We start from the raw sequence: 56,388 nt of genomic DNA, 5'->3' as shown, positions 1-56,388 counted from the left end.
TCTACTTTCTCAAACGCGGCGCGCAGAGCCTCAGGCGTTAACGTCACCGGCAGATAGTGAATCGACTCCACCGGGCGCAGGATGTGGGCGATGACCTTATCCAGCTCGTCGCGGTTATTGAAGTCGACGTCCAGCTCGCGAAGCGTGGTCGGCAGGTTAAAGCGCCGGTATGCCGCCACCAGCTGTGCCAGCACGTCGTCCTGGCCGAGCAGGGCACTTTGCACCAGAATGCCGTAGGCCACCTTAGTGCCGTGCAGGTATTTTTCCGTCTGCGGCAGCACGGTTAAGCCGTTATGCACCGCGTGCGCCGCCGCCACGCGGGTATAGCGCTCCCCCAAACCACCAACCATACCGCCGCCGGCAATAATGGCATCCACAACGTCCCGGAACGCCTGCGTTTGTTCGCCGCGCTGCTGGTCTTCTAGCGCCTCTTCGCTGCGCTCCAGCAGCACGTCGCGGATTGCCAGCGCGCCGTTAAGGCCAAGGCGCACGGTCAGCGGCAGGTTTTCCGGCTGTGGGGCGAGCACCGCCGCTTCGTACCACTTCGCCAGCGTATCGCCGATGCCCGCCAGCAAATATTCCGCCGGGGCGTTCAGAATGATCCGCGGCTCCACCAGCACCAGAAAGTTAGCGTCGTCAAAAATCTCAAACTGTAGCGCCTGACCGGCATCGTTGTACCAGACGGAGAGCGGCGTCCACGCTGCGCAGGTGGCGGCGATGGTGGGAATGCCCACGAACGGCACGCCCAGACGACGCGCCACGGCCTTGACGGTATCCATCACCGCGCCGCCGCCGATGCCAATCACCACGCTGGCTTCGCTTCCCGCTTCGTTCACCAGACGGGTGACGTCGCGCTCGCTGCAATGGCCCTTAAACAGCAGCTGTTTTGCCCCCGGCGCGGTAAAACTCTGCGGCAGATAAGGGCGCGCGCCCTCAATCGCCCGCTCGCCGTAGATCCACACCGCGCGGGAAAGCTGTTCCGGGGTAAAGAAATCATCCAGGCGCGCAAGGCTTCCCGGATGAGAGAAGTAGTTCGCCGGGCCGGGCACGACGCGAATATCGGTGTTGCTCATGGAGTTGTCCTTATTTTAGCAAGCGCTAACCTGATGTTATGTCTGGACATCCGGATGGCTAATAATATTTCGCTTTATCTTATGCCTTTTCCGTCGTTGTCAGTCAACCGGAGCTGTGAAAAATTCGCTAAATCAGAAGAGTAATGAAGGATTTACGCGGATGGTTTCCAGTCGCCTAGAGATGCGCGATATCAGCCTGGCCTTTTCCGGCTTTCAGGCGCTGTCGCGCGTGGACTTCACGCTGAACGGCGGGTCGGTGCATGCGCTGACTGGCGCCAACGGTGCGGGGAAATCAACGCTGATGGCGGTGCTGTGCGGGACGCACGACCACTATGAGGGCGAAATCTCCATTAATAACCAGCCGGTAAGCATCCGCGAGCCGCTGGACGCCAAACGGCTGGGCATCCACCTCGTGCAGCAGGAGGTGGACGTGGCGCTGATCCCGGGGTTAAGCATTGCTGAAAACATCATGCTCGACCAGCTGGCGCAGCCCGGGCACCGCTACCGCTGGCGCACCGTTCGTCAGCAGGCGAGACAGGCACTGGCGCAGCTGGATGTCGCTCTGGACGTTCGCCGCTCCATCGACGGCTGCACGCTTGCCGAAAAGCAGCAGATTTTGCTGGCACGCGCTTTGTCCCACCACTGCCGTTTTTTGATTCTTGACGAGCCCACCGCGCCGCTGGACGCGCACGAGAGCGAGCGTCTGTTTGCGGTGGTAAGACGTCTGCAACAGCAGGGCATCGGCGTGGTGTTTATCTCCCACCGCATTCACGAGCTAAAAGCTATCTGCGACACCCTGACGGTGCTGCGCGACGGTAAGCTGATTGAGTCCGGCCCGATGGCCGATCTCAGCGGTGAAGAGATTGTTGAGAAGATGCTCGGCCACGTGCTGAGCGATATCTACCCGCCCGCGCGACCGCCGCACGGCGACGAAACGCTGCTGCGAGTGGAAGGACTGCACGACGACGCGCTGCTGAAGGATATCTCCCTGCACCTGCGCAAAGGCGAAATTCTCGGGATTGCCGGGCTGGCGGGGGCGGGGAAAACCGAACTCTGCAAGGCGCTGTTTGGCGCCACCAAAAGCCGCGTGGCGCGCGGTGAGTTGAACCATCAGGCCTGGCAGCCGCGCGATCCGGCTGACTCGGTGCTGCGCGGCCTGGCGCTGGTGCCGGAGGAGCGGCGCAAGGAGGGCATTTTTATCGACGAGCCGGTGAGCATGAACCTTGCCGTGTGCGCCGATAACAGCTTCTCGCGCTGGAGCCTGTTCGGCCATCGCCAGGCGTGGCGCTGGGCGGAAGAGGTCATTGTCCGCATCGGCGTGCGCGCCCGCGGACCGGGACAGGTGCTGCGCCGTCTGTCCGGCGGTAACCAGCAGAAGGTCGCCATCGGCAAGTGGCTGCGTAATGACGCCAGCGTGCTGATCTTCGACGAGCCGACCAAAGGCGTGGACGTGAAGGCCAAAACCGATCTGTTCCAGCTGATTGACGGCCTGGCTCGCGAGGGCAAAGGGGTGATTTACGCCTCCGGCGAGTTCGCCGAGCTGGTGGGGCTGTGCGACCGCATCTGCGTCCTGTGGGACGGGCGCATCGTGGCGGAAATCGCCGGGGCCGAGGCCCGTGAAGAGACACTACTTTATTATTCAACCGGAGGAACGGCGTCGTGAGCAAGGCCCTTTCAGTAAACGCGACGGCGTCTGGCCGTCAGCAACTTTTTGATTTTCTCTACAAGTGGGGCATGTTGCTGACCGTCGTCGCGCTGGTGGCCGTCTTTGGCCTGGCGTCGGACAGCTTCCTCGACCCGAACAACATCATTAACATTCTGCGCTCGATTGCCATCGTGACGGTGATTGCCGTTGGCGTGTCGATTTCGCTGACCGTCGGCGGGTTCGATCTCTCCGTGGGCTCCACGGCGTCGCTGGCGAACGCGCTGGTCATTTCGCTTTTCGTCTGGCACGGCTTCGGCACCACCGAGTCGATTGTAATCACTCTCGCGCTCTGCACGCTGGTCGGCCTGTTTAACGCTTTCCTGATCGTCATCCTGCGTATTCCGGACATGCTCGCGACGCTCGCCAGCCTGTTTGTCATCCAGGGCGTGGCAATGACCTACAGCTACGGCGGGTCGATTACCGAGAACATGGTGCTGCCGAGCGGCGACATGGCGGAAGGGACCATTCCGGCGGCGTTCAGCCTGCTGGGGCAGGTGCCGACCATCGTCATCATCATGCTGGCGGTGACCCTTCTGGCGCAGCTGGGGCTGTCGCTGACCACTCACGGACGCCGCATGTATGCCATTGGCGGCAACCCGGAAGCGGCGCGCCTCTCGGGCATTCGCACCACGCGCTATAAGGTGGCGGCCTACGTGATTGCCTCTCTGCTGGCGGGGCTGGGCGGCATTCTGCTGGCCTCCCGCATTGGATCGTCGCAGGTCAATGCGGGCGGCGGCTATCTGATGGATGCGGTGGCCGCGGCGTGGATCGGCTTCTCGCTGGCCGGGTCCGGCAAGCCGAACGCGCTTGGCACGCTGGTGGGGGCGGTGATCCTCGGCGTGCTGTCGAACGGGCTGGTGATGCTCTCCGTGCCGTATTACGCCATGGACATAATAAAAGGGCTGGTGCTCGCGGTGGCACTGGCGATTACCTACATACAAAAACGCTGACAACACAACGGGATAAAAATGAAAAAGATTGCGCTCTCTTTGGTCGCACTGGGGTTACTCACTTCTCTGCCGGGATTTGCGGCCACGCCCGCGCCGGTTCCGGCCGCCATTGCGAACCACGACGGACCGATCCGCATCGCGGTGATCCGTAACCTCGGCTCGGACGACAACACCACGCAGTTTGTTGCCGGGGCCATTCAGGAAGGGAAAAAGCTCGGCTTTAAGGTCAGCACCTTTTTGAGCAACGGGGATGACGCTAAATTCCAGGATTTTGTTAACCAGGCCATCAGCCCGAAATATGACGGGATCATCCTGTCGCAGGGACGCGATCCGTACTCTACCGCGCTGGTGAAGAAGGCGGTGGATGCCGGGATCAAGGTCGCCGTATTTGATACCGCCGTAAACGGCGAGATCCCGGGCGTGACCGTCACCCAGCAGGACGACGCCTCGCTGACGAATCTCTCCTTCGGCCAGCTGGCGAAAGATTTCAACGGCAAGGCCAACATCGTCAAGCTGTGGGTGGCGGGCTTCCCGCCGATGGAGCGCCGTCAGGCAGCCTATAAAGAATTGCAAAAGCAGTACCCGGAGATTAAAGAGCTGGAGTCCATCGGCGCGGTCTCTTCTGACGTGCAGGGCGACACCGCCAACAAGGTGGGCGCGATCCTGGCGAAATACCCGAAAGGCAAAATCGACGCCATCTGGGGCACCTGGGACGCCTTCAGCCAGGGGGCGTATAAAGCGCTGAAGGAGAATGGACGCACCGAGATCAAGCTCTACAGCATTGACATCTCCAACCAGGATTTACAGCTGATGCGCGAGCCGGGTAGCCCGTGGGCAGTGAGCGTGGCGGTGGATCCGAAGCTGATTGGTGCGACTAACGTGCGCCTGATCGCCAACAAGATTGCCGGGGAAGCCACGCCTGCCACTTACGACTTCAAAGCCGCTGCGATCCCGCAGGCGCTGCTGACCGCGCAGCCGGGGGCAGTGAACGTAGCGTCGCTGGGTAAAATCATTCCGGGCTGGGGCCAGACGGAAGATTTTATCGCGCCGTGGTTTGCGACGCTGGAAGCGAAAAATAAATGAGCATCCTCCCCACGCCAGAATACAGCCGCAATATGCGGCTGATCGGCCATAGCGACCAGGGCGGTCGCCCGGACGGCGTGCAGCTGATGGTGCACCGCGGTTTCGCCTATATCGGCCACATGGTGTCGCAGGGCTTTTCGATTGTCGACGTGCGCGACCCGAAAAACCCGAAACCCGCGGGCTATTTTCCTGCGCCGCCGGGCACCTGGAACGTGCACCTCCAGGCGCATGACGACCTGCTGCTGGTGATCAACGCCCGGGATCTGTTTGCCGATGCCCGCTTCGCCGACGAGAAGGTCTACTACACCCGTCAGGTAGGAGAGACCGTCAGCGACGTGCAGGACAGGGGCTGGAGCGCCGGGCTTCGCGTTTTTGATATCTCCACGCCGGACGCGCCGCGCGAAATTGGCTTTCTCTCGCTGAGCGGCATCGGCATTCACCGCATCTGGTACGTCGGTGGCCGCTGGGCGTACGTGTCGGCGCTGATCGACGGTTTTACCGACTACATCTTTCTGACGATCGACCTGGCCGACCCGCGTAAGCCTGAGGTGGCAGGGCGCTGGTGGCTGCCGGGGATGAACCAGGCCGAAGGCGAACAGCCGAACTGGCCGGAAGGGAAACGCTACGCGCTCCACCACGCGATTATTGCCGGCGATACGGCGTACGGCAGCTGGCGCGACGGCGGCTTAACGCTGCTGGACGTGAAGGACCGTACCCAGCCTAAGCTTATTAGCCACCGTAACTGGAGTCCGCCGTTTGGCGGCGGGACGCACACCGCGCTGCCGCTGCCGGACCGGGATCTGCTGGTGGTGCTGGACGAAGCGGTGCTGGATAACCAGCAGGACGGCGAGAAGCTGATCTGGCTGTTTGATATCCGCGAGCCGTCGAACCCGGTGAGCATCTCGACCTTCCCGCAGCCAAATGAAACCGACTACGTGGCAAAAGGGGCGCATTTCGGCCCGCACAACCTGCACGAGAACCGGCCGGGGAGCTTTGTCAGCTCAACGCTGATTTTTGCTACCTATCAGAATGCGGGCGTGCGCGCGTATGACATCTCCAATCCGTATCGCCCAGTGGAAATCGGTGCGCTGGTGCCCGCGGCACCGGAGAGGATGATGGACACGCGGCCGAATCGCCCGCAGGTGATCCAGTCCTGTGACGTGTTTGTGGATGCGCAGGGAATTATTTACAGCACGGACTATAACGGCGGGCTGTCGGTGATTGAGTATCTGGGGTAAGTGCGGTTTGATGCCCTCTCCCACAGGGAGAGGGAGAAAATCAACTGTATTGCCGCACCCGCGCCACCAGATCTTCCGCGCTGTCGATACGGTCGGCAATCACAATGAGCGCCTTGCCGAGCGTTATCGCGTGGCGTAGGCACTCGTGGCGCATGGCCTCGTCCTGGATGCTATCGATATCCGCGACGTGGGAAAGCCCGACGCTGCGGCGAATGAGTTCGGTGCCGCAGAAGCCGATGGCGTCATGCCAGACCTTTTTCAGGAACGCGGAGGCATAGCCTGGCGCGCTGAGCGCGGCGTCGCGCGTTTTCTCGTGTGCCAGCGTCTGGAAGCGTTCCGCAAAGGTGTTCCACAGCTCCTGAATATCGGTCAGGCGCTGCTCGCGCGCGGCGGCGGCATCGCGAATGCCCAGATGCCCCGGCAGGCCGCAGAAGTTGAGCAGCAGGTTGCCGATGGCGGTGCCGACGTCAAATCCAATCGGCCCGAAATAGCCGAACTCGGCGTCGATGGCCTTCAGGCTGCCGTCGGCCACAAAAATCGAGCCGCTGTGAATATCCCCGTGCAGCAGCGCTTCGGCATGCGAGAAGAAGCGGTGCTTCAGGGCGGCCACGGCAATTTTTAGCGGGGCGTCGTCGCGCAGGGCGGCGACGTCATTTTCCAGCTCGGCAGGGTAGTTATTGCGCTCATGAACCTGGTACGGATCGTTGAAGAACAGATCTTCGGTGATCTCACACATCTCCGGGTTGATGAATTTCGCCACCTGCGCTTTTTTCGCGTGCGGGTGCAGATAGAAATCGCTGGTGTGGAACAGCGCGTGCGCGAGGTATTCGCCCAGCTGGCGCGCCGCCTGCGGGTAGTAAATGTTGTTGATCAGCTCGCCGCGCCAGATGCGATGGCTGGAGAGATCTTCCATCACCATCACCGCCAGTTTCGGGTCAAAGTGGTGGATTTTCACGGTGTGCTGCGGGCTGTGCTGGTAATGCTCGACCAGGGTTTGCGCCTCGAGGCGGGCGCGATCCAGCGTCAGCGGCCAGGACTCGCCGACGCAGCGCACGTAGGGCAGCGCCTGTTTAACGATGATGCGGCTCACGCCCGCGCTGTCGAAAATTTTAAAAACCAGATTGAGGTTGCCGTCGCCCACTTCCTGCGCCTCTACCAGCGATGACGGATCGTCAAGCCCACCAAACTGCCTGGCATACTCCACGGCGTCCTGAGCGGTAAAGGTACGGTATTGCGACATGGCCTGTTCCTCACGAGTTAACTAATTAAGACATGTAGACGTCTATACATCTGGATTTCATCCTGACACAATGTGCTACAACAACGCAACAGGGAATTAACGACATGCAGACATTACAGACGACCAGCCTGCGGGTGGCGGATAATCAGCTCTTTATTCTCGACCAACAGGCGCTTCCGCAGGAGAAACGCTGGCTGGATGCCTCAACGGTGGAGGCGCTGGTTGGGCATATCCACGCTCTGCGCGTGCGTGGCGCACCGTTGATTGGTCTCTCTGCAAGCCTGCTGCTGGCGCTGCTGGCGGAAAACGGCAAAAGCCGCGATGAGCTGGCGGCGGCGCTGGAAACGCTTCGCGCATCCCGCCCGACGGCGGTAAACCTGATGAACAACCTCGACCGCATGAAGCTTGCGCTGTGGGAAGAGGATTTTGTTCCGGCGCTGGTGGCGGAGGCGCTGCGCCTGATTGACGAAGACAAACGGCTTTGCGACGCGATTGCAAAAGCGGGCAGCGCGCTGGTGAGGCCCGGCAGCCGTCTGCTGACCCACTGCAACACCGGCGGGCTGGCAACCGCGGGCGTCGGTACGGCGCTGGGCGTGATTGCCCGCGCGCATCAGGAGGGTAACGTCAGCAGCGTCTGGGTGGATGAAACCCGTCCGCTGTTGCAGGGCGGCAGGCTGACCGCATGGGAGCTGGGCGAGCTGGGGGTGCCGTATCAGCTGATTACCGACTCCATGGCCGCCAGCCTGATGGCGAAAGGGGAGGTGGACGCCGTGTGGGTGGGGACAGACCGTATCGCCGCCAACGGCGACGTGGCGAATAAAATCGGCACTTATTCACTGGCGGTGCTGGCGAAATTCCACGGCATTCCGTTCTACGTCGCCGCCCCACAAACGACGCTCGACCCGGCCTGCCCGAACGGGGATGCGATCCCCATCGAGCAGCGCGCCGCCAGCGAAGTGACGGGCGTTGCCGGAAGCTTTGGCGCGGTGCAGTGGGCGCCGGAAGACGCGCAGGTCTATAACCCGGCGTTTGACGTCACGCCTGCCTCGCTGATTAGCGGCTGGGTGCTGGATACGGGTGTGGTCACGCCGGATGAGGTGGCGGAAGGGAAATTTGCCTGAGAATAGCTTGCCTGAAGAGGCGCTCGACTGGTGAGACAGGTGAAGGGGCGGTGTACGCTGATGCCCTCACCCCGGCCCTCTCCCACGGGGAGAGGGAGCAAGGCGAATATCTATGCCAGGCGTGGATACGCATCCGCAATTGCATCTCCGGTAAACTGGGCCACCCATCCCTCCGGATTATCGAAAATACGAATGGCGGTAAAGTTCGGCTCTGAGCCCATATCAAACCAGTGCGGCGTGCCCGCCGGCACGGAAATCAGGTCGTTTTTCTCGCACAGTACCTGGTACACCTCATCGCCAATGTGCAGGCAGAACAGCCCGGCACCTTCCACGAAAAAGCGCACTTCGTCTTCGCCGTGGGTGTGTTCGTTCAGAAACTTCGCGCGCAGCGCCTCTTTCTGCGGGTTGTCGGCGCGCAGGCTGATGACATCCCAGCTCTGGTAGCCTTTCTCTGCCACCAGCTTGTCGATCGCGTGTTGATACGCCGCGATCACGGCTTCGGGCGCAGGATCCTGTCCTAAATCACGGTCTGCCGCCCAGCGCTCAAAGCGCACGTCTTTAGCGTTCAGCTGTTGAGCGATTTCGGCGGCGTCGGTGCTGTGCCACAGAGGCTTGCTGGCGTCTTTATCGGAATAAATGGTCAATGCGCTCATGAAGGGATCTGCTCCGGATTAATCTCGTCAAACTGGTGGATTTGATGGTGATGGCTCGCGCCGTCATCTTCACCGCGAATCAGTTGCAGGGTGCGAAAACCCGCCTGTTCAGCCGCGTCCAGCTCCTGGTGAATATCCGACAGGAACAGGATCTGCGACGGGGCGATGCCCGTTTGCGCCGCTATGTTCTGGTAAGACTGCACCTCGCGCTTGGCGCCGATGTGGGTGTCAAAATAGCCGCTGAACAGATGAGTAATATCACCTTCGTCGCTGTAGCCAAATAACAGTTTCTGCGCAGCAACGGAGCCAGAGGAATAAACATAGAGATCAATCCCTTGCGCCTTCCATTTTTCCAGCGCGGGCAGAACGTCAGGGTACAGATGGCCGGTAAAGTCACCGTTGATGTAGCCCTCCTGCCAGATGATGCCTTGCAGGGCTTTGAGCGCCGTCGATTTGCGGTCTTCATCCATAAAGCTAAACAGCACGTTGATGAGATCGCCGACGCCGGCATGCGGATCGCTGATTTCATCGCGCAGGTTGTCCAGAATCGATTTGACCGGCTCGGCGTACTGCTGGGCGGTCACGAAGGCCGCCAGCCGCTCACGCGCGTAGGGGAACAAAACGTCATGGACAAAACGAATATCGCTGGTGGTTCCTTCAATATCCGTCACAATCGCGCGAATCATACTCTCTCCAGGTGTCGTAAACGCATTTCGCATTCAAATAAGAACTCTAATCCTTCCAGATGACGGCGGGCTTCGGCTACGTCGCGTCCCCAGCAGGTTAAGCCATGGCCGCGCAGAAGAAAACCATAATTAAGCGGACGCTCCTGGGCGTAATGGGCGATGCGCGAGGCGAGGGCGTCGATGTCCTGGTCGTTATCAAACACCGGGATGGCGACGGTATCCAGATGGGTAGTCTGCCCGGTAAGCGATTTCTGCATCTCGAAACCGCTGATATTCAGTTCGGCTTCTTTGACCAGACGCGACAGCACCGTGGCGTTAACGGTATGAACGTGCAGGACAGCGTTAGCCTCCGGGAACAGGCGATAGATAAGGGTGTGTAGCCCGGTCTCCGCCGACGGTTTTCGACCGGACGGCGCCCGGTTAGTGGCGATCTCCACCTGTAGAAAATCGTCGGTGGTCAGGCTGCCTTTGTCCTTGCCGGATTCGCTGAGCCAGCAGAGGTGCTCGTCCTGACGCACCGACATATTACCGCCGGTGGCGGGTGCCCAGCCTTTGGCGCCTATCCAGCGGCAGGCGTCGACCAGGTGTGTGAGCAGCAGGTTGTCTGTCATTTCCTTTTACCCCTCGGCCAGGAATATTGATATGGTTTAGACGTCTAAGCGTCTTGATTGCCAAAGACTAACATCGTGTTATAGTGGCAGCAACATAAGTATTACAAGCAGGCACGACAACATGAGCATTAACGCATTGATCCCGCAGAGTAAACTTCCTGATCTCGGTACCACCATCTTTACGCAGATGAGCGCCCTGGCGCAGCAGCACAATGCCATTAACCTCTCGCAGGGGTTCCCCGATTTCGATGGTCCGAAATATTTGCAGGAACGTCTGGCGCACCACGTGGCGCAGGGGGCGAATCAGTATGCGCCAATGACCGGCGTGCAGGCGCTGCGGGAGGCCATTGCCGACAAAACGGCTGAGCTGTATGGCCATAAGCCCGATGCGAACAACGATATCACGGTGACGGCAGGAGCGACCGAAGCGCTGTACGCGGCCATCACCGCGCTGGTGCGCGCGGGGGATGAAGTCATCTGCTTTGACCCAAGCTACGACAGCTATGCGCCTGCGGTTGAACTCTCCGGTGGCGTGGTGAAGCGTGTGGCGCTACAGCCGCCGCATTTCCGCCCGGACTGGCAGGCGTTCGCCGCGCTGCTGAGTGATAAAACCCGTCTGGTGATCCTGAATACCCCGCACAACCCGTCGGCGACGGTGTGGCAAAAGGCCGATTTTGCCGCGCTGTGGCAGGCTATCGCCGAGCGGGAAATTTACGTCCTGAGCGATGAAGTCTACGAGCACATCTGCTTTGCGGCGGAAGGGCACGCCAGCGTGCTGGCCCATCCGCAGCTTCGCGAGCGCGCGGTAGCGGTGTCGTCATTTGGCAAGACCTACCATATGACCGGCTGGAAGGTAGGGTACTGCGTGGCCCCGGCGGCCATCAGCGCGGAGCTGCGCAAGGTGCACCAGTACCTGACCTTTGCGGTCAATACGCCTGCCCAGCTGGCGCTGGCGGACATGCTGCGCAGCGAACCGCAGCACTATCGCGAGCTGCCGGATTTTTACCGCGCGCGTCGGGATATGTTTGTAAATGCGCTGAGCAAAAGCCGTCTGGAAATTCTGCCGTGCGAAGGGACCTACTTCCTGCTGGCGGACTACAGCGCGATTTCCGATCTGGACGACGTCAGCTTTTGCCGGTGGCTGACGACGGAGGTGGGCGTGGCGGCTATTCCGCTGTCGGTGTTCTGCGCCGATCCCTTCCCGCATAAGCTGATTCGCCTGTGCTTTGCGAAACAGGAATCGACGCTGCTGGCGGCGGCGGAGCGTCTGGCGACGCTCTGACTATTTCACCGTCCAGGCTTCGGAATAGCGACGGTCTGCAAACAGCTCCAGCAGGCCGTTGATCTGCTTCAGGCGCAGCACCTCGTCGCTGTCCATCCCCAGTTCCTTACCGATTTTCTCATCATTCCAGCCAAGCTGGGCCAGCTCCCGGACGATATCGGACATGGCGTTGATCTGGTGGCGTCCCCGTGCACGGTTGTGGCGGATGGTGGCGGCCATCCGGTCAAGCTTTTGCTGGCGATCTTTGCGCAGGCAGGTGACGGGCAAATACCCCCGAAGCTGGCGCTTCAGCGCGGCCCTGCTTTTACCGATTTCGTGACGATGGAATCCGTCGACAATTTCGTAATGCGCCGGCTCGCTTTCGGTTACCACGATGGGCTGGGTAAAGCCGTCCAGTTCCAGCGATTTGCTGAGCAGCCGTTTTTCCGGTGGCGCCACGTTATTGGGGTTGTAGTCGTTGGCGCTGATGTCGTCCTGCCTGATCCACAGCACGCAGTCGACGGGCTGATCGCGAAACGGGCTGAGCTGATGCATGGCCTGGCGAAACGCATTGATAGCGTCAATTCTTTTCTCATCGCTTAACGTCTGAAGGTACGCTTCCATTTCGCTGATTATTCGTTGTTGCATAAAATTCCCCACTCCTTGCGTTTTGATTTCATTCGTTCGCTGTAGCGCTGATAGTGCCTGGGTTTGTTAGGGCTAAACGAGAGCGCCCGACACCAGTAATCGTTATTCAGCAGAACCTTACATATCCGCCGCCAGGAGGGGATATCCTTGGCACCAATATCGCCCTCCTGCGTTTCGGGGATATCCGCCATCCCGCGCTTCTGATACCAGTGCAGGTACACCGCGACCTTGTTGCGGTAATGTTCAGCGGTCGATTGCGGCATGCTGTCGAGCAACAGCATGGCGTATTCGCGCCAGCTGAGGTGGTCGGGCTTGAGGATCTTCCTGTGGCCGTAAAAATGGTTATCTTGCCCGGCGTAAATCCCGCCGCTGCGCACGCCGCTCACGCGTTCGCACATGGCAGCCCAGCGATCGGGCTCCACAACGTGGTAGAGCCATAACCCCTGACGCTGTTCGGGACCAAAGGGCTCACAGATGCGCATATAGCGCGGCGGTACGCCGGCCTGGTACATCAGGTCGTAGAGGGGGTTATAGGGGCTGCCGGATTTGGCAAACCAGGTCCAGATGTCGGCGGTTTTCCAGTCGTAAAGAGGATAGATATACCAGGCATGCCCGCCCGGCGCGACGGTGGTCCAGGGTTTGTCATCGGAAAAGCGCTGCTTGCGGGCGGAGGCGATAGCCAGAAAGCGGTTATAGGATTCATCGGCGCGGATGCCCACCATCACTGCGGCGGGGCGCCTTCGCGCATACCATTCGGCAAAGTCCCGGACGAAGGCTTCGAAGGTCATTCCCTGCTGATAAAAAACGAAGTACTGTGGGTCGGTAATGGCATCTTCAGGCGGCAGGCGAACCCAGCGGGTGCCCGGCTCCCAGCACTGCCATTCGGGCTGAAACTGGGACAGGGCATTTTGCGTGGTGATCGGCAGAGCCACCCACCAGAAGTGATGGATGACGTCCTGATACAGCACCCGCATGTTTTCGATGTGCTCGATGGTGCTTGAAAACTGTGCTTCCCAGTCCAGAAAAAGCACGTCGATTTTTCGCTTTAAGCGCCGTGCCTGCTGCGCGACGAGGTGGAGCATAACCGTTGAATCTTTTCCGCCAGAAAAGGAGACACAGACCCGCGTCAGGTTCTGAAGCGTCCAGTTTATGCGTTCTGTAGACGCCTCCAGAACATTTTCCTGAAGCGGTAATTTATAGAGAGACATGATGAATCGCGTCCTGCGTATTGAAGACTTTTTACATTATTGAAGGCCAATAATGTAATTATCTGTCTGTATTCACAAATCATCAATGCTATATCGTGCGCCTGCTCACGGGCGGCGATGGTTCATTATATTGATACGATTAATGCGCCAGCTTATGCATTTTTTCAATGAATGTTGAAAAAACGGTGCTGTTCAGCGACGAGCGGTTGTACAGCATATAAACAGGAATAACCGGTAATTCAAACGGAGGGATAAGGCGTTTTAAACCTAGCGACGATTTATACGTTTCAAAAATAGAAATCGGGATATACCCTAAAAGGTCCGACATGCTCACCATTGAGACAATCGAGCTTATGGAGTCCGTGCGAAAGGCGATATTTCTGTCAGGATAAATGTTAGATACACGGCCCTGAAGCTCCTTAATACCCGGATTATTGCTCTGGTAGAAGGTAAACTTCTCCTGCTTTAGCTGGTCCAGCGTGACCTCGCCGTCAAGGCGCGAATGGTCCTGACGACAAAATAGCACAGACGGAATCGTCACGAAGTGAGAGCACACCACGGCGCGGCTGTTGATCGGCGAGACGGTAAAGATCAGGTCGGCTTTGCGGTAGGCCAGCAAATCCTCAGCAGACTCTGCCGAAACAAGCATATCCCGTTGTTCTATCTCGTAATTTTCATGAGACATCAGCAGCCGGATGGGTTCATAAAGGTAGCCCGGAGAGACCATCTGCGAGCAATAAATCACAAACTTCTTTTTGATGTCGGCATCGTGCATCAGGTTGATGGTCTGCTCGATCTGGTTGAGGTTTTTCTCAAGATGCTGGTGCAGATTGATGCCAACAGTCGTCGGGGTGATACCTTTACCGGAACGAATAAACAGCGGATCGTTCAGTTGACCACGCAAACGCTGAAGCGACTGGCTTACCGCGGAAGGGGTGATATAAAGCATTTCCGCTGCTTTACTGATGCTAAGATGTTGATAAATGCATTCAAAAATAACTAACAGGTTAAGATCGAACTTTTTAAGATCGTAAAGGTTTGCCATGTTTCATCCTGACTGTGCCGTGTGTGCGGGTATGACATATTGTTGATAACTATAGTTTAAAGCTAACCATTTACAATCCTTTTGGTTAACCTGCTTAAAAAGATATTTAAGTCATCTTAATATATCACGCTGTCGCATTAATGAAATAGAACTTCAGATGTGATTAAGATAATTTTATCTTTGAACAGTGCGATAATAAATTAAAGGGTAATTGACATTTATATATTGCCTCTTATTCATCACCAGTTTTGATTTAGTCAGGCCGGTATGACTGTTCGGTTAAACCTATCAGAGCCATAGACAGGAATGCCCCTGTTAAGGATTGCTCAATGCCTGTACGGGTGGTGTAATCAGGGTGCTGTTACCGCCTTGATACAAGGTAAGTAGAGCGCAACGCAACGCCAGCTTCGGCTGGCACTGAATGTACCTGCGGGGAATTCAGGTATCAGGGCCGCCCGTTGAGGCGGCCTTTTTACTTTCAGGCTTTCCTGTAAAGGTTCACCTTGCTGTCTTGTTGCCGTTGTAAGGTTTGGCTGATTGATTTGATAAAGCATACGCATTAGCCCCGATGAGCAAAGTTGGTTACCTTACATCTCAACGAAAACACGGAGGAAGTACAGATGTCCTTGATTAACACCAAAATTAAACCTTTCAAAAACCAGGCGTTCAAAAACGGTGAGTTCATTGAAGTTACCGAGAAAGATATTGAAGGTCGCTGGAGCGTCTTCTTCTTCTATCCGGCTGACTTCACCTTCGTTTGCCCGACTGAACTGGGCGACGTCGCTGACCATTACGATGAACTGCAAAAGCTGGGCGTAGACGTTTACTCAGTGTCTACCGATACCCACTTCACCCACAAAGCGTGGCACAGCAGCTCTGAAACCATCGCAAAAATCAAATACGCGATGATCGGCGACCCGACTGGCGCCCTGACCCGTAACTTCGACAACATGCGTGAAGATGAAGGCCTGGCAGATCGTGCAACCTTCGTTGTTGACCCGCAGGGCATTATCCAGGCTATCGAAGTTACCGCTGAAGGTATCGGCCGTGATGCATCTGACCTGCTGCGTAAAGTGAAAGCGGCTCAGTACGTAGCTTCTCACCCAGGCGAAGTGTGCCCGGCGAAATGGAAAGAAGGTGAAGCAACTCTGGCGCCATCTTTAGACCTGGTCGGCAAGATCTAAGTCTGTAAAGCCTCGCGGCGCTGCGCTTGCACAGGCCTACGGTATCGTAGGCCGGGTAAACGAAGTGCCCCCGGCAATCAATGGGCGCACCCGCGCCCATTTCATTCCAGCACCATGATGCAAGTTGCATTCATGCCGCCCGCAAAGGCAGCTTGCATGATGACGTCTTAAGAGAGGGAAGAACCATGCTCGACACCACTATGAAAACCCAGCTCAAGGCCTACCTTGAGAAACTGACTAAACCCGTTGAGCTGATTGCCACGCTGGACGACAGCGCGAAATCGGCAGAAATCAAAGAGCTGCTGGCAGAGATCGCTGAACTGTCGCCGAAAGTGACCTTCAAAGAAGACAATTCGCTTGCGGTTCGTAAACCTTCTTTCCTGATTACTAACCCGGGCTCGGACAAGGGACCGCGTTTTGCCGGCTCTCCGCTGGGACATGAATTTACCTCACTGGTGCTGGCGCTGCTGTGGACCGGTGGTCACCCGTCGAAAGAAGCGCAGACCCTGCTGGAGCAGATCCGCGATATCGACGGTGATTTTGAGTTTGAAACCTATTATTCGCTCTCCTGCCACAACTGCCCGGACGTGGTGCAGGCGCTCAACCTGATGTCGGTTCTGAACCCGCGCATCAAGCATACGGCGATTGACGGCGGCACGTTCCAGAATGAAATCACCGATCGCAATGTGATGGGCGTTCCGGCGGTGTATCTGAACGGTCAGGAGTTCGGTCAGGGCCGCATGACGCTGACGGAAATCGTCGCGAAAGTGGATACCGGCGCGGAAAAACGCGCGGCGGAAGAGCTGAACAAACGCGATGCGTACGATGTGCTGATTGTCGGTTCCGGCCCTGCGGGCGCGGCGGCAGCGGTTTACTCCGCACGTAAAGGGATCCGCACCGGCCTGATGGGCGAGCGTTTCGGTGGTCAGGTGCTTGATACGGTGGACATCGAAAACTACATTTCCGTGCCGAAAACCGAAGGTCAGAAACTGGCCGGTGCGTTAAAGGCCCACGTCAGCGATTACGCCGTGGACGTCATCGACAGCCAGAGCGCCAGCAAACTGGTTCCGGCGGCGGTAGAAGGTGGCTTACACCAGATTGAAACCGCCTCTGGCGCGGTGCTGAAAGCGCGCAGCGTGATCATTGCCACCGGTGCGAAATGGCGCAACATGAACGTGCCGGGTGAAGATCAGTATCGCACCAAAGGCGTGACCTACTGTCCGCACTGCGACGGCCCGCTGTTCAAAGGCAAACGCGTAGCAGTGATCGGCGGCGGTAACTCCGGCGTGGAAGCGGCTATCGATCTGGCGGGGATTGTTGAACACGTTACCCTGCTCGAATTCGCCCCAGAAATGAAAGCGGACCAGGTGTTGCAGGATAAAGTACGTAGCCTGAATAACGTCGATATTGTGCTGAATGCCCAGACGACAGAAGTGAAAGGCGACGGCAGCAAGGTGACCGGTCTGGAATACCGCGACCGCGTGAGTGGCGATACCCACAGCGTACCGCTGGCGGGGATCTTCGTTCAGATTGGTCTGCTGCCAAACACCACCTGGCTGGAAGGCGCGATTGAGCGCAACCGCATGGGCGAGATCATCATTGATGCGAAATGCGAAACCAGCGTGAAAGGGGTATTTGCGGCGGGCGACTGCACCACCGTGCCGTACAAGCAGATCATTATCGCCACCGGCGAAGGTGCGAAAGCGTCGCTGAGCTCGTTTGATTACCTGATCCGCACCAAAACCGCATAACAAAAGAAAGCAAGACTATACCTGCAATGCAAGAGGCCACCAGAAGGTGGCCTCTTTTTTTATCTGACGACCATCACCGGAATGTGGGTATGGCGGATCACGCTGGACGCGTTCGATCCCAGCAGGTGCGTGGTGATGGAAGGATTACGTGAACCGATCACCACTACGTCCGCATTCAGCTCCGCGGCCAGCTCGTTGACGGCGTCGCGAACGCTGCCGAAGCGAACGTGAGTTTTAATGCGGGAAGGGTCAATGCTGAAATGCCCGACCATGGTTTGCAGGCGCGTCTCGGCTTCGTGCTGTAGATGCTCTTCAAAACGACGCACGTCGGCAGCAAAGCGGTGCAGGCTCAGGCTGGCCGAGCCCGGCAAGACATGCAGAAGATGAATAATTCCGTCCTGCTGCGCGAGAAATTCCGCATGACGTACAGCTTTATCACTCAGTTCCATTTCGAAAACATCAACCGGCATAATGATTGTTTGATACATAACCGTTTCTCCTTGTTTATAAACGCTGAAATCATTCAACCACAAAATATAAATGGTTTCTGTAACCCCGACAGCACTTTTTCATTTCGCCAGGATAAATCTCAAAACAGCCGGATTCCGGGGCAGATCCCGTGAGGTAGCTACCCTTTTATAAGCTTACCCACACCCTTGCGGAGGTTGCATGAAAGCTCTCACCTATCACGGTCCACACCATGTTCGGGTTGATAACGTGCCTGACCCGGGCATTGAACAGCCAGACGATATCATCCTGCGCGTAACGGCCACGGCGATCTGTGGTTCCGATCTGCATCTTTATCGCGGAAAAATTCCCAAGGTCCAGCACGGCGATATCTTTGGTCATGAATTTATGGGCGAAGTGGTGGAGTGCGGCAGCGAGGTGAAAAACGTGCAGAAAGGTGACCGGGTGGTGATCCCGTTTGTGATCGCCTGCGGCGACTGCTTCTTTTGCCAGATGCAGCAGTACGCGGCCTGCGAAAACACGAACCGCGGGCAGGGCGCGGCGCTGAACAAAAAGCAAATTCCCGCTCCTGCGGCGCTGTTTGGCTACAGCCATCTCTACGGCGGCGTGCCGGGCGGACAGGCTGAGTACGTGCGCGTGCCAAAAGGTAACGTGGGGCCGTTTAAAGTGCCGCAGCTGTTGTCTGACGACAAAGCGCTTTTCCTCTCCGATATTCTGCCAACCGCCTGGCAGGCGGCGAAAAATGCTCAGATCCAGAAAGGCTCCAGCGTCGCCGTATTCGGGGCCGGACCGGTGGGGCTACTGACCATTGCCTGCGCGCGTCTGCTTGGCGCAGAGCAGATTTTCGTGGTTGACCATCACCCTTACCGGCTGCGGTTCGCTCAGGAGCGCTATGGCGCCATCCCGATTAACTTTGATGACGATAACGACGCGGCGGAGAAAATCATTGAGCAAACGGCCGGGCAGCGCGGGGTGGATGCGGTCATTGATGCCGTCGGGTTTGAGGCCAAAGGCAGCACGACGGAAACGATCCTCAGTAACCTGAAGATTGAAGGCAGCAGCGGCAAAGCCCTGCGCCAGTGCATTGCAGCGGTGCGACGCGGTGGTGTGGTCAGCGTGCCGGGCGTGTATGCCGGCTTTATCCACGGCTTCCTGTTTGGCGATGCCTTCGATAAGGGGCTGAGCTTTAAGATGGGCCAGACGCACGTCCATGCCTGGCTGGGAGAGCTGCTGCCACTCATCGAAAAGGGGCTGCTCACGCCGGAAGATATTGTGACCCATTACCTTCCGCTGGCCGACGCGGAGCGCGCCTATAAGATTTTTGAAAAACGTGAAGAGGAGTGCCGCAAGGTGATCCTGGTGCCTGGCGCAGATACCCCGGAGGCCGCGCAGCAGAAGGTTAAGGGGCTGGTGAATGCCTTCCCCGGCGGGGTCGTGTGAGGCCTCTCACTGACACTCTCGGGTGATTTTGCGGAAAGAGGATGCCGACGCATCCTCTGTGCAAAGCGGGGTCGCTTGTTCAGAAGGGATTAACGCAGGTAATCGCCAGCGGCTTCGGGCTGGTAGAGCAGCTCAAGCACTTCCAGATGGGACGATGCGCCGCCCGGTAGTTCCCAGTGGATGGTATCGCCCGTACGCAGCCCAAGTAGTGCCGCGCCCACGGGGGCCAGCACCGAAAGCTGTGTGCTGCTGTCGGTCATCTGCGCCGGGTAGACCAGCGTGCGGGTCAGTTCTTCCCCGGTCGTCAGGTTGCGGAACTTCACCTGACTGTTCATGGTAACCACATCATGCGGCATGGTTTCAGGCGTACACATCTGCGCCCGGTCTAGCTCTTCGTTCAGCGCATCCGCTACCGGCAGCGAGGCAAATTCTGGTTTTTCCAACAGGCGGTCGATACGTTCTGCGTCGAGTTCATTGATGATAATCGTAGGTCTGGACATTTTTACTCCATGTCGTTAATGCTGCGTGTAACGCAGAAACCAATCCAAAAGAAAACCCTCGCCGTCTGGCAGCGAGGGTTTAACTTATCTGATGATACTGTCTGAACCCGTAAGTTTGAAGTGATGAACGTCACAATCATGCGCCATATGAATTTTTGGCAATAAACCCGGCCCCCCGATTCACGCTGAACGTAAATTTCGCTAGTCTGGGAAGACCGAACCCGGGCAATGCGCGTTGCAGCCCACCGTAGAGAGAGCGATATGTACTTTTACCAACCTTCTCAGGGGCACGGCCTGCCGCACGACCCGCTGAATGCCATTATCGGCCCGCGTCCGATTGGCTGGATCTCATCCTGTGATAAGGCCGGACAGCTGAACCTGGCCCCGTACAGCTTCTTTAACTGCTTTAACTATCGCCCCCCAATCATTGGTTTTTCCAGCAACGGCTGGAAGGACAGCGTGCGGAATATTACCGAAACGGGTGAGTTTGTCTGGAACCTCGCAACGCGCGATCTGGCCGAGGCGATGAATGAAACCTCCGTCACGCTGCCTCACGGTGAGGATGAATTTACCTTTGCCGGCCTGACGCCCGTAGCCAGCCAGCTTGTGGGCGCGCCGCGCGTGGCGGAAAGCCCGGTTAATTTCGAGTGTCGATTATCGCAGTGCATTCAGCTTACCGGCGCGGACGGGACGCCGATTGATACCTGGCTGGTGCTCGGCGAAGTTGTGGGCGTCCACATCGCCGAAAGCCTGCTGGAAGAGGGGATTTACCAGACCGCGAAAGCGCAGCCCATTCTGCGTGCGGGTGGACCGACGGCCTACTACGCCATCAGCGACAGCCATCGGTTCGATCTGGTACGCCCGGACGCGCGCAGGAACAATCAGTAACCGGCTTTATCGATGACAAACTGTTTACCGCAGTTGCCCGGATGCGGCTGCGGAGCAAAGGAGCCAGCGGAGAGCGGCTGGTTAATGGTGCTGGATTTCAACGAGATCTGCATTTCGGTCAAATAGGCCGGATTGCCATGGCAGGTAAGCTTGAAGGCTTTTACGTTCTGCTTCCCCCAGCTTTTGGCCACGGCGGCATCAAAGTCGCTGCGGCGTACGGTTTTGCCGTAGTTCTCCGCCAGAAATTGTCCTACCGCGTTACTCTTCACTTCCTGGTTCATGCGCACCATGGTGCCGAAGTAGGCGTCGGGATCAAAACCAAAGCAGACGCCGTGTTTCGCGTATTCATAACGTTCAAGGCAGGAGTTGCCGCCCGCGCCGGGCATCACGCTGTTCAGCTTTGCCGCGCCCGAGAGCGATAGCCCGGTTTCTGCGGCGGCACATTTGCGGCTGGCTTTTGCTTCCGGCATGTTCGGCACCGGGCGCGTGGCGCAGCCGAAGCGCATCCAGCGGCGTTCATCCACGCCGCGAGCAGCGATCGATTTCGGCAGGCCGGGCCATAAGCCGTGGACGGTCAGAAAATCGGTTTTGTTGCTGCTCTCTTTTTGCAGTCGGCACTCATCCGGTTCGTCGCGGTTACGTTCGACCATGCTTTGGCAAAATCCGGTTTGCCAGGAAAGCGCCAGAACGTAGCGATCGAAATCGCCGTACTGCGTTGCCTTAAGAGGGTCCGCCTGGAGTGAGAAGACGCAGAGTGCAAGCGCTACTGCGCCAGACGGGATAACGATATCCTTCCTGAACATTTGCTTTCCTGATTGGTTGGGCGCGATTAATTTCTGGGGGTTATTAAAGCACAAAAAGCGCCCGCAGGCGCTTTTTGGAAAGCAGGAATTTCGCTTAGGCAGCGCCGGGAACCAGCACTTCGGTGGCGATAATGACGATAATCAGACCAACCAGCACCGGCACTGACGTGCGTTTTACCACTTCAAACGGAGAGATTTTTGCCATCCCCGCAACCGCAACCACCACGCCCGATACCGGAGATATGGTACGACCCAGGTTAGAGGCCTGTAGCATTGGAATGGACAGGTAAGCCGGGTTGATGCCGGAGGTGTGTGCCAGCTTGGGGATCATCTCAACAAAGGCGTAGAAAGGCGCGTTACCGGAGCCGGTGGTCATCGCCGCCAGCATGGTCAGCACCACCAGTACCAGCATCAGGATAATGCTGGCCGAGCCGAACGAGGTAGCGATAGAGATCAGGCTCTGAATAAAGCCGATGGTGCTCAGCCCCTGGGCAAATACCCCTGCTGCAACCAGCAGCATTACCACGCCCGCGAAGGCGTCCGCCATACCGCGGAAGGCGACTTCCAGACCAGTGAACACTTTCTGGGTATTAAAGCCACGGACAAATTCGAGGATGGCCGCCAGCAGCATACAGATCACCAGGATAGTGATGATGTGCAGCTGCGGACCCCATTTGCCGTCAAAAATAAGCACGCCGATAATTGGGGTGAACGGCAGTATGGAATAAAACGCCGGGGCGGTAGTGGTGATTTCGCTGACGTCCATCATTTCATGGTTGACGTTCTCTTTCTTATCGAGATAGCGCTGCCAGAAGAAGTGCGCCACGCCCATACCGAGAATAGCGGTAATAGAGATCGGCAGCGTGGTTTTGAAGGCGAAGTCAATCAGCGACATTTCCGCCGCTTTTGCGGCCAGGACTACGTCCCCGGAAGTAGGGGAGAGGATAATTGCCGCCGGAGAGGCGCAAATAGCCGCCGCTGCGCCACGGCTGATCCCGACGTTAACCATCACCGGGAATAACGTCGCCATCAACAGCACGCCGAGGCCTGTGGCTGAGGAAACGGCTAACGACATCAGGCAGGCCAGGAAATAGGCCGCGACCATCAGCAGGTAGGGGGAGTTAATATATTGCAGCGGCTTAGAGGCCAGCTTCACCACCATATCATTCGCGCCGATATGGGTCATGTAGGCGGCGAAACCGCAGAGCATCATGATCATCATGCCCAAATCGCCACCGCGGCTCATCAGCAGAATTTTTATATATTCCACAATATCGGTGGCGGTATATCCGGTGCTGGTTTCACTGGCGGGTAATACCTGATGACCCATTAGCGCGCTAATGATGAGCAGCGCCAGGCCGCCGACAAATAACACGCCGGTGGCAGAGTATCCTTTAATGATGTAGCGTGCTACACCGACAATGACCACGACTCCAATGAGGAGTTCGAGAAAAGTAAGCATGATTTCCCCTGTATCCTTGCTGCCCGAGAGGACAAATAATCAATAAAAAAGCAGCCTGAAATGTGCCGAATAAATGGCCAGTCCTTGCTGATTAAAATCAAGAAAGCGACGACTAAAGCAATGACGATGATATTTTTGCACATCCTGCGTCATTTATCTTATGTCCTTATTGACCAGATGAATAGGGATTATATGTCAATAAATTGATATTGATGTGTTAATTTTTTTTGGGTGTGGCGTGCTGTTGCCCCAGCATCTCGCTTCGAAAACCGTTGAAGCACGCGAACGTGCCATGGCCGCGGCCCGGCGCTGTATCGTCGCAGCGATGGCGGCAGGAAGGTTACCGCGCCACAGCTGTGAATGTCGGCTATTCCTGCGCGGTATAAATTGTTACATGAGAGTTAAATATGCCATTTGCATGCGCTTATTCAGTCAGGCAGATTTCCGGTACGCAGACTATTCTCAGCACCGGATTGTTAATTAAGAATACCCCCCCATGCCGTTAAGCGTTCATTCAAGTATCCTGTGTTAAGGTTTGCACTGAATACGAAATAGGGTAATGGCACTGTGATTGTACGATTTAAATTCCCCCTTCTTTTATTGTTTATTATTGGGCAGTTATCGTTCGCGTCCGTTGTAAATGCAGAGGGTAATACAGCGGATAAAGGCTGGTTTACAACCTTCACGGATAACGTCGCGCAAACATGGAAAGAACCCGAGCATTACGATCTCTATATTCCGGCCATTACGTGGCACGCCCGTTTTGCCTACGATAAAGAAAAAACAGACCGTTATAACGAGCGTCCCTGGGGGGCTGGCTTCGGTCAGTCTCGCTGGGATGAAAAAGGGAACTGGCATGGCCTGTACCTGATGGCGTTTAAGGACTCCTACAACAAATGGGAGCCTATCGGTGGCTACGGCTGGGAAAAAACCTGGCGTCCGTTATCAGACGACAATTTCCATCTGGGTTTAGGCTATACGGCAGGGGTGACGGCGCGTGATAACTGGAAATATATTCCTGTCCCGGTGCTGTTGCCGCTTGCCTCAATCGGTTATGGTCCGGCGACGTTTCAGATGACCTACATACCGGGTACGTATAACAACGGTAACGTTTACTTTGCCTGGATGCGGTTCCAGTTTTAACTGATTTTGAGTGATAAATCGGCCAAAAAATGCACAGACATTGAAATGTAAAGGATAAAAATCGGACAGCAAAAATTAACGCGACTTTTGTCACTTTTTATCAAAGATCCGCTGGACAAAACGCTTCACAATTGTTGTACTGATACCCGACACAGCATTTGTGTCGTTTTTTAATGTAAAGGTAATTTTGATGTCTAAGATTAAAGGTAACGTTAAGTGGTTTAATGAGTCCAAAGGATTCGGTTTCATTACTCCTGAAGATGGCAGCAAAGACGTGTTCGTACACTTCTCTGCAATCCAGTCTAATGGTTTCAAAACTCTGGCTGAAGGTCAGCGCGTAGAGTTCGAAATCACTAACGGTGCCAAAGGCCCTTCTGCTGCTAACGTAATCGCTCTGTAATTCAGACGCGTCAGCAAGAATTTCAAAACCCGCTCAATGAGCGGGTTTTTTTCGTTCTGAATCAACCCATAAGATAGATTTTCAGAAAGCTGGCGACGATCGCAACGCTTAGCAGTACCATGCCCGCGCTCAACAGATTCTCTTTCATGCTTTCACCCTCAGTCAGTATTGAGCAAAGAGTGACAGAGAAAAGTTAAGCCAACATTAAGGGTGCCGCGCTTATTGTCCGCTGGCGGAGGAAAATAACCAGAATGCGATCGCGGTCATCGCAAACGAGCCAAGCATGTTAACGGCGATATTCGTCAGCGCCCAGCCCATCCGTCCTTCCTGAAACAGAAATACCACCTCCGCAGAGAAGGTCGAAAACGTCGTTAAGCCGCCGCAGAAACCGGTCGTGATCAGCACCTTCCACATCGGGTCGATATGGGTCATGCGGTTGAACCACGCCAGCCCCATGCCAATAATAAACGCGCCAAGCAGATTTGCTGCCAGTGTGCCCATCGGAATGGCCTGATGCAGAGGGTTAAACCGCATGCTTAAGAGCCACCGCGCAACGCTACCCGTGCCCCCACCAATAAAAACGGCTATAAGTAGTTGTAACACTGTCATTACCTGCTGTTTGCTGTGTGAATGCGTCGAGTGTAACGCTGTTTTTAACCGGGAGACAATTATGTATGTAGCAGTAGGGCAGTTCGCGGTGACGCCGGACTGGAATGAAAATGCGCGCAAATGCGTCTCCCTGATGGACCAGGCAATGCAAAAGGGGGCGGCGCTGCTGGTGCTTCCGGAAGCGTTACTGGCGCGCGATGATAGCGATCCGGACCTGTCGGTCAAATCTGCGCAAAAGCTGGAAGGGGCGTTTTTGAAACGACTTCTGGCCGAGAGCGCTGGCAACACGCTCACCACCATTTTGACTATTCATGTTCCCTCCACGCCGGGACGCGCGGTGAACACGTTGGTGGCGATTCGTGAAGGTGCGATTGTCGCGAGTTACGCCAAGCTACATCTGTATGATGCGTTCAGTATCCAGGAGTCGCGGCTGGTCGATCCGGGAAGTCGTATTCCGCCGCTGATTGAGGTGGACGGTTTTAAGGTTGGCCTGATGACCTGCTACGATATCCGTTTTCCCGAGCTGGCGCTGAACCTGGCATTGCAGGGGGCCGAGGTGCTGGTTCTGCCTGCCGCGTGGGTCAGAGGCCCGCTTAAGGAGCATCACTGGGCCACGCTGCTGACCGCACGCGCGCTGGATACCACCTGTTATGTGGTTGCCGCAGGGGAATGTGGTAACAGGAATATCGGGCAGAGCAGGGTTGTCGATCCGCTGGGAGTGACCGTTGCCGCGGCGGCGGAGTCGCCTGCGCTACTGCTGACGGAGATAACATCAGACCGAATCGCGCTTGCGCGTCAGCAATTACCTGTTCTGCGTAACCGCAGATTTGCGCCACCGCAATTAATATGATGTTTTTTTCAACAATGCTTGATTCACCTTGTTACAGATTGCTATTGTGTGCGCGCGCCTGATGACCGTTAATACGTTCAGGTTTCTTTGGCGCTGAATGCAGCCTGTTTCATGTAAAGAAGGTATTTATGGGTGAGATTAGTATTACCAAACTGCTGGTGGTTGCCGCACTGGTCGTCCTGCTGTTCGGTACCAAGAAGTTACGCACGCTGGGTGGAGACCTGGGTGCTGCCATTAAGGGCTTTAAGAAAGCAATGAACGATGACGACGCGGCAGCAAAGAAAAGTGCCGAAGATGACATCACCGCACAGAAGCTTTCGCACAAAGAGTAATGGCAATGCTGCAAGGCTTGCATAAAAAAACCGGCTCACGAGGCCGGTTTTTTGTTTAACTGTAAGCAAATTTTACAGGTTTATTTAACTTCTTCGCCTTTCGCCTGCATATCGGCGTGATAAGAGGAGCGAACAAACGGGCCGCAGGCCGCGTGGGTAAAGCCCATCGCCATCGCTTCGGCTTTCATTTCATCGAACTCATCCGGGCTCACGTAACGCTGTACGGGCAGGTGGTGACGGCTTGGCTGTAGGTACTGGCCCAGCGTCAGCATCGTCACGCCATGGCGGCGCAGATCGCGCATCACTTCAATGATTTCAGCGTTGGTTTCACCCAGACCCACCATCAGGCCAGACTTGGTAGGAATATGCGGATGGGCTTCTTTAAAGCGCTCCAGCAGCTTCAGAGACCAGTTGTAATCTGCACCTGGACGTACCTGACGGTAGATACGCGGCACGTTCTCCAGGTTGTGGTTGAATACGTCTGGAGGCGTAGCGGTCAGAATATCGAGCGCGCGGTCCATTCGGCCACGAAAGTCCGGCACCAGCGTCTCAATCTTAATGTTCGGGCTTTTTTCGCGGATGGCGGTAATGCAGTCAGCAAAATGCTGAGCACCGCCATCGCGCAGATCGTCACGATCAACGGAGGTGATAACCACATAACGCAGCGCCATATCGGCAATGGTCTGCGCCAGTTTTTGCGGTTCGTTAGCGTCAGGCGCAACAGGACGGCCATGGGCAACGTCACAGAACGGACAGCGGCGGGTGCAGATGGCACCCAGAATCATAAACGTCGCGGTACCGTGATTGAAACATTCAGCAAGGTTAGGGCAGGAGGCCTCTTCACAGACAGAGTGGAGGCCATTTTTGCGCATCGCCGCTTTGATCCCCTGGATACGCGAAGAGTCAGCCGGAAGTTTAATTTTCATCCATTCCGGTTTTCTTAACAGCGCCTCGCGCTCTGTAGCCACGTTTTTAACCGGGATAAGGGCCATTTTATCGGCATCGCGGTATTTAACACCGCGTTCCATCACAATGGGTTTACTCATAGCGTGCGTGTTCCAGTTGCGAATATCGAAGGAAAGCGTTTCAATTCAAGGGAATGTTGTAATTATCAACTATTTTTGAACGAACGACAGGCAGTATATCATTTATAGGGGCGTTAAAGCAGCCTGCCAGGTCGCCAAATTGTAAAATAGTTGTTGTTTTGTGCCTTTTGCCCCGCATGCGGCAGGGGCTTGTGCTGAAAGGCAGGATCAGAACGCCTGGCTGATTACGTTAATGACGTTTTCCAGGACCGGATCGCGCAGGCTTAGTTTGTTGTAATGCAGTGAGATTTCAACAGATTCTGTAGCGAGCTGGCTCAGCGGAATGCTCTCCAGCGGCCAGCACTTTTGCAGCAGATTGAAGAGACGCACAGGCATGATACAGAGCAAGTCGCTGCTGCCAAGCAGGGCCGCGAGGGTAAACATATTGTAACTGCTGAAGCTGATCAGACGGTCCGGGAACAGTTCGTTAATACGCTGTCGCAGCGGATCCTGCCCCTGTCCCTCGGCCATAAACGTGGCATGTTCGTATTGACGCAGATTTTCTGGCGTCAATGGTGCGCTCAACGCAGGGTGAGCCTGACGGCAAACGAGCGCCAGCGAGTCGGAATAGAGAACGTTATGCCCTAATGCTCTGGCCGCGAAGGTATTGCTGTCAATGATCAGATCCGTCTGGAATTGCGCCAGCTGTGTTTCCGGATCGTTTACGGGCACGTTGCGGATCAGCAACTGTGGCGCATGCTGTTTCACAGCCTGATAAATAGCCGGCATGACCAGAACACCCACCGAGGGCGAGGTGCCTATGGTGATGGTCCTTTGCTTATCGTAACTGCCGGTGAGATCCAGCGCACCCAGAATCGATTCCAGGCCCTGACTGATGTACTCATGCAGATGGGTGGCGTATGCGGTAGGGGTTACGCCCTGGCCTTTACGAATAAATAACGGATCGGGAAATATCGCGCGCAATTTTTGAATGGACTGGCTAATAGCAGAGGGCGTGAGATTAAGAATTTTCGCAGCATTAACGATACCTTTGTGGACATATACCGCCTCAAAAATAGTCAGTAAATTGAGATCAATATTACGTAAAGTCCGAAAAATTTGCGGCTTATCTTCGCCGCTGGTTTCATTCAGGCGTTTGGCTGGTAAATTAGTGGGCTCCACGCTCTTACTCCGTATCCATTCACAATATGAATGATAGTTGAATTTATTTATTATGCTTGCAGAGATCAGTAAAGTCTTTCGTAAGTTTCCATTATTTATCGAAAACAAGCAGTTGGGTGATTGTCACGCACGTTACACGATACCCGGTAATGGTTCTATTAAGGTACTAATTAATATTGGTCGCGAATATATGGGCGACTCGAAAATATAGAATATGCGGTTTATTGTAAAGCGTAAATGCATTTATTAAGACGTGGCTCGTCAAATAATCGAGCCACTGACGGATAGGTGTTAAGCAGTAATATATTCGTAAGCTGGATTGTTAAGCAGCGCTAAAAAGTTATTCAGAAGCACGGGGCGGATATTGTCAGGCGTGGCGGTATCAACCCACTGGCGCATTTGCGTCATTTCCATACCGGCATACCCACACGGGTTGATGCGCTGGAAGGGGGTGAGATCCATATTGATATTCAACGCCAGCCCATGGAACGAACAGCCTTTACGAATACGCAGCCCCAGCGAACAGATCTTCCTTTCTCCTACATAGACGCCCGGCGCATCGGCGCGAGGATGAGCGTCAATATCATACTCAGCCAGTGTGTTCACCACGGTCTGTTCCAGCAAGGTAACCAGCTCGCGCACGCCCAGCTTTCTGCGTTTCAGGTTAAGCAAGACATACATCACCTGCTGGCCAGGGCCGTGGTACGTCACCTGTCCACCGCGATCGCTCTGGATCACCGGGATATCGCCCGTCATTAATAAATGTTCGGCTTTTCCTGCCTGGCCTTGAGTGAACACCGGCAGGTGTTCAACCAGCCAGATTTCGTCAGGCGTGGTGTCATCGCGCGTATCGGTAAAGTCATGCATAGCCTGAGAAACAGGCTCGTAAGGCTGTAGCCCAAGATGGCGGACAAGAATTTTATCCTGGTACAAAAGGATGTCTCCGAAGACAAGGGAGAATAGGTAACGGGGAGTATACCACAGCGGGGAAGGGGGTTACCCGGCAAACCGGGCAACCGCAGAGGGACTACAGTACCATACGAACAATTTCGATATTGCCGAGCTCTTCGTACAGCGTCTCTACCTGCTCAATGTGTGTTGCATTAATGGTGATTGAGACCGAGTGGTAGTTACCTTTGCTGCTCGGTTTGACTGATGGAGAGTAGTCGCCCGGCGCATGGCGCTGTACCACTTCAACCACCTGATCAACCAGCTCAGGTTTCGCCAGACCCATTACTTTGTAAGTAAAAGGGGTAGGGAATTCAAGCAGTTCGTTAAGTTTGGTTTTCATGTCAGCTCCGGCGTGTGTATAAAAAATAATAACTCCCGCCACGGGGCGGGAGTTTTACTGATACGTAGTATATGGGGATCAAAATCACACTTTCAAGTGTTCAATTTTTAACCAAACCAGTGATGGAACATCAGCTTAATGTAATCAATGATTTTGCCGAAGAAATTGCCTTCAGGAATTTCTTCCAGCACCACCAGTGGGCGCTGATCGATGGTTTTGCCATCCAGCTGGAAGTTGATGGTACCTACAACCTGATTCTTTTGCAGCGGGGCGTGCAGTTCGGTGGTATTCAGCACGTAGCTGGCTTTCAGATCTTTCATGCGCCCGCGCGGGATTGTCAGATAGAGATCTTTGTCCACGCCCAGGGAAGCACGGTCGTGATCGCCAAACCAGACGGGCTCAGAAGCAAATTCTTTACCGGCCTTCAGCGGGTTCACGGTTTCGAAGAAGCGGAAGCCCCAGGTCAGCAATTTTTTACTTTCTGTTTCGCGTCCTTTAAACGTGCGGCCCCCCATCACGGCGGAGATCAGACGCATCTGGCCTTCAGTAGCGGAGGCCACCAGGTTATAGCCGGCTTTGTCGGTGTGACCGGTTTTGATGCCGTCGACGTTCAGGCTGTTATCCCACAGCAGGCCGTTACGGTTGGTCTGACGAATGCCGTTGAAGGTGAACTCTTTCTCTTTGTAGATAGAGTATTCGTTTGGCACATCGCGGATCAGCGCCTGACCAATCAGCGCCATGTCACGCGCAGAGCTGTACTGGCCTTCCGCATCCAGGCCGTGAACGGTCTGGAAGTGGGTGTTTTTCAGGCCCAGCGCGGAGACGTAGCTGTTCATCAGACCCACAAACGCGTCCTGGCTGCCTGCGGCAAAGTCGGCCATTGCCACACAGGCGTCGTTACCGGACTGCAAGTTAATGCCGCGAATCAGCTGAGAGACGGGAACCTGCATGCCTGGCTTCAGGAACATCAGCGATGAACCTTTGAACACCGGGTTACCGGTTGCCCACGCGTCGTTACCGATAGTCACCAGGTCGGTTTCTTTGAATTTACCTGCCTTCATCGCCTGGCCGATAACGTAGCTGGTCATCATTTTTGTCAGGCTGGCCGGATCGCGGCGGACATCGGCGTTCTGTTCTGCCAGAACTTTGCCGGAGTTGTAATCAATCAGGATGTAGGATTCCGCGTCGATCTGCGGAACGCCAGGGATCATGGTCTTGATGTTCAGGTCATCAGCGTGAGCGGCGGAGAACGCAGCAGCGCAAAGGGCCGTGGTCAGCGCCATGCGCTGCACAAAACGAGCAGAAAAAGTGGTCTTCATGGTCAGAACTACGACATCCGTGATGGAATTAAAAAAAGTGCCTTACTATAGCAAATGCTATACGGGCAGGCATCCGACTTTCATCATGAGAGTGTTAACGTGGTTTACACAAACTGACATTTCGGATACCACCGATTAATTATTTCGCAACAGCGATAAACGACTGGAGTTGCGCCTCGCTCTGCAAACGCTGTTGCAGGGACGCGGCCTGTGCTTTGCTGGCAAACGGGCCCATCTGGATACGCCATACCGCACCGTTTTGCTCAACGCGGCCTGGCACGCCAAACTGCTGGCTTAAGCGCTGCTGATACTGCTCTGCACGCGTCCGATCGCTGACGGCGCCAACCTGAACCACGTAGCTGCCGCTCGCCGCCGCAGGCGCAGCAGTCTGCGTCGCAGCCGGCGCAGTTACCGGGGCGGGTTGGGCTGCGGGCGCAGTAACGACAGGTGCAGGCGCTGGAGCAGGTTCATTCGTTTCAATCACGCCCGACGCTAACGTGGTCGGTGCGCCAAGGAAGCCGCTGCTTTTCACCGGGGCGCCTGTCGCATCTTCACTTTGCAGCGTATCGTTGCTGATAGCGCGCACTTCACCCTGCGGCTGTGCGGGCTCTGCCGGCGTTGACGCGCCACCCATACCACCGCTCAGATCCGGGCGAGCGGGCAGGGCGTAGGTTTGCTTCGCAACCGTGGTACAGGCTGTGCCTGGTCCAGACAGCGACCCATCCTGCGCCACGATAATCGGGTCGATACGCACTTTCGTATTATTGGAGGTGTTCAGACGATCGGCCGCCGCGCGCGACAGGGAAATCACGCGATCGTTGCCGTAAGGGCCACGATCGTTGATGCGCACCACGATCATTCGGCCGTTCGCCAGGTTAGTGATGCGCGCATAGCTCGGGATGGGCAGCGTCGGGTGTGCCGCCGTGATCTGCATCGGATCGAAAGTTTCACCTGACGCGGTCAGGTTGCTGCCTGGCTCAGCATCATAGATGGCAGCAAAGCCAGCCTGGCTGAAGCGGGAAGGATCCTGAACGATTTTATAGCTTTTACCGTCGCGCTGATAATCCTGATTCACGCTGGCGTTCAGCGGTTCATAAACGGGATCGGCACCGCTAATTTCAACTATCGGGCCATTACAGACCGCAGGCTGCGGCGGCGCGACGGTTGCCTGTTGCTGACCATCATCACTTGTACAGGCGGCAAGTAAACTTGCTGCGATGCAGATACCCAGCCACTGCTTACGCATTGCGATCCCCTTATTTTTATACGCTTTTGGACAACATTTTCCTGTGGGTATGGATCGACATGACGATACCAAACCCGGCCATCAACACGATCAGTGCCGAGCCCCCGTAGCTCACCAGCGGCAGCGGTACGCCAACAACCGGCAGAATACCACTCACCATACCAATATTTACGAAGACATAAACGAATAAAATCAACATTAACCCACCCGCCATGACTCGGCCAAAGGTGGTCTGCGCGCGCGCGGCAATGTAAAGCCCTCGCATGATCAGCAGCACGTAGAGTGCAAGCAGCACCAGGATGCCAACCAGCCCTAACTCCTCAGCCAGAACGGCAAAGATAAAGTCGGTATGGCGCTCCGGTAAAAATTCGAGCTGCGACTGCGTACCGTGCAGCCAGCCTTTTCCGCGCAGGCCGCCGGAGCCAATCGCAATCTTCGACTGAATAATATGATAGCCTGCGCCCAGCGGATCGGTCTCGGGATCGAGTAGCATCATCACGCGCTGGCGCTGGTAATCATGCATCAGGAAGAACCAGAGAATAGGGATGAAGGCTGCCAGCAGGACGACCGCGATGCCAATCAGACGCCAGCTCAGGCCGGACAGGAACAGGACGAACAAGCCGGAGAGGGCAATAAGAATCGAGGTACCGAGGTCAGGCTGTGCGGCTACGAGCAGCGTCGGCAGGAAAATCAGCACCAGCGCAATGGCGGTATTCTTCAACGACGGCGGACAGACGTCGCGGTTAATGAAGCGCGCCACCATCAGCGGAACGGCGATTTTTGCAATTTCCGACGGCTGGAAGCGGACAATACCCAGATCCAGCCAGCGTTGCGCCCCCTTCGAGATGGCACCGAATGCATCTACCGCCACCAGCAAAATGATACAGAAAATATAGAGATAGGGCGCCCAGCCCTCGTACACGCGCGGTGGAATTTGCGCCATCACCACCATAATGACCAGGCCCATGGCGATCTGGCCGATTTTACGCTCCATCATGCCGATATCCTGGCCGCTGGCGCTCCAGATAACGAGGGCGCTGTACACCAGCAGAGCCAGCAGGATCAGCAGCATGGCTGGGTCGATGTGGATTTTATCCCACAGCGATTTTTTATTCGGATTATCCGTCATGATTATTGGTCCTCCGCCGCAGCGGCTGCCGGGTTTTCAGCAGGCAGTTCGGTGTTGTTATCACCCAGCATGATGTGGTCGAGGATTTGACGCATGATGGTACCCACCGCCGGGCCTGCGCCGCCGTTTTCCAGAATCATCGCCACCGCAACCTGCGGGTTATCGTAAGGGGCAAACGCCGTCATGAGCTTGTGGTCACGCAGACGTTCGGCAATTTTGTGGGCGTTATAGGTTTCATTCGCTTTCAGACCGAAGACCTGCGCAGTACCCGATTTGGCGGCAACCTTATACGGTGCGCCAGCGAAATATTTGTGCGCCGTGCCGTTAGGGCGGTTGGCTACGCCGTACATACCGTCTTTAGCGATTTCCCAGAACCCAGAATGAATGTCACCCACCGGTGGCTCATGAGGCTGTATCCACGGCACTTTTTTGCCGTCTTCAACGGTGCTTTGCAGCAGGTGCGGCACCTTCACTACGCCATCGTTGATAAGGATCATCATCGCCTTGTTCATTTGCAGCGGCGTTGCCGTCCAGTAGCCCTGACCAATCCCCACGGGAATAGTGTCACCCTGATACCAGGGCTTTTTAAAGCGCTTCTGCTTCCATTCGCGGGTTGGCATGTTGCCGGAACGCTCTTCCGCCAAATCTATACCGGTGTAATGCCCGTAGCCGAATTTGCTCATCCATTCAGACAGACGGTCAATACCCATGTCGTAGGCGACCTGATAGAAGAAGGTATCCGCCGACTCCTCCAGTGATTTGGTCACGTTCAGATGGCCATGGCCCCATTTTTTCCAGTCGCGGTAGCGTTTCTCAGAGCCAGGCAACTGCCACCAGCCCGGGTCAAACAGGCTGGTATTGCGGGTAATGACGCCCGCGCTCAGCGCAGACACGGCGACATACGGTTTAACCGTTGATGCTGGAGGATAAACTCCCTGCGTAGCGCGGTTCACCAGCGGGGTGTTTGGATCGTTGAGCAGGCCGGAGTAATCTTTGCTGGAGATACCGTCCACGAAGAGGTTCGGATCGTAGCTTGGCATGGAAACCATCGCCAGAATGCCGCCGGTACGCGGGTCGGTCACGATCACGGCGGCGCGGCTACCCGCCAGCAGCGTTTCGATATACTGCTGGAGTTTCAGGTCGAGCGTCAGATACACGTCATGTCCCGCCTGCGGGGGGACCTCTTTTAGCTGACGGATCACGCGCCCACGGTTGTTGACTTCAACCTCTTCATAACCGGTCTGGCCGTGCAGGACATCTTCGTAATAACGTTCGATGCCCAGCTTGCCGATATCATGGGTTGCGGCGTAGTTAGCCAGCTTGCCGTCTTTATCAAGGCGTTCGACGTCTTTATCGTTGATTTTGGAGACGTAGCCAATCACGTGCGTCAGCGCGGAGCCGTAAGGATAGTAGCGGCGCTTATAACCTTTGACTTCCACGCCGGGAAAACGGTACTGGTTAACGGCAAAACGGGCGACCTGCACTTCTGTCAGGTTGGTTTTTACCGGAATGGAGGTGAAGCGGTGAGAACGTGCGCGCTCTTTTTTGAACGCCGCGATGTCATCATCGTTCAGGTCGACAACGCTTCTCAGCGCGTTCAGCGTATCCTGCACGTTATCCACTTTCTCCGGCATCATCTCAATCTGATAGATGGTGCGGTTTAGCGCCAGCGGGGTACCGTTACGATCGTAGATAATGCCGCGGCTGGGCGCGATGGGCACCAGCTTGATACGGTTTTCGTTTGAGCGGGTCTGGTAATCGGTATAGCGGACAATTTGCAGATTATAGAGGTTGGCGATCAGCACGCCGGTAAGCAGCAAAATCCCCGTAAAGGCGACCAGCGCCCGGCGCACAAACAGCGCGGACTCAGCCGTATAGTCGCGAAAAGAATTCTGTAGTTTCATCCGCTGCTTAAGTTACCCTGGTCAGTCATTACTCGCGGTGATAAGGGTGGTTGGTAGTGATGCTCCACGCGCGATACAAACTTTCTGCCACGAGAACCCGCACGAGCGGGTGGGGCAGCGTCAGCGCAGAGAGTGACCAACTTTGTTCTGCTGCCGCTTTGCAGGCGGGAGATAACCCCTCTGGTCCGCCAATCAACAGACTGACGTCACGACCGTCCTGCTTCCAGCGCTCCAGTTCGTGCGCCAGCTGCGGCGTATCCCAGGGCTTGCCCGGGATATCGAGGGTCACGATGCGGTTTTTGCCTGCGGCAGCCAGCATCAGCTCTCCCTCTTTATCGAGAATACGTTTGATATCTGCGTTCTTGCCGCGCTTTCCTGCTGGGATCTCCACCAGTTCGAACGGCATATCTTTTGGGAAACGACGCAGATACTCAGTAAAACCGGTTTGTACCCAGTCCGGCATTTTGGTGCCGACGGCGACCAGCTGCAACTTCACGCATTAACCCCAGAGTTTTTCCAGCTCATACAGGCGACGGCTCTCTTCCTGCATGACGTGGACAATCACATCGCCGAGATCGACAACCACCCAGTCAGCGGTCGCTTCACCTTCAACGCCCAGCGGAAGCAGCCCTGCCGCGCGCGATTCCTGAACAACATGGTCAGCAATCGAAACAACGTGACGAGTTGAGGTACCGGTGCAGATAATCATGCAGTCGGTGATGCTGGATTTACCCTTAACGTCGATAGCGATGATGTCCTGACCTTTCAGGTCATCAATTTTGTCGATAACAAAATCCTGGAGTGCTTTACCCTGCAAGTTTTCCCCCTGGGTGAATGAGATTGTACAACTGTGAATTCGTGGTCAGCCAGTATACCTGAACTGACGCCAGTCGCGGGACAAATGTCACCGCCCGGCTTTTGAAGGCGGGTATCATCCCACCCTCCGCCTGAGATTGCATCGCCATTTTTGTAAAACAATTTCTGTAAAGCAACGATCGGCGGGAAAGTCTGGCAGCGGAGGATATCAGTATGGCTTAGCCTGTCAAGGCAGGATAATCATTAACAGACAATTTCGCCGGTGATGTTCAGGCATCTGTACTTTTCTGATACAGACCGTGTGCGTGGATATAGGCCAGCACAGGTAAGGGCAGGAGATCGTCACAGTTTAAACCCTGCTGGAGACGCTCGCGGATAAGGGTTGCGGAAATATCAAACCACGGCGTCTCGGCGAGGTAAATTTTACCGGCGGGCAGGCTGTGAAGGTCTTCTATATTGTCCGTAAGATGCGCGTCAAGCCACTGCTGATGCTGCGGTTCACGCATGGTCAGCGGGTAGCCCGGACGGCGGCAGACCAGCAAGTGACTGTTTTCCAATATGGTTTTGTACTGGTACCAGCTGGGAAAGTTGAGCAAGGAATCCTGGCCGATGATAAACGCCAGCGGTTTCACTGGCCCCTGCTCAGCGCGCCACTCCCGCAGCGTTTGCGATGTCCAGGACGGCGTATCCCGGCGCAGTTCGCGCTCGTCCAGCGTGAAGAGAGGCTTATCGGCGATAGCCAGCGCGAGCATCGATTTGCGCTGTTCGCTGGTTGCTTCTGGCTGAGGACGGTGCGGCGGAACATTGTTGGGCATGATGATCACCCGCTGCAAGCCAATCAAATTCGCGAGGATTTCTACCGGCTTAAGATGCCCATAGTGCACCGGGTCGAAGGTCCCGCCATACATTGCCTGTAAAGAATGCATATCACCCATCGATAAATACGTCTGCCAGCGCCTTATGGCAGAGCAGTAAAGAGAGGCTCTCCAGCTCCGCCCAGACGGACTGGCCGTAATCCTGTTTCAGCGTCAGTTCGGCGCGCATCAGCAGTTGCACGGCCTGACGCAGCTGTTCCTGGCTCAGGCGGTTTATCGCCTCCGTGGTCATCGCCCGACGGTTCTGCCACACGCGATGCTTGTCGAATAAGGCGCGCAGGGGCGTATGCGCCGACTGGCGCTTAAGGTTGTTCAGCAGCAGTAGTTCGCGCTGGAGCGTGCGGAGCAGAATGACCGGCTCACTACCTTCCAGGCGAAGCTGTTGCAGTATGTGCAGGGCACGCTTACTTTTCGCCGACAGCAGCGCATCAACCCAGTGGAAGGGGGTAAAGTGCGCGGCATCGTTCACCGCCTGTTCGACGCGGGGCAGCGTCAGCTTGCCATCCGGCCACAGCAGGGAGAGCCTGTCCAGCGCCTGCGCCAGTGCCAGAAGATTGCCTTCATAGCAGTAGCAAAGGAGCTGGCTGGCGGCATCGTCCAGTTGCAGGTTGTGCTGCTTTGCTCGCGCGGCGACCCATTTTGGCAGATGTGCCTGCTCAGGCGTCTGGCAGGTAACCAGCACTGCACTGGTGGCCAGTCGGGTAAACCAGGCCGCGTTTTCCTGCGCTTTAGTGAGTTTGTTGCCGCGTACTATCAGCAGCAGATCGCTGTGTAACAAACTGACCAGCATGGTCAGCTGTTCGTTGATGGCGGCGTTAGGGCCATTCTCTGGCAGCAGGATCTGGATTGTCTGACGTGAGGCAAACAGGCTCATGGCCTGACAAAGCGAGAAGATAGCGTTCCAGTCGGTACTATTATCGATCTGGAACGTATGATGCTCATCAAAGCCCTGCGCGGCTGCCGCATGGCGAACAGCATCAAGGCTTTCCTGAAGTAACAGGGGGTCGTTACCAAGTAGCAGGTAGGCCGCGCGCAGCCCTTCGTTGAGCTGCGCGCGGAGTTGTTCAGGATACAACCTGATCATCAGTTACCCAGCGACGTTGGCATGTCCGGCGTGCTGGCATCCGGTGTTTCGATGACGTCAGCGCCTTTCTTCGACGACGCGGCAATGGCTGGCAGTCTACGGATCAGCTGCTCTGCGGCCTTATCGTACATTTCCTTGATGATAATCTGCTGTTCAGCGTCTTTTGCCAGGGCCGTCTGCGGGTTATCGAAGAACGAACGGTAGACTTTAGTGTTGATAGGGTAAATATCTTTACCCGGCATTAAGACGGCCGCATCAACGGTAAGCACCATTTGATATTCCGCGGTTCGACCATCCTGGAAGATCGACGCCGTGTCTTGTGACAGCGTAGATTTCAGGACGCGAAGCGAAGGAACATCCTGACGCAGGGTTCCCTTCTCGATCAGCTTAACATCGTTCAAACGCAGCTGGTTACGAATGGCCCGGCTCAGCGGTCCGTTCGGATCGGATGAGTCGAAGATCATCGTTTTCATCTGCGCAGGCACTGCCGTGGTGTTGCGCAGGTGCCAGCCGCAGCCAGCGGTGACAAGCACCGCCAGAGATAAGAGTATTGTTGCCAGTTGTCGCACGTTTCCTCCCGCGCTTAGCCAACGACCAGATTCAGCAGTTTACCAGGTACGTAGATCACTTTACGTACGGTAACGCCCTCAAGGTATTTCGCGACCAGATGTTCCTGGCCTGCGCGCTCGCGAACCTGTTCTTCGGTTGCGTCGACCGCGACGGTGATTTTACCGCGCACTTTACCGTTAACCTGCACCACCACCAGCGTGGTGTTTTCCACCATAGCGGATTCATCAGCCACTGGCCACGGCGCGTTGTCGATATCGCCTTCGCCTTTCAGCTCTTGCCACAGCGTGAAACTTACGTGCGGCGTGAACGGGTTCAGCATGCGAACGACCGCCAGCAGCGCTTCACGCATTAACGCGCGATCCTGCTCGCCGTCCTGCGGAGCTTTCGCCAGCTTGTTCATCAGTTCCATAATAGCCGCAATTGCGGTATTGAAGGTCTGACGACGACCAATATCGTCGGTGACTTTCGCAATGGTTTTATGAACATCACGACGCAGCGCCTGCTGATCTTCAGTCAGTGCAGCTACGTTCAGCGCTGGCGCATCGCCCTGAGAGGTGTGCTCGTAAACCAGTTTCCAGACGCGTTTCAGGAAGCGGTTGGCCCCTTCAACACCGGATTCCTGCCACTCAAGGGTCATGTCTGCCGGAGATGCAAACATCATGAACAGACGCACGGTGTCTGCACCGTAACGCTCAACCATTACCTGCGGGTCGATGCCGTTATTTTTAGACTTGGACATCTTGCTCATGCCGGTATAAACCAGTTCATGACCTTCAGCGTCTTTCGCCTTCACGATACGGCCTTTCTCGTCACGTTCGACAATCGCATCAACCGGAGAAACCCAGTTACGCTCGCCGTTCGCGCCAACGTAGTAGAACGCATCTGCCAGCACCATCCCCTGACACAGCAGCTGTTTTGCTGGCTCGTTGGAATTGACCAGGCCTGCGTCACGCATCAGCTTGTGGAAGAAACGGAAGTAGAGCAGGTGCATGATGGCGTGTTCAATGCCGCCGATGTAGATGTCTACCGGCAGCCAGTAGTTTGCCGCGTCGGAATCCAGCATGCCTTCTTTGTACTGCGGGCAGGTGTAGCGCGCGTAGTACCAGGAGGACTCCATGAAGGTGTCGAAGGTGTCGGTTTCACGCAGCGCTGGCTGACCGTTGACGGTGGTTTTGGCCCACTCAGGATCGGCTTTGATCGGGCTGGTGATACCGTCCATGACCACGTCTTCCGGCAGGATCACCGGCAGCTGATCTTCCGGGGTTGGCATGACGGTGCCGTCTTCCAGAGTCACCATAGGGATTGGCGCACCCCAGTAACGCTGGCGGGAAACGCCCCAGTCGCGCAGACGGTAGTTCACTTTACGCTCGCCCACGCCCAGAGAAGCCAGCCTGTCGGCGATGGCGTTGAAGCCTTCTTCGAAGCTCAGGCCGCTAAACTCCCCGGAGTTAAACAGGGTGCCTTTTTCGGTCAGCGCCTGCTCGGAGAGGTCAGGTTCAGAACCGTCAGCCGCCAGGATCACAGGCTTGATGTTCAGGCCGTATTTGGTGGCAAATTCGTAGTCACGCTGATCGTGGCCCGGCACGGCCATCACTGCGCCCGTACCGTATTCCATCAGCACGAAGTTCGCTGCCCAGACGGGGATGGCTTCGCCCGTCAGCGGGTGAATTGCTTTGAAGCCGGTATCAACGCCTTTTTTCTCCATCGTCGCCATGTCGGCTTCGGCCACTTTCGTGTTGCGGCATTCGTCGATGAAGGTTGCCAGCTCCGGATTGTTTTCCGCTGCTTTTTGTGCCAGCGGGTGACCCGCAGCCACGGCAAGGTAAGTCGCACCCATGAAGGTGTCCGGACGGGTGGTGTAGACGGTCAGGGTCTGATCGTAATTTTCTACGTTGAAGGTGATTTCAACGCCTTCAGAACGGCCAATCCAGTTGCGCTGCATGGTTTTAACGGTGTCAGGCCAGTGATCCAGAGTATCCAGATCGTTCAGCAGCTCGTCAGCGTAGGCGGTGATTTTGATAAACCACTGTGGGATCTCTTTACGCTCAACTTTGGTGTCGCAGCGCCAGCAGCAGCCGTCGATAACCTGCTCGTTCGCCAGTACGGTCTGGTCGTTCGGGCACCAGTTAACGGCGGACGTTTTCTTGTAGACCAGGCCTTTTTTATACAGTTCGGTGAAGAACTTCTGCTCCCAGCGATAATATTCTGGTGTGCAGGTGGCCAGCTCGCGGCTCCAGTCGTAGCCGAAGCCCAGCATTTTGAGCTGGTTTTTCATGTACGCGATGTTGTCGTACGTCCACGGAGCCGGTGCCGTGTTGTTTTTCACCGCCGCGCCTTCAGCAGGCAAGCCGAACGCATCCCAGCCGATAGGCTGAAGAACGTTTTTGCCCAGCATACGCTGGTAGCGTGCAATCACATCACCGATGGTGTAGTTACGCACATGGCCCATGTGTAGTCGACCAGAAGGATAGGGAAGCATCGACAGGCAGTAATACTTCTCTTTGCTCTCGTCTTCGGTTACTTCAAAGGTGCGCTTCTCGTCCCAGTGTTGCTGGACTTTTGATTCTATCTCTTCCGGGCGGTATTGCTCTTGCATGGCAGCCAGTGGTCCTGTGTTCAATACAGCTACAAATGTAGCCAATGGATGTGGTAATTCAGATCCGCATAGCATAGCCCAAACGCCCGCGTCAAAACAGCCTTTCACGCAAATGCACTTTGCAGGAATTTACCGGGTCTGTGCTTCACCTGACAAAGCGGCGTCGAAATAAGGTCTATTATTAGAGACAGTTACTTACCCGGGAGGCAAGATGATGAACAAGGTTGCTCAATTTTACCGTGAACTGGTGGCCACACTGACGGAACGACTGCGTAACGGCGAGCGCGATATCGACGCGCTGGTCGAACAGGCACGCGCACGCGTGACGCAAACGGGTGAGTTAACGCGAACCGAAGTGGAAGAGGTGACGCGCGCCGTGCGCCGTGACCTGGAAGAGTTTGCGCGAAGCTACGAAGAGAGCCAGGACGAGATCGCCGATAGCGTTTTTATGCGAGTCATTAAAGAGAGCCTGTGGCAGGAACTGGCGGATATTACCGATAAAACCCAGCTGGAGTGGCGCGAGGTGTTCCAGGATTTAAACCACCACGGTGTCTATCACAGCGGCGAAGTGGTGGGGCTGGGGAATCTGGTGTGTGAGAAGTGCCACCACCATATGGCCGTGTATACGCCGGAGGTGCTGTCGCTGTGTCCGAAGTGCGGGCACGACCAGTTCCAGCGTCGCCCGTTTGAGCCATAATAAAAAGCGCAGGTTTATTCCCTCTCCCCGTGGGAGAGGGCCGGGGTGAGGGCATCAGGCAGCAGTATAGTAAGTAAGCCGCTCCGCCAGTAAATCCACAAATCCTTCCCGATCGATATCCACCATTACCGTCGTATTCGGCTTGTTTCCCGTCAATGAGTAATAGTCCACCACCGTCATCCCCTGCGTATATTTCCCCTGCGTCTCCACGCCAACCCAGCGCTCCACCGTGGTAAACATCTCCGGCTTCAGCAGCCAGGCGATGGTGCATGGGTCGTGCAGCGGCGCGCCGTGGAAGCCCCACTTCTCGGCTTTGTGATATTCCATAAAGAAGTCGAGCAGCTCGGCCACGGTCGTTGCAACCGGGTTGCCCACGGCGCGGAAGCGTTCAATATCGTCTGCCATAATCTGCGCCCGATGCGTCACGTCCAGCCCCGCCATCACAATCGGCAGGCCCGACTGGAAGACGATCTCCGCTGCTTCCGGGTCAACAAAGATGTTGAATTCGGCCGCAGGCGTCCAGTTCCCCAGCCCCATTGATCCGCCCATGATGACGATACGGGCGATGTTGCTGTGCAGTTCAGGATGGCTGTTCAGCAGAAGTGCAACGTTGGTCTGCGGGCCGGTAGCCACCAGCGTCACGGGCTCTGCGCTTTCACGCAGTATCTTTGCCATCAGCTCGACGGCAGTGCAGTCTTGCGGTGCGAAACCTGGCTCCGGCAGCGCCGGGCCATCCAGCCCGCTTTCACCGTGAACGTTGTCCGCAATGATCAGCTCGCGCATCAGCGGCTTAACGGCGCCGCCTGCGACCGGAATATCGGTGCGTTTCAGCAGCGTCAGCATGCGCAACACGTTTCGCAAGGTTTTATCCGGCGTCTGGTTCCCGGCGGAGGAGGTGACAGCTTTGACGTCCAGTTCAGGGGAGGCAAGCGCGAGGACGAGCGCGATCGCGTCATCATGACCCGGATCGCAGTCGAGAATTATAGGGTGTGCCATAGCGTTCTCCATTCTCAGCATTATTTTGTGACAAGGTTAACGCTGCGATGTGACGCCGAATAGAAAAAGAGAGCTAAAGCGTGAAGCAGTGCGCAATCCGCGAATTGCGCACTGAAAAGATTAATGCAGGATTTTAGCGAGGAAGTCTTTTGCACGTTCGGATTTCGGATTCGCGAAGAACTCTTCTTTCGGCGAGTCTTCAACAATTTTCCCTTCATCCATGAAGATCACGCGGTTGGCCACTTTACGGGCAAAGCCCATTTCGTGCGTCACCACCATCATGGTCATCCCTTCGTGCGCCAGCTCCACCATCACGTCCAGCACTTCGTTGATCATCTCCGGATCGAGTGCAGAAGTAGGTTCATCGAACAGCATCGCCACCGGATCCATACACAGCGCCCGCGCGATTGCCACGCGCTGCTGCTGGCCGCCCGAAAGCTGTGCCGGAAACTTATCCGCATGCGCAGAGAGCCCGACGCGTTCCAGTAACTTCAGCCCTTTTTCGCGCGCCGCTTTTTTATCGCGCTTCAGCACTTTCACCTGCGCAAGCGTCAGGTTTTCAATGATCGACAGGTGCGGGAACAGCTCAAAATGCTGGAACACCATGCCCACGTGGGAGCGAAGCTGGGCAAGGTTGGTTTTACGGTCGTTCACTTTGGTGCCGTTAACGACAATCTCGCCCTGCTGGACAGGTTCCAGACCATTAACGGTTTTGATAAGCGTAGACTTACCGGAACCGGACGGGCCGCAGACCACCACCACATCGCCTTTTTTCACTTCTGTTGAGCAGTCGGTCAGCACCTGAAAGTGCCCATACCATTTAGAAACATTTTTCAGGGAAATCATTATACGGTCCTTTTCTTCAGCCAGCTGACCAACAGCGATGCGCTTAAACTAATCACAAAATAGACCCCGCCCGCGAAGAGGATCATCTCAACCTGCGTTCCGTCACGTTCGCCAATGGTGGAGGCGGTACGGAAGAAGTCTGCCAGGCTCAGCACGTAGACCAGGGAGGTATCCTGGAACAGGACGATGCCTTGCGTCAGCAGCAGCGGAACCATGGCGCGAAACGCCTGCGGCAGAATAATCAGCTTCATGGACTGCCAGTGCGTCATACCGAGCGCCAGCGCAGCGCTGGACTGCCCGCGCGAGATACTCTGAATACCGGCGCGGATGATCTCGGAGTAGTAGGCGGCTTCAAACATGGAAAACGCCACCATGGCAGAGATCAGGCGGATATCGGTTTTCGGCGACAGACCCAGCACGTTCTGTAAGAAGCCGGGAACAATCAGGTAAAACCACAGCAGCACCATGACCAGCGGGATGGAGCGGAACACGTTAACGTAAGCCGTGGCGAACCAGGCGAGCGGCTTAAAGCTCGACAGGCGCATCACCGCCAGCAGGGTGCCCCAGACAATACCGACAATAATGGCGATAACGGTGATCTTTAAGGTAATTGCCAGTCCATCCAGCAGATAGGGCATGGAGGGAACAATAGAACTCCAGTCAAATTCGTACATTATTTGCCCCCCAGATTGCCCGGCAGGCGTACTTTGCGTTCAACCAGGTTCATCACCAGCATGATGAAAGCGTTAATTAGAACATACGCGAGCGTGATCGCCGTGAAGGATTCCCACGCGTGAGCGGAGTAATCCAGCAGCTTACCCGCCTGCGCCGCCATATCGACCAGGCCAATGGTTGAGGCGATGGCCGAGTTTTTCACCAGGTTCATCATTTCGGAGGTCATTGGCGGAACGATGACGCGGTAAGCGTTAGGCAACAGGACGTAACGGTAGGCCTGTGGCAGGGTCAGGCCCATCGCCAGTGCCGCATTCTTTTGCCCGCGCGGCAGTGACTGTATGGCGGCTCGTACCTGCTCGCAGACGCGCGCAGCGGTGAACAGCCCCAGACACAGCATGGAAGAGACAAAGAACTGTACGTTAGGATCCAGTTCTGCCTTGAACCACATGCCGAGATCTTCCGGCAGCAGTTCCGGGATCACCAGATACCAGGTAAAGAACTGCACGATCAGCGGAACGTTACGGAACAGTTCCACATAGAGCGTGCCAATTGAAGAGAGAAAACGGTTAGGGACGGTACGCAGGATACCGAACAGCGAACCGACAAGAAACGCGATAATCCACGCCGTTATCGATAGCGCAACGGTAACCTGAAAGCCGCTCCACAGCCAGCCGAGATAGGTGGTGTTGCCGAACGGGGCTTGTTGCAGAAAGATGCCCCAGTTCCAGTCAATTGACATAGTAAACTCCAGAAAAAAGAGGGTAGCAGCGCTACCCTCGAAGATTGGTGAGAAGCTCAATTTTTGCGCTGAGTGGGGAACGACCACTCAACGTATAGTCTGTCCATGCTTCCCGACAATCGAGAGGGCAGGAGATCCCGCCCTTGTCGTTCTAATTAGTTAAGAGCTTTGTCGTTTGGTGATTTGAACAGCGCTTTCATGTCGTCAGACAGTTCAAAGTTCATGTTCAGGTTTTTTGGTGGAATAGGGTTCTTGAACCATTTGTCGAACCATTTTGCCGCTTCGCCAGAGGTTTGCGCCTGAGCGATGGTGTCATCGATCAGCTTTTTGAAGTCTTCATCACCTTTACGCAGCATACAGCCGTAAGCTTCTTTCGACTGTGCGGTTCCGACGATTTCCCAGTTGTCTGGTTTCTTCGCCTTCGCGCGCTCGCCCGCCAGCAGGGCGTCATCCATCATAAACGCGACAGCACGACCGCTTTCCAGGGTACGGAAGGAGTCGCCGTGGTCTTTCGCGCTGATGATGCGCATGTCCATTTTCTTCTCGTCGTTCAGCTTGTGCAGCAGTACTTCGGATGTGGTACCAGAGGTCACGACAACCGCTTTGCCTTTCAGGTCAGCAAAGTCTTTGATGTCGCCGCCTTTTTTCGTCAGCAGGCGAGTGCCCACAACGAAGATGGTATCGGAGAAAGCGGCCTGTTTCTGACGTTCAAGGTTGTTGGTGGTCGAGCCACACTCAAAATCAAACGTGCCGTTTTGCAGCAGAGGGATACGGTTCTGTGAAGTGATGGGGATCAGCTTCACTTGCAGGTCAGGTTTGTTCAGCTTTTTCTTCACGGCTTCAACGATGGCGTTGGAGTAATCCTGTGAATAGCCCACGACTTTTTGCGTGTTGTCGTAGTAAGAGAACGGGACAGAAGATTCACGGTGGCCGACCACGATCACGCCGTTTTTGGCAATCTTGTCGAGAGTGCTTCCTGCTGCCGGAGCGTCTTCAGCGTGGACGACGCCCGCAGACATTCCCATAACCAGCATTGCTGTGGCCAGTTTACGTAATTGCATACCCAACTCCTTTCTTATCAGCGCCAGTGACGCATAGATACCCATTGTGATGTTGTTATATCTCGCGCAATGCGAGTGCAGTGTTATGCAAGCTTGTTAACATTTAGTCTGGCTTAATGTAAAGATTTTGCTGCGTTATTGTTTATTTTTGCGAAGCGCGCCGCACCATTCCGAGGCAATAATCTCCCGTTGCACCGTTTCGGTGCCACCGGCGATCGATGCTGGTGCGACAGGGTTGCACGTTAAGCCAGACAGCGTTTGTGTCAAGAAACAAAGCAACAGGCGTGCCAGAATTGAAGGTTGGGAGGAAATTGTCGGGTGGCGGCGACGCCTTACCCGACCTGTGGGAGTAAAATGTAGGCCGGGTAAGCGTCAGCGCTACCCGACAACAGAAGGTAAGACTAGCGACGACGCTGACGCAGGCCCATCAGCACGGCGCCAAAGCCGAACAGCGCGGTCAGGATCCACAGCGGCCAGTTGCCGGTGCGGGCGTACGGCGTCAGGCCCGAGGCAGGCGTGACTTTGGTTGTCAGCACTTCACGGGTGAACTGCGGGATCATGGCCTGGATTTCGCCCTGCGGGCCAATCACGGCGGTGATGCCGTTATTGGTGCTACGCAGCAGCGGACGCGCCAGCTCCAGAGAACGCATTCGCGCCATCTGGAAGTGCTGCCACGGGCCAATCGATTTACCGAACCAGGCGTCGTTTGAGATGGTCAGCAGATAGTCGGTGTCCGGGCGGAAGTTATCGCGCACCTGCTCGCCGAGGATAATCTCGTAGCAAATGGCGGCCGTCAGGGCAAAACCGTGCGCGTGAAGCTGCGGCTGAATGTACGGGCCGCGGCTGAAGGAGGACATCGGCAAATCGAAGAACGGTGCCAGCGGGCGCAGAATCGACTCCAGCGGAACAAACTCGCCAAACGGGACAAGGTGATTTTTGTTGTAGCGATTGGTGGAGGTATAGCTGTATTCGCTGTCCTTACCAAGCGTAATGATCGCGTTGTAGGTGTCATAGCGGTTCTGCTGATTCAGACGCGCATCCACAATGCCGGTAATCAGCGTACTGCCGCGGGCGCGCAGCAAATCGTCCATCATCTTCAGGAAGGGCTGCTGATTGATCTCCAGGTCCGGGATCGCAGACTCAGGCCAGATGATGAGCTGTGATTTGCCCATCACCTCTTCGGTGGCGTTGGCGTAGATTTTCAGCGTGTTCAGCAACTGATTCTCATCCCATTTCAGTGACTGTGGGATATCGCCCTGTACCAGAGAAACCTGCGTGGCGCGCGCGGGCTCCAGCGTGTACCACTGGATATAGCGCAGCGGGAAGGGCAGGGCAAACAGGATCAGCGCGACAGCCAGCGGCTTCCCGTTACGCGTCACCAGGGCCAGCACCAGCAGGCCGCTGACCGCCATTAACAGGAAGTTGATCGCCTCCACGCCCATGACGGGAGCCAGACCTTTCAGCGGTCCGTCTATCTGGCTATAGCCGAACTGCAACCACGGGAAGCCGGTCAGTACCCAGCCGCGCAGAAATTCGGTGATTTGCCAGACAACGGGAGCCGCTATCGCCACGCGCAGCCAGCTGGTTTTAGGCCACAGACGAGAAAGGACGCCCGCGAACAGGCCGGTGTAGAGCGACAGATACGCGGCGAGCAGCACAACCAGGAAGACGTTAACCGGCCCCGGCATTCCGCCAAATTGCGCGATACTGACGTAGACCCAGTTGATGCCAGAGCCGAACAGCCCCAGCCCCCAGAAGTAGCCGATGGCTGCGGCCTGTACCGGGCGACGGTTCAGGGTCAGACCCTGTAGCCCCATCAGGGAGAGAAGAGCGGCTGGCCAGATATCGTAAGGAGAAAAAGCCAGCGTACCGCTGGCTCCGAGTAACAGCGCCAGCAGCAAACGGACGCGCTGGCGTTCTAATAATGGGGCAAATGCCATTTACATTAATCTTCCAGTTTTGGCACCGGTGAGTCGTCCGGCATTCTGACGTGAACCTGAATAATACGTCGGCTGTCAGCCATTGCGACCTTGAACTGGTAACCATCGATGTCAACGGTTTCACCGCGGGCCGGAAGATGGCCGAAGGCCTGCATCACCAGACCGCCAATGGTGTCCACTTCTTCATCGCTGAAGCTGGTGCCGAAGGTGTCGTTGAAGTCTTCAATGGAGGCCAGCGCGCGCACGGTCCAGGTGTGGCGGCTCAGCTGACGGAAGTCGATATCCTCTTCTTCGTCATACTCATCTTCAATTTCGCCCACGATCAGCTCAAGGATGTCCTCGATTGTAACCAGACCGGAAACGCCGCCAAATTCATCAATAACAATCGCCATGTGGTAGCGCTGGGAGCGAAACTCCTTCAGCATCCGATCCACACGTTTACTTTCCGGCACAACGACGGCCGGACGTAACACTTTTTCCATACTGAAGGCTTCGGCATCGCTGCGCATAAACGGCAGCAGATCTTTCGCCATCAAAATCCCTTCGATGTGATCTTTATCTTCGCTGATGACCGGGAAGCGCGAGTGAGCCGATTCGATAATCACATCGAGGCACTCGTCCAGCGTCTGGTTGCGTTTCAGGGTAATCATCTGCGAGCGGGGGATCATGATGTCGCGGACGCGCTGGTCGGCGATGTCCATCACCCCTTCGAGCATTTCGCGCGTATCTTCATCGATAAGATCGTTCTGCCCGGAATCACGAATCAGCTCCAGCAGTTCATCACGGTTTTTGGGTTCGCCGTGGAAAAGCTGGTTCAGAATGAGGGAGAAAAATCCCTTTTTTGTGGTTGTCGTGTCGCTACTGTGTGAATTGTCGTCGCTCATGGCGTTTGTTAAGGGTTCTCTTGTTAGTTCAACGTTAACCGCCGCGCTTTGTCCCTGCGCGGCGGCATGGTAGTCAGTGACTGACTATTCTTTCTCGGCAATGTACGGATCCTCATAGCCCAGAGCAAGCATTATCTCTGTCTCGAGGGATTCCATTTCTTCCGCTTCGTCATCTTCAATATGGTCGTAACCTAAAAGATGCAGGCTACCGTGCACCACCATGTGTGCCCAGTGGGCTTCCAGCGGCTTTTGCTGCTCTTTGGCTTCTTGCTCAACCACCTGACGGCAGATGATCAGATCGCCCAGCAGCGGCATCTCAATACCCGGAGGCGCTTCGAACGGGAAAGAGAGCACGTTGGTCGGCTTATCTTTCCCGCGATAGGTCAGGTTGAGCTCATGGCTTTCTGCTTCATCCACCAGGCGAATCGTGACTTCTGATTCTTCCTGAAACTGGGGGATAACGGCATCCAGCCATTTCTGAAACTGTGCCTCTTCTGGCATGCCGGAATTATCTTCACAGGCCAGCTGTAAATCGAGGATCACCTGACTCATTTCTGTTCATGCTCCTGCGCTTCGCGCTTACGTTCTGCGGCCAGTTCGGCCCTGCGCTTCTGATCGGCCTCTTCCCAGGCCTCATAAGCGTTAACGATACGCGCGACGACCGGATGGCGTACCACATCTTCACTGTGGAAGAAGTTAAAGCTGATTTCGTCTACTTCGGCCAGCACTTCGATGGCGTGACGCAGACCCGATTTTGTGTTGCGCGGCAGGTCAATCTGGGTAACGTCACCGGTGATAACCGCTTTCGAGTTAAAGCCGATACGCGTCAGGAACATTTTCATCTGTTCGATGGTGGTGTTCTGGCTCTCATCCAGAATGATGAACGCGTCGTTAAGCGTACGGCCACGCATGTAGGCCAGCGGGGCGACTTCAATCACGTTACGCTCGATGAGCTTTTCAACTTTCTCGAAGCCGAGCATTTCAAACAGCGCGTCGTACAGCGGGCGCAGGTAAGGGTCGACCTTCTGGCTCAGATCGCCGGGCAGGAAGCCGAGTTTCTCACCGGCTTCTACGGCAGGACGGGTCAGCAGGATGCGACGGATCTCCTGACGCTCGAGCGCATCTACCGCCGCAGCAACGGCCAGATAGGTTTTACCCGTCCCCGCCGGACCCACGCCGAAGGTGATGTCATGGTCAAGAATGTTGGCGATGTACTGCGCCTGGTTAGGCGTACGCGGCTTGATGACGCCGCGCTTGGTCTTGATATTGATGGCCTTACCGTAGTCCGGCACGCTCTCGGCGCTCTGCTCGAGCACGCGCGCCTCTTTGATGGCAAGGTGGATCTGTTCCGGCTCAATATCCTGAATTTCGCCGCGCATCGGGGCGGTATCAACATACAGGCTGCGGAGAATATCTGCCGCGGCATTGACGCAGATTGGGCGTCCGGTGAGTTTGAAATGGTTATCGCGACGATTGATTTCGATACCCAGACGTCGCTCCAGTTGTTTGATGTTGTCATCAAACGGCCCGCACAGGCTCAGCAGGCGAGCGTTGTCTGCGGGCTCAAGGCTAATTTCACGCGTATCTATGTTCAAACTGTTCCTCTTTAATTGGTTAACTGACCTGTGGCCACACGGCGTAATAAAACGGTCATTACCGAAATTATTCACGCCATAGAATAAAGGCGCAAGCGTTGCGGTAGATATTGGGGGTGATGAGAGGAAATACAAGGCCTGCCAGGAGGGCAGGCCAGAAGGATTACGGCTGGTAAATACCTACGCCAGAATCGTTGACTTTGCGGGTGCGAGAGATGACGGATTCAGGCGTCTGTGCGATTCGCAGACCCATTTCGTCCTCGGTGCGCACCAGCTTCCCGCGCAGGGAATTTGTCAGCACTTCGACAATCTCAACGTCCACAAATTTACCGATCATGTCCGGGGTGCCTTCAAAGTTCACCACACGGTTATTTTCGGTTCGACCGGACAGTTCCATGATGCTCTTACGGGAAGTGCCTTCCACCAGAATACGCTGGACGGTGCCGAGCATGCGACGGCTCCACGCGTTGGCCTGCTGGTTAATACGCTCCTGCAAAATATACAGACGCTGTTTTTTCTCTTCTTCCGGCACGTCGTCAACCATATCGGCAGCAGGCGTGCCCGGGCGCGCGGAGAAGATGAAGCTGTAGCTGACGTCGAAATTCACGTCGCCGATAAGCTTCATGGTGCGCTCAAAGTCATCAGCGGTTTCGCCAGGGAAGCCGACGATGAAGTCGGAGCTAATCTGGATATCCGGGCGCGCTTCGCGCAGCTTGCGGATGGTGGATTTGTATTCCAGCACCGTGTGTGGACGACCCATCAGGTTCAGCACGCGGTCAGAGCCGCACTGAATCGGCAGGTGCAGGAAGCTCACCAGCTCCGGCGTATCGCGGTAGACGTCGATGATGTCGTCGGTAAATTCCATCGGATGGCTGGTGGTAAAGCGAATGCGGTCGATGCCGTCAATCGCCGCCACCAGTCGCAGCAGTTCAGCAAAGCTGCCCGTGGTGCCGTCGTAGTTCTCACCGCGCCAGGCGTTAACGTTCTGGCCCAGCAGGTTCACTTCGCGTACGCCCTGGGCGGCAAGCTGAGCGATTTCAAACAGAATATCGTCCGCCGGGCGGCTCACTTCTTCACCGCGGGTATAAGGCACCACGCAGTAAGTACAGTATTTATTACAGCCTTCCATGATGGAGACGAAGGCGGTCGGGCCATCCGCGCGCGGCTCTGGCAGACGGTCAAATTTCTCTATCTCCGGGAAGCTCACGTCAACCACCGGGCTGCGATTCCCGCGAACCTGATTGATCATCTCTGGCAGACGGTGCAGGGTCTGAGGGCCAAAGACGATATCCACATACGGGGCTCTCTGGCGGATCAGCTTACCTTCCTGCGATGCCACGCAGCCACCCACGCCAATGATCAGGTCCGGATTTTTCCGTTTGAGAAGCTTCCAGCGGCCTAACACATGAAAGACTTTTTCCTGTGCTTTTTCACGAATTGAACAGGTGTTCAGCAGCAGCACATCGGCTTCTTTCGCATTTTCAGTCAGCTGGTATCCGTGGGTGGTATCCAGCAGATCGGCCATCTTGGATGAATCGTATTCGTTCATCTGACAGCCCCAGGTTTTTATATGGAGTTTTTTAGTCATCGACTTGCTCAGCTCAGGATTGCAAGCCGCGTATTGTAATGCTTTGGTGCGGTTGTGACCAGTATGAAGGTTGTCAACCTCAGGACCGCAAAAATCCGGTAAACTTAAGGCATTCTCCAATAAGGAATAGTGACCATGACACTCCTGAACACCGAAGTTGCCGTTGTCGGCGGCGGTATGGTCGGCGGCGCACTGGCGCTGGGGCTGGCGCAGCAGGGATTTGATGTAACCGTTATTGAACAGGCGGCTCCGCCGGCATTCGATCCCGCCAGCAAGCCGGACGTGCGTATTTCCGCCATCAGCGCGGCGTCTGTTGATCTGCTTCGCGGGCTGGGCGTCTGGGAGGCGGTGCTGGCGATGCGCGCGCATCCTTACAGTCGTCTTGAAACCTGGGAGTGGGAAAATGCCCACGTGTCGTTTGACGCCGCCGAGCTGAAACTGCCGCGCCTGGGTTATATGGTGGAAAACAACGTGCTCCAGCAGGCGCTCTGGCAGGCGTTGGAGGCGCATCCGAAGGTGACGCTGCGCGTTCCGGCCTCGCTGAAAGCCCTGCATCGTCATGACGGTGGGTATCACCTTACGCTGGCCAATGATGACGAGCTGGCCGTGAAGCTGGTGGTGGGGGCAGATGGCGCGAACTCGCAGGTCAGGCAGATGGCAGGCATTGGGATCCATGCCTGGCAGTACCAGCAGTCCTGCATGCTGATCACCGTTCAGTCAGAAAACGCACCGGGCGAAAGCACCTGGCAGCATTTTACGCCGAACGGCCCGCATGCATTCTTGCCGCTATTTGATAACTGGGCTTCGCTGGTGTGGTACGACAAACCGGCGCGTATTCGGCAGTTGCAGGGGCTGACAATGGCGCAGTTGCAGCGTGAAATCCAGCAGCACTTCCCGAGCCGTCTGGGGAACGTAACGCCGGTTGCTGCCGGTGCATTCCCGCTGATGCGACGCCACGCGTTGCAGTATGCCCGTGAAGGGCTGGCGCTGGTGGGGGACGCGGCGCACACCATTCATCCGCTGGCGGGGCAGGGGGTTAACCTGGGATACCGTGACGTCGATGCGTTACTGGACGTGCTGAGCAACGCACGCGCTCACGCGGAAGTCTGGGCCAGCCATCAGGTACTCAAGCGCTACCAGACGCGCCGGATGGCAGATAACTTCGTTATGCAGTCGGGGATGGATCTGTTCTATGCCGGGTTCAGCAATGACGTGGGTCCGGTGCGGATATTGCGAAATATCGGACTGATGGCGGCGGAGCGCGCCGGTGGCCTGAAGCGTCAGGCCCTGAAATACGCCCTCGGACTCTAATCTTAATTCCCTCTCCCCGTGGGAGAGGGGTAGGGTGAGGGCATCAGGCCGCACTATTCTGAGCAACAAAAACAAACAAGCCCGCAGAGCGGGCTTGTTTGTTTTAAGTGGCTGGGGTGCAGGGATTCGAACCCCGGAATGCTGGTATCAGAAACCAGAGCCTTACCGCTTGGCGACACCCCAATTGCGTTAAACAAATGGCTTAACGACTTTAAAGTGGCTGGGGTACGAGGATTCGAACCTCGGAATGCCGGAATCAGAATCCGGTGCCTTACCGCTTGGCGATACCCCAACAATGTTCAGTTTACCGAATGGTATTCGATAACGTAAATATGGTGGCTACGACGGGATTCGAACCTGTGACCCCATCATTATGAGTGATGTGCTCTAACCAACTGAGCTACGTAGCCATCTTTTTTTCGCGTTACCTTATCGGCGTTGCGGGGCGCATTATGCGTATAGACCCTTGCAGCGTCAACACCTTTTTCAATGAAAATAGCCGGAATGTGACTGTTTGGTTAGGTTGCGAACAGCGAGGCCGAATATTCGACAATTATTGGTTATTAATCGCTTTTATGCGGGGAAAAGAGAGGCAAAAAAATCAGGCCCCGGAGGGCCTGATTATGGTCTGGACATTATTTATAAGCAGACTGGTGAACGCCTACCGCGCGTCCTGATGGATCGTTCATGGCTTTGAAAGATTCATCCCATTCAATGGCTTTGGCAGACGAGCAGGCGACCGATGGCCCCCCCGGTACGCACTCGGCTGCGCTTGGAACCGGGAACAGCTCTTCGAAGATCTCACGGTACAGATACGCCTCTTTCGAACCCGGCGTGTTGTACGGGAAGCGGAAGCTCGCGGTTTCCAGCTGTTGGTCAGAAACCTGCTTCGCCGCCACCTCTTTCAGGGTGTCGATCCAGCTGTAGCCTACGCCATCCGAGAACTGCTCTTTCTGACGCCACGCCACGCTCGCCGGCAGGTAGGATTCAAAACATTCTCGCAGGATATGTTTTTCCATTTTGCCGTTGCCGCACATTTTATCCTGCGGGTTGATGCGCATTGCCACGTCGAGGAATTTCTTATCGAGGAACGGCACGCGGGCTTCCACGCCCCAGGCAGACATGGCCTTGTTGGCGCGCGCGCAGTCAAACATGTGCAACGCCTGTAGCTTACGCACCGTCTCTTCATGCAGCTCTTTGGCGTTCGGCGCTTTATGGAAATAGAGGTAACCGCCAAACACTTCGTCAGAACCTTCGCCGGAGAGCACCATCTTGATGCCCATCGCCTTGATCTTACGCGACATCAGGTACATCGGCGTGGAGGCGCGAATGGTGGTCACATCGTAGGTTTCAATGTGATAGATCACGTCGCGGATCGCGTCCAGGCCTTCCTGAACGGTGAAGTGAATTTCGTGGTGAACGGTGCCCAGATGGTTCGCCACTTCCTGGGCAGCCTTCAGGTCAGGTGCTCCTTCCAGACCCACGGCAAAGGAGTGCAGCTGCGGCCACCAGGCTTCGGAGCGCTCCTGATCTTCCACGCGACGGGCGGCGAATTTTTTGGTGATCGCGGAGATCACGGAGGAGTCCAGGCCGCCGGAGAGCAGAACGCCGTACGGCACGTCAGACATCAGGTGGCTCTTCACTGACTCTTCCAGCGCCTGACGCAGTTCGGCTTTATCCGTCACGTTGTCTTTCACCGCGTCATAGTCAAACCAGTCGCGCTGGTAATAAGGGCGGATCTCGCCGTCTTTGCTCCACAGGTAGCTGCCCGCCGGGAACTCTTTAATGGTGCGACAAACCGGTACCAGCGCTTTCATCTCTGAAGCAACGTAGAAGTTGCCGTGTTCATCGTGCCCCATGTACAGCGGAATAATACCGATATGGTCGCGGCCAATCAGGTAAGCGTCTTTTTCGCTGTCGTACAGCGCGAAGGCAAACATGCCTTGCAGCTCGTCGAGGAACTCCGGGCCTTTCTCCTGATACAGCGCCAGGATCACTTCACAGTCAGAACCGGTCTGAAAGGCGTAACGGTCGCCGTACTCCGCGCGCAGCGCCTGATGGTTGTAAATTTCACCGTTAACAGCCAGCGCGTGCGTTTTTTTCTCGTTATACAGCGGCTGTGCACCGGCGTTGACGTCAACAATGGAGAGACGTTCGTGAGCCAGAATTGCTTTATCGCTGGCGTAAACGCCTGACCAATCCGGACCGCGATGGCGCATCAGGCGGGACAATTCGAGTGCTTTTTTACGCAGTTCGCCCGCGTCAGTTTTGATATCCAGTACGCCAAAAATAGAACACATAACCTTCTCCGTTAACCCTGTTGCATTGTGATGTTGCTTGCTTATGAAAATGCCGCAAAAGGGGGAGGGCGCGCAAGCGTTTTACGGGTTAAAACGTAAATAGTGCAATGACGATTGCCGAATCTTAAAAATAGAGCATGCTGAAGGCAATTTTATTGATGATTATTCAGTAAAAAGCGGGTTTTGTTAGATGGCGTGATATTTTACGATGGCAGAAATGAAAAACCACGCCCTGGGGCGTGGTTCTGAATCAAATAACGTCGATTTCGTCGACAGAGGGGTAAATCCAGCTTGGCCGGAAGGGCATCGTATCAATGTCATCAAGCTGCGAGACGCCAGAAAGCACCAGAATGGTTTCAAGCCCCGC

55 protein-coding genes and 3 tRNA genes (2 of these 58 running past the window's edge) are annotated in these 56,388 nt (G+C 55.8%); 16 read left to right on the top strand and 42 right to left on the bottom strand.

Going from position 1 to position 56,388, the window contains the following annotated elements:
* Positions 1-1,073, bottom strand: the 5' portion of a protein-coding gene (locus tag A3466_RS03510; protein ID WP_063449405.1) for an oxidoreductase. The gene continues 16 nt to the left of window position 1, outside the view; 1,073 of the gene's 1,089 nt are visible here — the first part of the coding sequence; its start codon is at positions 1,071-1,073; its stop codon lies off the left edge, out of view.
* A 160-nt stretch (positions 1,074-1,233) separates the two neighbouring features.
* Between A3466_RS03510 and A3466_RS03505 the strand changes: the two genes are divergently transcribed.
* The 4 genes from A3466_RS03505 to A3466_RS03490 are packed head-to-tail and all read left to right on the top strand — an operon-like array spanning position 1,234 to position 6,049.
* Positions 1,234-2,736, top strand: coding sequence for a sugar ABC transporter ATP-binding protein (locus A3466_RS03505; protein ID WP_063449404.1), 1,503 nt, complete (start codon positions 1,234-1,236; stop codon positions 2,734-2,736).
* On the top strand, positions 2,733-3,728 hold the full coding sequence (locus tag A3466_RS03500) for an ABC transporter permease (protein ID WP_048999873.1): 996 nt from the start codon (positions 2,733-2,735) through the stop codon (positions 3,726-3,728). The genes A3466_RS03505 and A3466_RS03500 overlap by 4 nt, the downstream gene beginning before the upstream one ends.
* 18 nt (positions 3,729-3,746) lie before the next feature.
* Positions 3,747-4,811, top strand: a complete 1,065-nt coding sequence (locus A3466_RS03495) for a sugar ABC transporter substrate-binding protein (protein WP_063449403.1) — start codon at positions 3,747-3,749, stop codon at positions 4,809-4,811.
* Positions 4,808-6,049, top strand: coding sequence for an LVIVD repeat-containing protein (locus tag A3466_RS03490; protein ID WP_063449402.1), 1,242 nt, complete (start codon positions 4,808-4,810; stop codon positions 6,047-6,049). Before A3466_RS03495 ends, A3466_RS03490 begins: the two co-directional genes overlap by 4 nt.
* Positions 6,050-6,089: 40 nt before the next feature.
* Here A3466_RS03490 and mtnK read toward each other — a convergent pair whose 3' ends face one another.
* Positions 6,090-7,289 (bottom strand): S-methyl-5-thioribose kinase, encoded by a 1,200-nt coding sequence (mtnK, locus tag A3466_RS03485; RefSeq protein WP_063449401.1) that lies wholly within the window; start codon positions 7,287-7,289, stop codon positions 6,090-6,092.
* 104 nt (positions 7,290-7,393) lie between these two features.
* Here mtnK and mtnA point away from each other — a divergent pair, with 104 nt between their 5' ends.
* Entirely contained in the window at positions 7,394-8,410 is a 1,017-nt protein-coding gene (mtnA, locus tag A3466_RS03480) for an S-methyl-5-thioribose-1-phosphate isomerase (protein WP_063449400.1), read from the top strand.
* A gap of 110 nt (positions 8,411-8,520) precedes the next feature.
* Here mtnA and A3466_RS03475 read toward each other — a convergent pair whose 3' ends face one another.
* The 3 genes from A3466_RS03475 to A3466_RS03465 are packed head-to-tail and all read right to left on the bottom strand — an operon-like array spanning position 8,521 to position 10,360.
* Positions 8,521-9,063, bottom strand: coding sequence for a 1,2-dihydroxy-3-keto-5-methylthiopentene dioxygenase (locus tag A3466_RS03475; protein ID WP_063449399.1), 543 nt, complete (start codon positions 9,061-9,063; stop codon positions 8,521-8,523).
* Positions 9,060-9,749: an acireductone synthase gene (gene mtnC / locus A3466_RS03470; RefSeq protein ID WP_063449398.1), complete on the bottom strand. Its 690-nt coding sequence runs from the start codon at positions 9,747-9,749 to the stop codon at positions 9,060-9,062. Before mtnC ends, A3466_RS03475 begins: the two co-directional genes overlap by 4 nt.
* A complete protein-coding gene (locus A3466_RS03465; protein ID WP_063449397.1) occupies positions 9,746-10,360 on the bottom strand; it encodes a methylthioribulose 1-phosphate dehydratase in 615 nt (204 codons plus the stop codon). The genes mtnC and A3466_RS03465 overlap by 4 nt, the downstream gene beginning before the upstream one ends.
* 121 nt (positions 10,361-10,481) lie before the next feature.
* Here A3466_RS03465 and A3466_RS03460 point away from each other — a divergent pair, with 121 nt between their 5' ends.
* On the top strand, positions 10,482-11,642 hold the full coding sequence (locus tag A3466_RS03460) for a pyridoxal phosphate-dependent aminotransferase (protein WP_063449396.1): 1,161 nt from the start codon (positions 10,482-10,484) through the stop codon (positions 11,640-11,642).
* On the opposite strand, the gene A3466_RS03455 is transcribed toward A3466_RS03460, so the two are convergent.
* The 3 genes from A3466_RS03455 to citR form a co-directional block, all read right to left on the bottom strand.
* Positions 11,643-12,269: an IbrB-like domain-containing protein gene (locus tag A3466_RS03455; RefSeq protein ID WP_063449395.1), complete on the bottom strand. Its 627-nt coding sequence runs from the start codon at positions 12,267-12,269 to the stop codon at positions 11,643-11,645.
* The gene (locus tag A3466_RS03450; protein ID WP_063449394.1) at positions 12,254-13,477 is read right to left on the bottom strand and encodes a phosphoadenosine phosphosulfate reductase; all 1,224 of its coding nucleotides are present in this window, start codon (positions 13,475-13,477) and stop codon (positions 12,254-12,256) included. The genes A3466_RS03455 and A3466_RS03450 overlap by 16 nt, the downstream gene beginning before the upstream one ends.
* A 139-nt stretch (positions 13,478-13,616) precedes the next feature.
* A complete protein-coding gene (gene citR, locus A3466_RS03445; RefSeq protein WP_063449393.1) occupies positions 13,617-14,522 on the bottom strand; it encodes a DNA-binding transcriptional repressor CitR in 906 nt (301 codons plus the stop codon).
* A gap of 620 nt (positions 14,523-15,142) precedes the next feature.
* Here citR and ahpC point away from each other — a divergent pair.
* Positions 15,143-15,706 (top strand): alkyl hydroperoxide reductase subunit C, encoded by a 564-nt coding sequence (ahpC, locus tag A3466_RS03440; RefSeq protein ID WP_063449392.1) that lies wholly within the window; start codon positions 15,143-15,145, stop codon positions 15,704-15,706.
* Between the two features lie 185 nt (positions 15,707-15,891).
* Positions 15,892-17,457, top strand: a complete 1,566-nt coding sequence (gene ahpF / locus A3466_RS03435; RefSeq protein ID WP_063449391.1) for an alkyl hydroperoxide reductase subunit F — start codon at positions 15,892-15,894, stop codon at positions 17,455-17,457.
* A gap of 59 nt (positions 17,458-17,516) precedes the next feature.
* Here the strand turns inward: ahpF and uspG are convergent, their stop codons facing one another.
* Positions 17,517-17,945: a universal stress protein UspG gene (uspG, locus tag A3466_RS03430; RefSeq protein WP_063449390.1), complete on the bottom strand. Its 429-nt coding sequence runs from the start codon at positions 17,943-17,945 to the stop codon at positions 17,517-17,519.
* Positions 17,946-18,126: 181 nt separating this feature from the next.
* Here uspG and A3466_RS03425 point away from each other — a divergent pair, with 181 nt between their 5' ends.
* Entirely contained in the window at positions 18,127-19,365 is a 1,239-nt protein-coding gene (locus A3466_RS03425; protein WP_015571156.1) for a zinc-dependent alcohol dehydrogenase, read from the top strand.
* A gap of 89 nt (positions 19,366-19,454) precedes the next feature.
* On the opposite strand, the gene rnk is transcribed toward A3466_RS03425, so the two are convergent.
* Positions 19,455-19,865 (bottom strand): nucleoside diphosphate kinase regulator, encoded by a 411-nt coding sequence (gene rnk / locus A3466_RS03420; RefSeq protein ID WP_063449389.1) that lies wholly within the window; start codon positions 19,863-19,865, stop codon positions 19,455-19,457.
* Between the two features lie 261 nt (positions 19,866-20,126).
* Here rnk and A3466_RS03415 point away from each other — a divergent pair, with 261 nt between their 5' ends.
* The gene (locus A3466_RS03415; RefSeq protein ID WP_063449388.1) at positions 20,127-20,753 is read left to right on the top strand and encodes a flavin reductase family protein; all 627 of its coding nucleotides are present in this window, start codon (positions 20,127-20,129) and stop codon (positions 20,751-20,753) included.
* Here the strand turns inward: A3466_RS03415 and rna are convergent.
* Together rna and dcuC are read right to left on the bottom strand one after the other, a co-directional pair.
* The gene (gene rna, locus A3466_RS03410; RefSeq protein WP_063449387.1) at positions 20,747-21,556 is read right to left on the bottom strand and encodes a ribonuclease I; all 810 of its coding nucleotides are present in this window, start codon (positions 21,554-21,556) and stop codon (positions 20,747-20,749) included. The genes A3466_RS03415 and rna overlap by 7 nt on opposite strands.
* A gap of 94 nt (positions 21,557-21,650) precedes the next feature.
* Positions 21,651-23,018: an anaerobic C4-dicarboxylate transporter DcuC gene (gene dcuC, locus A3466_RS03405; protein WP_063449386.1), complete on the bottom strand. Its 1,368-nt coding sequence runs from the start codon at positions 23,016-23,018 to the stop codon at positions 21,651-21,653.
* 600 nt (positions 23,019-23,618) lie between these two features.
* On the opposite strand from dcuC, the gene pagP reads away from it, so the two are divergent.
* Both pagP and cspE read left to right on the top strand, forming a co-directional pair.
* Positions 23,619-24,161 carry a lipid IV(A) palmitoyltransferase PagP gene (gene pagP / locus A3466_RS03400; protein ID WP_226848011.1) on the top strand — a complete coding sequence of 181 codons (543 nt, stop codon included), beginning with the start codon at positions 23,619-23,621 and terminating at the stop codon, positions 24,159-24,161.
* Positions 24,162-24,351: 190 nt separating this feature from the next.
* Complete coding sequence (gene cspE, locus A3466_RS03395; protein ID WP_002439184.1) at positions 24,352-24,561, top strand: transcription antiterminator/RNA stability regulator CspE; 210 nt, start codon at positions 24,352-24,354, stop codon at positions 24,559-24,561.
* A gap of 219 nt (positions 24,562-24,780) precedes the next feature.
* Here cspE and crcB read toward each other — a convergent pair whose 3' ends face one another.
* Positions 24,781-25,164 carry a fluoride efflux transporter CrcB gene (crcB, locus tag A3466_RS03390; protein ID WP_063449384.1) on the bottom strand — a complete coding sequence of 128 codons (384 nt, stop codon included), beginning with the start codon at positions 25,162-25,164 and terminating at the stop codon, positions 24,781-24,783.
* A 67-nt stretch (positions 25,165-25,231) separates the two neighbouring features.
* Between crcB and A3466_RS03385 the strand changes: the two genes are divergently transcribed.
* Both A3466_RS03385 and tatE read left to right on the top strand, forming a co-directional pair.
* Positions 25,232-26,020, top strand: a complete 789-nt coding sequence (locus A3466_RS03385; protein WP_063449383.1) for a deaminated glutathione amidase — start codon at positions 25,232-25,234, stop codon at positions 26,018-26,020.
* A gap of 128 nt (positions 26,021-26,148) precedes the next feature.
* The gene (gene tatE / locus A3466_RS03380) at positions 26,149-26,352 is read left to right on the top strand and encodes a twin-arginine translocase subunit TatE (protein ID WP_003858723.1); all 204 of its coding nucleotides are present in this window, start codon (positions 26,149-26,151) and stop codon (positions 26,350-26,352) included.
* An 80-nt stretch (positions 26,353-26,432) separates the two neighbouring features.
* On the opposite strand, the gene lipA is transcribed toward tatE, so the two are convergent.
* From lipA to leuS, 14 genes are all read right to left on the bottom strand, one after another.
* The gene (gene lipA / locus A3466_RS03375) at positions 26,433-27,398 is read right to left on the bottom strand and encodes a lipoyl synthase (protein WP_006809637.1); all 966 of its coding nucleotides are present in this window, start codon (positions 27,396-27,398) and stop codon (positions 26,433-26,435) included.
* Between the two features lie 207 nt (positions 27,399-27,605).
* A complete protein-coding gene (locus A3466_RS03370; protein WP_063449382.1) occupies positions 27,606-28,559 on the bottom strand; it encodes a YbeF family transcriptional regulator in 954 nt (317 codons plus the stop codon).
* 291 nt (positions 28,560-28,850) lie between these two features.
* On the bottom strand, positions 28,851-29,492 hold the full coding sequence (gene lipB / locus A3466_RS03365; protein WP_063449381.1) for a lipoyl(octanoyl) transferase LipB: 642 nt from the start codon (positions 29,490-29,492) through the stop codon (positions 28,851-28,853).
* A 94-nt stretch (positions 29,493-29,586) separates the two neighbouring features.
* On the bottom strand, positions 29,587-29,850 hold the full coding sequence (ybeD, locus tag A3466_RS03360) for a DUF493 family protein YbeD (protein WP_063449380.1): 264 nt from the start codon (positions 29,848-29,850) through the stop codon (positions 29,587-29,589).
* Positions 29,851-29,957: 107 nt separating this feature from the next.
* Positions 29,958-31,169, bottom strand: a complete 1,212-nt coding sequence (gene dacA / locus A3466_RS03355; RefSeq protein WP_063449379.1) for a D-alanyl-D-alanine carboxypeptidase DacA — start codon at positions 31,167-31,169, stop codon at positions 29,958-29,960.
* A gap of 139 nt (positions 31,170-31,308) precedes the next feature.
* Positions 31,309-32,415 carry an endolytic peptidoglycan transglycosylase RlpA gene (rlpA, locus tag A3466_RS03350; protein WP_063449378.1) on the bottom strand — a complete coding sequence of 369 codons (1,107 nt, stop codon included), beginning with the start codon at positions 32,413-32,415 and terminating at the stop codon, positions 31,309-31,311.
* A 16-nt stretch (positions 32,416-32,431) separates the two neighbouring features.
* Positions 32,432-33,544, bottom strand: coding sequence for a peptidoglycan glycosyltransferase MrdB (gene mrdB, locus A3466_RS03345; protein WP_048966702.1), 1,113 nt, complete (start codon positions 33,542-33,544; stop codon positions 32,432-32,434).
* Between the two features lie 2 nt (positions 33,545-33,546).
* Positions 33,547-35,448 carry a peptidoglycan DD-transpeptidase MrdA gene (mrdA, locus tag A3466_RS03340; protein WP_063449377.1) on the bottom strand — a complete coding sequence of 634 codons (1,902 nt, stop codon included), beginning with the start codon at positions 35,446-35,448 and terminating at the stop codon, positions 33,547-33,549.
* Between the two features lie 28 nt (positions 35,449-35,476).
* Positions 35,477-35,944, bottom strand: coding sequence for a 23S rRNA (pseudouridine(1915)-N(3))-methyltransferase RlmH (gene rlmH, locus A3466_RS03335; protein WP_003858701.1), 468 nt, complete (start codon positions 35,942-35,944; stop codon positions 35,477-35,479).
* A gap of 3 nt (positions 35,945-35,947) precedes the next feature.
* Complete coding sequence (rsfS, locus tag A3466_RS03330) at positions 35,948-36,265, bottom strand: ribosome silencing factor (protein WP_003858696.1); 318 nt, start codon at positions 36,263-36,265, stop codon at positions 35,948-35,950.
* A gap of 268 nt (positions 36,266-36,533) precedes the next feature.
* Entirely contained in the window at positions 36,534-37,199 is a 666-nt protein-coding gene (nadD, locus tag A3466_RS03325) for a nicotinate-nucleotide adenylyltransferase (protein ID WP_063449376.1), read from the bottom strand.
* Positions 37,192-38,223 (bottom strand): DNA polymerase III subunit delta, encoded by a 1,032-nt coding sequence (gene holA, locus A3466_RS03320; protein ID WP_063449375.1) that lies wholly within the window; start codon positions 38,221-38,223, stop codon positions 37,192-37,194. The genes nadD and holA overlap by 8 nt, the downstream gene beginning before the upstream one ends.
* A complete protein-coding gene (gene lptE, locus A3466_RS03315) occupies positions 38,223-38,792 on the bottom strand; it encodes an LPS assembly lipoprotein LptE (RefSeq protein ID WP_063449374.1) in 570 nt (189 codons plus the stop codon). Before lptE ends, holA begins: the two co-directional genes overlap by 1 nt.
* 14 nt (positions 38,793-38,806) lie before the next feature.
* Positions 38,807-41,389 carry a leucine--tRNA ligase gene (gene leuS / locus A3466_RS03310; RefSeq protein ID WP_063449373.1) on the bottom strand — a complete coding sequence of 861 codons (2,583 nt, stop codon included), beginning with the start codon at positions 41,387-41,389 and terminating at the stop codon, positions 38,807-38,809.
* A 214-nt stretch (positions 41,390-41,603) separates the two neighbouring features.
* Here leuS and A3466_RS03305 point away from each other — a divergent pair, with 214 nt between their 5' ends.
* Complete coding sequence (locus A3466_RS03305; RefSeq protein ID WP_063449468.1) at positions 41,604-42,086, top strand: zinc ribbon-containing protein; 483 nt, start codon at positions 41,604-41,606, stop codon at positions 42,084-42,086.
* Positions 42,087-42,140: 54 nt separating this feature from the next.
* Here the strand turns inward: A3466_RS03305 and rihA are convergent, their stop codons facing one another.
* The 10 genes from rihA to miaB all read right to left on the bottom strand — a co-directional run bounded on the left by rihA (position 42,141) and on the right by miaB (position 52,410).
* Positions 42,141-43,082: a pyrimidine-specific ribonucleoside hydrolase RihA gene (gene rihA / locus A3466_RS03300; protein ID WP_063449372.1), complete on the bottom strand. Its 942-nt coding sequence runs from the start codon at positions 43,080-43,082 to the stop codon at positions 42,141-42,143.
* Between the two features lie 120 nt (positions 43,083-43,202).
* Positions 43,203-43,928: an amino acid ABC transporter ATP-binding protein gene (locus A3466_RS03295; protein ID WP_006809622.1), complete on the bottom strand. Its 726-nt coding sequence runs from the start codon at positions 43,926-43,928 to the stop codon at positions 43,203-43,205.
* On the bottom strand, positions 43,928-44,602 hold the full coding sequence (gene gltK / locus A3466_RS03290; protein WP_022647437.1) for a glutamate/aspartate ABC transporter permease GltK: 675 nt from the start codon (positions 44,600-44,602) through the stop codon (positions 43,928-43,930). The genes A3466_RS03295 and gltK overlap by 1 nt, the downstream gene beginning before the upstream one ends.
* Positions 44,602-45,342: a glutamate/aspartate ABC transporter permease GltJ gene (gene gltJ / locus A3466_RS03285; RefSeq protein WP_015571133.1), complete on the bottom strand. Its 741-nt coding sequence runs from the start codon at positions 45,340-45,342 to the stop codon at positions 44,602-44,604. The genes gltK and gltJ overlap by 1 nt, the downstream gene beginning before the upstream one ends.
* A gap of 155 nt (positions 45,343-45,497) precedes the next feature.
* Entirely contained in the window at positions 45,498-46,403 is a 906-nt protein-coding gene (locus A3466_RS03280) for an amino acid ABC transporter substrate-binding protein (RefSeq protein ID WP_003858681.1), read from the bottom strand.
* Between the two features lie 401 nt (positions 46,404-46,804).
* Positions 46,805-48,343 (bottom strand): apolipoprotein N-acyltransferase, encoded by a 1,539-nt coding sequence (lnt, locus tag A3466_RS03275; RefSeq protein WP_063449371.1) that lies wholly within the window; start codon positions 48,341-48,343, stop codon positions 46,805-46,807.
* 5 nt (positions 48,344-48,348) lie between these two features.
* Positions 48,349-49,227 carry a CNNM family magnesium/cobalt transport protein CorC gene (gene corC, locus A3466_RS03270; RefSeq protein WP_003858679.1) on the bottom strand — a complete coding sequence of 293 codons (879 nt, stop codon included), beginning with the start codon at positions 49,225-49,227 and terminating at the stop codon, positions 48,349-48,351.
* Positions 49,228-49,311: 84 nt separating this feature from the next.
* Positions 49,312-49,779, bottom strand: coding sequence for an rRNA maturation RNase YbeY (gene ybeY, locus A3466_RS03265; protein WP_003858677.1), 468 nt, complete (start codon positions 49,777-49,779; stop codon positions 49,312-49,314).
* Positions 49,776-50,822: a PhoH family protein gene (locus A3466_RS03260; RefSeq protein ID WP_022647440.1), complete on the bottom strand. Its 1,047-nt coding sequence runs from the start codon at positions 50,820-50,822 to the stop codon at positions 49,776-49,778. The genes ybeY and A3466_RS03260 overlap by 4 nt, the downstream gene beginning before the upstream one ends.
* 163 nt (positions 50,823-50,985) lie before the next feature.
* On the bottom strand, positions 50,986-52,410 hold the full coding sequence (gene miaB, locus A3466_RS03255) for a tRNA (N6-isopentenyl adenosine(37)-C2)-methylthiotransferase MiaB (protein ID WP_063449370.1): 1,425 nt from the start codon (positions 52,408-52,410) through the stop codon (positions 50,986-50,988).
* Between the two features lie 135 nt (positions 52,411-52,545).
* Here miaB and ubiF point away from each other — a divergent pair, with 135 nt between their 5' ends.
* A complete protein-coding gene (gene ubiF, locus A3466_RS03250; RefSeq protein WP_063449369.1) occupies positions 52,546-53,721 on the top strand; it encodes a 3-demethoxyubiquinol 3-hydroxylase in 1,176 nt (391 codons plus the stop codon).
* Positions 53,722-53,829: 108 nt separating this feature from the next.
* On the opposite strand, the gene A3466_RS03245 is transcribed toward ubiF, so the two are convergent.
* The 5 genes from A3466_RS03245 to nagD all read right to left on the bottom strand — a co-directional run.
* Positions 53,830-53,904 (bottom strand) — tRNA-Gln (locus tag A3466_RS03245).
* 34 nt (positions 53,905-53,938) lie between these two features.
* A tRNA-Gln gene (locus tag A3466_RS03240) sits at positions 53,939-54,013 on the bottom strand.
* A gap of 41 nt (positions 54,014-54,054) precedes the next feature.
* A tRNA-Met gene (locus tag A3466_RS03235) sits at positions 54,055-54,131 on the bottom strand.
* Positions 54,132-54,356: 225 nt separating this feature from the next.
* A complete protein-coding gene (gene asnB, locus A3466_RS03230; protein WP_063449368.1) occupies positions 54,357-56,021 on the bottom strand; it encodes an asparagine synthase B in 1,665 nt (554 codons plus the stop codon).
* A 250-nt stretch (positions 56,022-56,271) separates the two neighbouring features.
* Positions 56,272-56,388: the final stretch of a ribonucleotide monophosphatase NagD gene (gene nagD, locus A3466_RS03225; protein WP_063449367.1), read on the bottom strand. Its footprint extends 636 nt past the window's final position; 117 of the gene's 753 nt are visible here — the last part of the coding sequence; the start codon falls outside the window, past its right edge; it ends in the stop codon at positions 56,272-56,274.

It is taken from the genome of Enterobacter genomosp. S, assembly GCF_001631805.1.
GTDB lineage: Bacteria > Pseudomonadota > Gammaproteobacteria > Enterobacterales > Enterobacteriaceae > Enterobacter > Enterobacter quasihormaechei.
This window is presented reverse-complemented; position numbering and strand designations above follow the sequence as displayed.

Bases quoted from the DNA above. Each gene is read 5' to 3' on its own strand.
- A3466_RS03415 (WP_063449388.1), top strand. From the start codon at position 20,127: ATGTACTTTTACCAACCTTCTCAGGGGCACGGCCTGCCGCACGACCCG.
- A3466_RS03425 (WP_015571156.1), top strand. From the start codon at position 18,127: ATGAAAGCTCTCACCTATCACGGTCCACACCATGTTCGGGTTGATAAC.
- A3466_RS03495 (WP_063449403.1), top strand. From the start codon at position 3,747: ATGAAAAAGATTGCGCTCTCTTTGGTCGCACTGGGGTTACTCACTTCT.
- A3466_RS03465 (WP_063449397.1), bottom strand. From the start codon at position 10,360: ATGACAGACAACCTGCTGCTCACACACCTGGTCGACGCCTGCCGCTGG.
- rlpA (WP_063449378.1), bottom strand. From the start codon at position 32,415: ATGCGTAAGCAGTGGCTGGGTATCTGCATCGCAGCAAGTTTACTTGCC.
- nadD (WP_063449376.1), bottom strand. From the start codon at position 37,199: ATGGGTGATATGCATTCTTTACAGGCAATGTATGGCGGGACCTTCGAC.
- holA (WP_063449375.1), bottom strand. From the start codon at position 38,223: ATGATCAGGTTGTATCCTGAACAACTCCGCGCGCAGCTCAACGAAGGG.
- lipA (WP_006809637.1), bottom strand. From the start codon at position 27,398: ATGAGTAAACCCATTGTGATGGAACGCGGTGTTAAATACCGCGATGCC.
- gltK (WP_022647437.1), bottom strand. From the start codon at position 44,602: ATGTACGAATTTGACTGGAGTTCTATTGTTCCCTCCATGCCCTATCTG.
- corC (WP_003858679.1), bottom strand. From the start codon at position 49,227: ATGAGCGACGACAATTCACACAGTAGCGACACGACAACCACAAAAAAG.
- A3466_RS03280 (WP_003858681.1), bottom strand. From the start codon at position 46,403: ATGCAATTACGTAAACTGGCCACAGCAATGCTGGTTATGGGAATGTCT.
- ahpC (WP_063449392.1), top strand. From the start codon at position 15,143: ATGTCCTTGATTAACACCAAAATTAAACCTTTCAAAAACCAGGCGTTC.
- gltJ (WP_015571133.1), bottom strand. From the start codon at position 45,342: ATGTCAATTGACTGGAACTGGGGCATCTTTCTGCAACAAGCCCCGTTC.
- mtnA (WP_063449400.1), top strand. From the start codon at position 7,394: ATGCAGACATTACAGACGACCAGCCTGCGGGTGGCGGATAATCAGCTC.
- citR (WP_063449393.1), bottom strand. From the start codon at position 14,522: ATGGCAAACCTTTACGATCTTAAAAAGTTCGATCTTAACCTGTTAGTT.
- rihA (WP_063449372.1), bottom strand. From the start codon at position 43,082: ATGGCACACCCTATAATTCTCGACTGCGATCCGGGTCATGATGACGCG.
- A3466_RS03295 (WP_006809622.1), bottom strand. From the start codon at position 43,928: ATGATTTCCCTGAAAAATGTTTCTAAATGGTATGGGCACTTTCAGGTG.
- rnk (WP_063449389.1), bottom strand. From the start codon at position 19,865: ATGTCCAGACCTACGATTATCATCAATGAACTCGACGCAGAACGTATC.
- lnt (WP_063449371.1), bottom strand. From the start codon at position 48,343: ATGGCATTTGCCCCATTATTAGAACGCCAGCGCGTCCGTTTGCTGCTG.
- ahpF (WP_063449391.1), top strand. From the start codon at position 15,892: ATGCTCGACACCACTATGAAAACCCAGCTCAAGGCCTACCTTGAGAAA.
- mrdB (WP_048966702.1), bottom strand. From the start codon at position 33,544: ATGACGGATAATCCGAATAAAAAATCGCTGTGGGATAAAATCCACATC.
- mtnK (WP_063449401.1), bottom strand. From the start codon at position 7,289: ATGTCGCAATACCGTACCTTTACCGCTCAGGACGCCGTGGAGTATGCC.
- cspE (WP_002439184.1), top strand. From the start codon at position 24,352: ATGTCTAAGATTAAAGGTAACGTTAAGTGGTTTAATGAGTCCAAAGGA.
- A3466_RS03475 (WP_063449399.1), bottom strand. From the start codon at position 9,063: ATGAGCGCATTGACCATTTATTCCGATAAAGACGCCAGCAAGCCTCTG.
- asnB (WP_063449368.1), bottom strand. From the start codon at position 56,021: ATGTGTTCTATTTTTGGCGTACTGGATATCAAAACTGACGCGGGCGAA.
- A3466_RS03490 (WP_063449402.1), top strand. From the start codon at position 4,808: ATGAGCATCCTCCCCACGCCAGAATACAGCCGCAATATGCGGCTGATC.
- A3466_RS03450 (WP_063449394.1), bottom strand. From the start codon at position 13,477: ATGTCTCTCTATAAATTACCGCTTCAGGAAAATGTTCTGGAGGCGTCT.
- rna (WP_063449387.1), bottom strand. From the start codon at position 21,556: ATGTTCAGGAAGGATATCGTTATCCCGTCTGGCGCAGTAGCGCTTGCA.
- A3466_RS03305 (WP_063449468.1), top strand. From the start codon at position 41,604: ATGAACAAGGTTGCTCAATTTTACCGTGAACTGGTGGCCACACTGACG.
- tatE (WP_003858723.1), top strand. From the start codon at position 26,149: ATGGGTGAGATTAGTATTACCAAACTGCTGGTGGTTGCCGCACTGGTC.
- mtnC (WP_063449398.1), bottom strand. From the start codon at position 9,749: ATGATTCGCGCGATTGTGACGGATATTGAAGGAACCACCAGCGATATT.
- uspG (WP_063449390.1), bottom strand. From the start codon at position 17,945: ATGTATCAAACAATCATTATGCCGGTTGATGTTTTCGAAATGGAACTG.
- A3466_RS03455 (WP_063449395.1), bottom strand. From the start codon at position 12,269: ATGCAACAACGAATAATCAGCGAAATGGAAGCGTACCTTCAGACGTTA.
- mrdA (WP_063449377.1), bottom strand. From the start codon at position 35,448: ATGAAACTACAGAATTCTTTTCGCGACTATACGGCTGAGTCCGCGCTG.
- dcuC (WP_063449386.1), bottom strand. From the start codon at position 23,018: ATGCTTACTTTTCTCGAACTCCTCATTGGAGTCGTGGTCATTGTCGGT.
- A3466_RS03385 (WP_063449383.1), top strand. From the start codon at position 25,232: ATGTATGTAGCAGTAGGGCAGTTCGCGGTGACGCCGGACTGGAATGAA.
- leuS (WP_063449373.1), bottom strand. From the start codon at position 41,389: ATGCAAGAGCAATACCGCCCGGAAGAGATAGAATCAAAAGTCCAGCAA.
- miaB (WP_063449370.1), bottom strand. From the start codon at position 52,410: ATGACTAAAAAACTCCATATAAAAACCTGGGGCTGTCAGATGAACGAA.
- dacA (WP_063449379.1), bottom strand. From the start codon at position 31,169: ATGAAGACCACTTTTTCTGCTCGTTTTGTGCAGCGCATGGCGCTGACC.
- ybeD (WP_063449380.1), bottom strand. From the start codon at position 29,850: ATGAAAACCAAACTTAACGAACTGCTTGAATTCCCTACCCCTTTTACT.
- ybeY (WP_003858677.1), bottom strand. From the start codon at position 49,779: ATGAGTCAGGTGATCCTCGATTTACAGCTGGCCTGTGAAGATAATTCC.
- ubiF (WP_063449369.1), top strand. From the start codon at position 52,546: ATGACACTCCTGAACACCGAAGTTGCCGTTGTCGGCGGCGGTATGGTC.
- A3466_RS03505 (WP_063449404.1), top strand. From the start codon at position 1,234: ATGGTTTCCAGTCGCCTAGAGATGCGCGATATCAGCCTGGCCTTTTCC.
- A3466_RS03460 (WP_063449396.1), top strand. From the start codon at position 10,482: ATGAGCATTAACGCATTGATCCCGCAGAGTAAACTTCCTGATCTCGGT.